General features: G+C 37.9%; 38 protein-coding genes and 8 pseudogenes. 39 read left to right on the forward strand and 7 right to left on the reverse strand.

Features of this window, described 5'->3' with window-relative positions:
• Window positions 1–120: 120 nt before the first annotated feature.
• The 4 genes and pseudogenes from CXY28_RS09025 to CXY28_RS04720 form a co-directional block, all read left to right on the forward strand.
• Window positions 121–225, forward strand: a pseudogene (locus tag CXY28_RS09025) (type III restriction endonuclease subunit R); the annotation flags it as partial.
• Window positions 176–2,707, forward strand: a complete 2,532-nt coding sequence (locus tag CXY28_RS04710; protein ID WP_232779985.1) for a DEAD/DEAH box helicase family protein — start codon at window positions 176–178, stop codon at window positions 2,705–2,707. The pseudogene CXY28_RS09025 and the gene CXY28_RS04710, both read left to right, overlap by 50 nt.
• The gene (locus tag CXY28_RS04715; RefSeq protein ID WP_100979692.1) at window positions 2,701–4,647 is read left to right on the forward strand and encodes a site-specific DNA-methyltransferase; all 1,947 of its coding nucleotides are present in this window, start codon (window positions 2,701–2,703) and stop codon (window positions 4,645–4,647) included. Before CXY28_RS04710 ends, CXY28_RS04715 begins: the two co-directional genes overlap by 7 nt.
• 279 nt (window positions 4,648–4,926) lie before the next feature.
• Complete coding sequence (locus tag CXY28_RS04720; protein WP_198542613.1) at window positions 4,927–5,790, forward strand: DNA/RNA non-specific endonuclease; 864 nt, start codon at window positions 4,927–4,929, stop codon at window positions 5,788–5,790.
• Window positions 5,791–6,069: 279 nt separating this feature from the next.
• On the opposite strand, the gene CXY28_RS04730 is transcribed toward CXY28_RS04720, so the two are convergent.
• Genes CXY28_RS04730 through CXY28_RS04740 form a run of 3 tightly spaced genes read right to left on the reverse strand, consistent with a single transcriptional unit; the run spans window position 6,070 to window position 10,088 of the window.
• On the reverse strand, window positions 6,070–6,897 hold the full coding sequence (locus tag CXY28_RS04730; protein WP_100979694.1) for a prephenate dehydrogenase: 828 nt from the start codon (window positions 6,895–6,897) through the stop codon (window positions 6,070–6,072).
• A gap of 8 nt (window positions 6,898–6,905) precedes the next feature.
• Window positions 6,906–9,383 carry an endopeptidase La gene (gene lon, locus CXY28_RS04735; protein ID WP_050825359.1) on the reverse strand — a complete coding sequence of 826 codons (2,478 nt, stop codon included), beginning with the start codon at window positions 9,381–9,383 and terminating at the stop codon, window positions 6,906–6,908.
• A gap of 42 nt (window positions 9,384–9,425) precedes the next feature.
• Window positions 9,426–10,088: an outer membrane protein assembly factor BamD gene (locus CXY28_RS04740; protein ID WP_001237300.1), complete on the reverse strand. Its 663-nt coding sequence runs from the start codon at window positions 10,086–10,088 to the stop codon at window positions 9,426–9,428.
• A 400-nt stretch (window positions 10,089–10,488) separates the two neighbouring features.
• Between CXY28_RS04740 and fliW the strand changes: the two genes are divergently transcribed.
• On the forward strand, window positions 10,489–10,878 hold the full coding sequence (fliW, locus tag CXY28_RS04745) for a flagellar assembly protein FliW (RefSeq protein ID WP_100979740.1): 390 nt from the start codon (window positions 10,489–10,491) through the stop codon (window positions 10,876–10,878).
• Here fliW and CXY28_RS08950 read toward each other — a convergent pair.
• Window positions 10,836–11,024, reverse strand: a pseudogene (locus CXY28_RS08950) (flavoprotein oxidoreductase). The gene fliW and the pseudogene CXY28_RS08950 sit on opposite strands and share 43 nt — an antisense overlap.
• Window positions 11,025–11,071: 47 nt before the next feature.
• On the opposite strand from CXY28_RS08950, the gene fabZ reads away from it, so the two are divergent.
• From fabZ to mreC, 5 genes are read left to right on the forward strand one after another with little or no spacing between them, the layout of a single operon-like run.
• Window positions 11,072–11,551 carry a 3-hydroxyacyl-ACP dehydratase FabZ gene (gene fabZ / locus CXY28_RS04750; RefSeq protein WP_015643707.1) on the forward strand — a complete coding sequence of 160 codons (480 nt, stop codon included), beginning with the start codon at window positions 11,072–11,074 and terminating at the stop codon, window positions 11,549–11,551.
• A 2-nt stretch (window positions 11,552–11,553) separates the two neighbouring features.
• Window positions 11,554–12,366, forward strand: coding sequence for an acyl-ACP--UDP-N-acetylglucosamine O-acyltransferase (gene lpxA / locus CXY28_RS04755; RefSeq protein WP_000034142.1), 813 nt, complete (start codon window positions 11,554–11,556; stop codon window positions 12,364–12,366).
• A gap of 1 nt (window position 12,367) precedes the next feature.
• Window positions 12,368–13,714, forward strand: coding sequence for an ATP-dependent protease ATP-binding subunit ClpX (gene clpX / locus CXY28_RS04760; RefSeq protein ID WP_050825361.1), 1,347 nt, complete (start codon window positions 12,368–12,370; stop codon window positions 13,712–13,714).
• A 42-nt stretch (window positions 13,715–13,756) separates the two neighbouring features.
• Complete coding sequence (locus tag CXY28_RS04765; protein ID WP_000577744.1) at window positions 13,757–14,800, forward strand: rod shape-determining protein; 1,044 nt, start codon at window positions 13,757–13,759, stop codon at window positions 14,798–14,800.
• Between the two features lie 3 nt (window positions 14,801–14,803).
• Window positions 14,804–15,550 (forward strand): rod shape-determining protein MreC, encoded by a 747-nt coding sequence (mreC, locus tag CXY28_RS04770; RefSeq protein WP_100979696.1) that lies wholly within the window; start codon window positions 14,804–14,806, stop codon window positions 15,548–15,550.
• Window positions 15,551–15,600: 50 nt separating this feature from the next.
• Here mreC and CXY28_RS04775 read toward each other — a convergent pair whose 3' ends face one another.
• On the reverse strand, window positions 15,601–18,510 hold the full coding sequence (locus CXY28_RS04775) for a DEAD/DEAH box helicase family protein (protein WP_100979697.1): 2,910 nt from the start codon (window positions 18,508–18,510) through the stop codon (window positions 15,601–15,603).
• 9 nt (window positions 18,511–18,519) lie between these two features.
• A pseudogene (locus CXY28_RS08955) lies at window positions 18,520–20,983 on the reverse strand (site-specific DNA-methyltransferase).
• Window positions 20,984–21,230: 247 nt separating this feature from the next.
• Here CXY28_RS08955 and CXY28_RS04790 point away from each other — a divergent pair.
• The 29 genes and pseudogenes from CXY28_RS04790 (at window position 21,231) to CXY28_RS04925 (ending at window position 48,379) form a co-directional block, all read left to right on the forward strand.
• Window positions 21,231–22,094 (forward strand): DNA-methyltransferase, encoded by an 864-nt coding sequence (locus CXY28_RS04790; RefSeq protein WP_100979699.1) that lies wholly within the window; start codon window positions 21,231–21,233, stop codon window positions 22,092–22,094.
• Window positions 22,087–22,853 (forward strand): annotated as a pseudogene (locus CXY28_RS04795) (site-specific DNA-methyltransferase). Before CXY28_RS04790 ends, CXY28_RS04795 begins: the two are co-directional and overlap by 8 nt.
• Before the next feature lie 24 nt (window positions 22,854–22,877).
• A pseudogene (locus tag CXY28_RS04800) lies at window positions 22,878–24,149 on the forward strand (restriction endonuclease subunit R).
• Between the two features lie 82 nt (window positions 24,150–24,231).
• The gene (crdR, locus tag CXY28_RS04805; protein WP_100979701.1) at window positions 24,232–24,873 is read left to right on the forward strand and encodes a copper response regulator transcription factor CrdR; all 642 of its coding nucleotides are present in this window, start codon (window positions 24,232–24,234) and stop codon (window positions 24,871–24,873) included.
• The gene (crdS, locus tag CXY28_RS04810) at window positions 24,854–26,041 is read left to right on the forward strand and encodes a copper-sensing histidine kinase CrdS (protein WP_100979702.1); all 1,188 of its coding nucleotides are present in this window, start codon (window positions 24,854–24,856) and stop codon (window positions 26,039–26,041) included. The genes crdR and crdS overlap by 20 nt, the downstream gene beginning before the upstream one ends.
• A gap of 2 nt (window positions 26,042–26,043) precedes the next feature.
• Window positions 26,044–27,438 carry an NAD(P)H-hydrate dehydratase gene (locus tag CXY28_RS04815; RefSeq protein ID WP_100979704.1) on the forward strand — a complete coding sequence of 465 codons (1,395 nt, stop codon included), beginning with the start codon at window positions 26,044–26,046 and terminating at the stop codon, window positions 27,436–27,438.
• A 10-nt stretch (window positions 27,439–27,448) separates the two neighbouring features.
• Window positions 27,449–28,915, forward strand: coding sequence for a replicative DNA helicase (locus tag CXY28_RS04820; RefSeq protein WP_100979706.1), 1,467 nt, complete (start codon window positions 27,449–27,451; stop codon window positions 28,913–28,915).
• Window positions 28,912–30,225, forward strand: a complete 1,314-nt coding sequence (locus CXY28_RS04825) for a ComEC/Rec2 family competence protein (RefSeq protein ID WP_198542616.1) — start codon at window positions 28,912–28,914, stop codon at window positions 30,223–30,225. The genes CXY28_RS04820 and CXY28_RS04825 overlap by 4 nt, the downstream gene beginning before the upstream one ends.
• Window positions 30,226–30,295: 70 nt before the next feature.
• Window positions 30,296–31,138 carry a menaquinone biosynthesis prenyltransferase MqnP gene (mqnP, locus tag CXY28_RS04830; protein WP_232779984.1) on the forward strand — a complete coding sequence of 281 codons (843 nt, stop codon included), beginning with the start codon at window positions 30,296–30,298 and terminating at the stop codon, window positions 31,136–31,138.
• Window positions 31,131–31,625, forward strand: a complete 495-nt coding sequence (locus CXY28_RS04835) for a hypothetical protein (protein WP_198542617.1) — start codon at window positions 31,131–31,133, stop codon at window positions 31,623–31,625. Before mqnP ends, CXY28_RS04835 begins: the two co-directional genes overlap by 8 nt.
• A 12-nt stretch (window positions 31,626–31,637) precedes the next feature.
• Window positions 31,638–32,144, forward strand: coding sequence for a DUF6115 domain-containing protein (locus CXY28_RS04840; protein ID WP_000953107.1), 507 nt, complete (start codon window positions 31,638–31,640; stop codon window positions 32,142–32,144).
• Window positions 32,138–32,941, forward strand: a complete 804-nt coding sequence (locus tag CXY28_RS04845) for a phosphatidylserine decarboxylase (protein WP_100979712.1) — start codon at window positions 32,138–32,140, stop codon at window positions 32,939–32,941. The genes CXY28_RS04840 and CXY28_RS04845 overlap by 7 nt, the downstream gene beginning before the upstream one ends.
• The gene (gene nadA, locus CXY28_RS04850; RefSeq protein WP_100979714.1) at window positions 32,931–33,935 is read left to right on the forward strand and encodes a quinolinate synthase NadA; all 1,005 of its coding nucleotides are present in this window, start codon (window positions 32,931–32,933) and stop codon (window positions 33,933–33,935) included. The genes CXY28_RS04845 and nadA overlap by 11 nt, the downstream gene beginning before the upstream one ends.
• On the forward strand, window positions 33,935–34,756 hold the full coding sequence (gene nadC, locus CXY28_RS04855; RefSeq protein WP_100979716.1) for a carboxylating nicotinate-nucleotide diphosphorylase: 822 nt from the start codon (window positions 33,935–33,937) through the stop codon (window positions 34,754–34,756). The genes nadA and nadC overlap by 1 nt, the downstream gene beginning before the upstream one ends.
• A 24-nt stretch (window positions 34,757–34,780) precedes the next feature.
• Window positions 34,781–37,177 (forward strand): N-6 DNA methylase, encoded by a 2,397-nt coding sequence (locus CXY28_RS04860; protein WP_100979718.1) that lies wholly within the window; start codon window positions 34,781–34,783, stop codon window positions 37,175–37,177.
• On the forward strand, window positions 37,134–38,267 hold the full coding sequence (locus CXY28_RS08610) for a type ISP restriction/modification enzyme (RefSeq protein ID WP_157819744.1): 1,134 nt from the start codon (window positions 37,134–37,136) through the stop codon (window positions 38,265–38,267). Before CXY28_RS04860 ends, CXY28_RS08610 begins: the two co-directional genes overlap by 44 nt.
• Window positions 38,268–38,386: 119 nt before the next feature.
• Window positions 38,387–38,821 (forward strand): annotated as a pseudogene (locus CXY28_RS04870) (DNA-methyltransferase); the annotation flags it as partial.
• An 18-nt stretch (window positions 38,822–38,839) separates the two neighbouring features.
• Window positions 38,840–39,010, forward strand: coding sequence for a hypothetical protein (locus CXY28_RS08675; RefSeq protein ID WP_162982121.1), 171 nt, complete (start codon window positions 38,840–38,842; stop codon window positions 39,008–39,010).
• The gene (locus CXY28_RS04875) at window positions 39,011–39,748 is read left to right on the forward strand and encodes a hypothetical protein (RefSeq protein WP_100979720.1); all 738 of its coding nucleotides are present in this window, start codon (window positions 39,011–39,013) and stop codon (window positions 39,746–39,748) included.
• 8 nt (window positions 39,749–39,756) lie between these two features.
• Window positions 39,757–40,200, forward strand: a pseudogene (locus tag CXY28_RS04880) (HpyAIV family type II restriction enzyme); the annotation flags it as partial.
• Window positions 40,190–40,315 (forward strand): annotated as a pseudogene (locus CXY28_RS09030) (DNA methyltransferase); the annotation flags it as partial. The pseudogenes CXY28_RS04880 and CXY28_RS09030, both read left to right, overlap by 11 nt.
• Window positions 40,316–40,425: 110 nt before the next feature.
• Window positions 40,426–41,790, forward strand: a complete 1,365-nt coding sequence (locus tag CXY28_RS04885) for a S41 family peptidase (RefSeq protein ID WP_198542618.1) — start codon at window positions 40,426–40,428, stop codon at window positions 41,788–41,790.
• A 6-nt stretch (window positions 41,791–41,796) separates the two neighbouring features.
• Complete coding sequence (locus tag CXY28_RS04890) at window positions 41,797–42,960, forward strand: SH3 domain-containing protein (protein ID WP_100979724.1); 1,164 nt, start codon at window positions 41,797–41,799, stop codon at window positions 42,958–42,960.
• A complete protein-coding gene (locus tag CXY28_RS04895) occupies window positions 42,947–43,669 on the forward strand; it encodes a 1-acyl-sn-glycerol-3-phosphate acyltransferase (protein ID WP_100979726.1) in 723 nt (240 codons plus the stop codon). Before CXY28_RS04890 ends, CXY28_RS04895 begins: the two co-directional genes overlap by 14 nt.
• The gene (gene ung, locus CXY28_RS04900) at window positions 43,666–44,367 is read left to right on the forward strand and encodes a uracil-DNA glycosylase (RefSeq protein WP_100979728.1); all 702 of its coding nucleotides are present in this window, start codon (window positions 43,666–43,668) and stop codon (window positions 44,365–44,367) included. The genes CXY28_RS04895 and ung overlap by 4 nt, the downstream gene beginning before the upstream one ends.
• 88 nt (window positions 44,368–44,455) lie before the next feature.
• Window positions 44,456–45,448 carry a type I glyceraldehyde-3-phosphate dehydrogenase gene (gene gap, locus CXY28_RS04910; protein ID WP_100979732.1) on the forward strand — a complete coding sequence of 331 codons (993 nt, stop codon included), beginning with the start codon at window positions 44,456–44,458 and terminating at the stop codon, window positions 45,446–45,448.
• Between the two features lie 15 nt (window positions 45,449–45,463).
• Window positions 45,464–46,672 carry a phosphoglycerate kinase gene (locus CXY28_RS04915; RefSeq protein WP_100979734.1) on the forward strand — a complete coding sequence of 403 codons (1,209 nt, stop codon included), beginning with the start codon at window positions 45,464–45,466 and terminating at the stop codon, window positions 46,670–46,672.
• Between the two features lie 15 nt (window positions 46,673–46,687).
• Entirely contained in the window at window positions 46,688–47,644 is a 957-nt protein-coding gene (corA, locus tag CXY28_RS04920) for a magnesium/cobalt transporter CorA (protein WP_000248511.1), read from the forward strand.
• Window positions 47,645–47,650: 6 nt separating this feature from the next.
• On the forward strand, window positions 47,651–48,379 hold the full coding sequence (locus CXY28_RS04925; protein ID WP_100979736.1) for a TerC family protein: 729 nt from the start codon (window positions 47,651–47,653) through the stop codon (window positions 48,377–48,379).
• Window positions 48,380–48,522: 143 nt separating this feature from the next.
• Here the strand turns inward: CXY28_RS04925 and CXY28_RS04930 are convergent.
• Window positions 48,523–48,650 (reverse strand): outer membrane beta-barrel protein (locus tag CXY28_RS04930; protein ID WP_001980378.1); only part of this gene is annotated, 128 nt, incomplete at its 5' end.

Below are 48,650 nucleotides of genomic sequence, written 5' to 3' on the forward strand. Positions count from 1 at the left end.
AACTAATGATTATTTATGATTTTTAAATTTTTTTTCTATTTTAAATTCAAACTTTAACTTTGTTTTATTTTTTATTTTTTGTTCTCGTTCCCCTTTTAATTTTAATTCACAAATTTTACTCATAAATTTCCCCCTTTTTCACTCACCGGATTCATGAGAAAATTATTTTCACAAAATTACCCCCCCCCCCCCCCAATCAGCGATAAAAAATCATGCGTTAAATAACGCGCCCAATAATAAAGAAATAGATCTACCCACCCACATCACCAGTAATTTAAAGAAAGAGCTTAGAGATTACCAAAAAAAAGCGATACACCATTATTTAGAAAAACGACAATCCAACCCAACTCAAAAGCATTTCATGTTTGAAATGGCCACCGGTAGCGGTAAAACCTTAGTGATGGCGGGTTTGATTTTAGAATGCTGCAAGCAAGGCTATCAAAACTTTATCTTTTTTGTGAATAGCACCAGCATTTTAGAAAAAACGAAACTGAATTTTACAGACAGCGCCTCATCAAAATACCTTTTTAGTGAAAATATCAATATCAATGACAAAAACACAGAAATTAAAAGTATCAATAATTTAAACGAGAGCCACAGCAACGCTATCAACATTTATTTCAGCACCATTCAAGGCTTGTTTTCCTTATTCACTAAAGCTAAAGAAAACGCTATCACCCTAGAGGATTTAAAAGATCAAAAATTGGTTTTTTTAGCGGATGAAGCGCACCATTTAAATACAGAGACTAAAAAGAAATTAAATGATAGTGAGGCTAGTGAAAAACGCAACTGGGAAAGCGTGGTGAAATTAGCCCTAGAACAAAATAAAGACAACTTATTGCTGGAATTTAGCGCCACTATCCCTAAAGAAAAAAGCGTTGAAGAAAAATATAAAAACTTAAAGGTGGCAACTTACACCTTAAAAGAATTTAGCGAGGATAAATTTTGCAAAAACATCTACTCCCTTTCTTATGAAAATAAAGCATTAGAAACGCGCTTTTTAGGGGCATGCGTTTCAAGTTTGTATAAAGAATTATTAGCCCAACACCATAATATTGAAAACTTTAAACCATGCATTTTGTTTAAAAGCGAGAGGATTGAAGACAGCAAAAAAAATCAAGAGCGCTTCAACGCCTTTTTAGAAAATTTAAGCCCCTTAGATTTAGAAAATTTTTTCAATTACAGCCGCAACGCTTTTTTTAAAGACGCTAAAAACTTTTTTGACAAGCAACATTACACCCCTAACCTTACCGCATTCTTGCAAACGAAATTCAAAAAAAGCACCCAGATTAACACCAATAACGAAAAAGAATTAGAAAAGGGCATGCTTTTATTGAACTCCCTAGAAGACAGAGACAACCCTAAAAGAGTGGTTTTTAGCGTGGATAAGCTCAATGAAGGTTGGGATGTGTTGAATTTGTTTGACATTGTCAGGCTTAAAAATAAAGCGAGCCAAAAAGACACCATTAAAGACGCCCAGCTCATAGGGCGAGGAGCGAGATACTACCCCTTTAGCTATAACGATTTAAAACCAAGCCAAATAGAGTTTTACCAACGCAAGTTTGATTTTTCCAACCCCTTAAGCACGCTAGAAAGGTTAGACTACCATGCCGTTTATGACAGCGAGTTTATCGCTAAATTAAACAACGAGTTACAAGATTTAGGATTAGGATTTGTAAATGAAAAACAGACCATCCCTTTAACACCCACCAAGCATTTCAAATGCTACTATGCGAGCAACACAAAAGACAAAAATAAAAACCTATTCAATAAAGACTATACAGACCCTGTTGAAGCCACACTCAAAAGTTTGCATGTCCCCTTATTTGCTTTTGATGTGCGTGAAAAGAAAGTGGATTTTAAAGAAGAAAATAAAGGCGATAGAACTTATTATATACCCCATACCTTAGGTGAAATCCCTATAAACTATTTTCTAAAAGCCCTTAATTTAAAAAACCTGGATTTCAAAACGCTTAAAAAAGCCTTTAAAAAACATGCCTTTAACAATAAAGTGGAATTTATAGAGCGGTATGTTTCTTTATTAAAAACAAACTTCCATAAAAGCCAAAAGTTTGATAACAACGAAATCCTTTTAAAACTCGCTGTTTATATCATTGGAAACTTAAAAGACACGCTTTTAAAAGAGCAAGATAAATACGAGGTGAGCGCGTTAGAATTGAAAGAATTTGAAACGCATAATAAAAGCCTTAGCGCTAGCGAATGGGAAAAAGACATTCCCTCTTATGAATGGCTGCTTTTTAAGGACATGCGAAAACTAGACAGCGATTTAGAAAGGGATTTTTTAGATTTTATCAATAAAAATAAAGAGGTTTTAGACAAGAAATTCAAAGAATGGTGCGTTTTAAGGAACGATCATTTCGCTGAATTAAAAGTTTTTTGCAATATAGAAAACAGCCCCTATTACGCACAAGGTTTTGAGCCGGATTTTATCCTTTTTGCCCAAACGCATAGCGATGAATTTTTAGGCTTCACTTGTTATATGGAAGCTAAAGGCGAACATTTAGAGCCTTCTAACGCTTGGAAAAAAGAATTTTTAGAAACGCTAGAAAACGCTGCACTTAAAAGCCATAACAAAAAACTCCATTTAAAAGGCTTGCCGTTTTTCACTTTCACAAACAACAACAGAAGGCTAAACGCAGAATTTGTTGAAGCTTTCGATCAAATTTTTGAGGACCACAAATGTTAAAAAACCCACTCAAAACCCTAGTAGATATTTTAATTAATCATTTCACTAAAGAACGCTTAGAAACTTTAATCCTAACAGCTGATGAAAAGCTTTTAACCTTCATGCTTGAAAACAAAAACGCTAACGACTACAAAAACGCTTTTTTTAAAACGATCGCCAATTCGCTTGTATTCAATCAAGAAGCGTTATTAGAATGTTTAACCAAAGAAATAGAAAACTCTTTCACACGATTTGAAAATAAAATAGGCTTATATTCACAAGGGCATCCTAAAGATCGTCCTATCAAATCCAGCGAACTAGTCGTTTTGAATTTCCCTTTTAAAGACAATGTTTTACTGGGCAGCGCTAAAGATAACAGTGCCAAAACTAACGAGTGTTTTTACCATGAGATACTGCATAAAAAAGAAATTGACACGCTTTTTAAACAAAAAGCGTTGTGTAATTTTGAAATGCATGGAGAAGGCGATTTAGAAAGCGCTTTAAAAGATAAAAGCACAAACTACCTTATCAAAGGGAATAACTTGATCGCTCTTCATTCTTTAAAAAAGAAATTCGCTAAACAAGTGAAATGCATCTACATTGACCCCCCTTATAATACCGGTAATGACAGCTTTAATTACAACGATAATTTCAACCACAGCTCTTGGCTAGTGTTTATGAAAAACAGGCTTGAAGCGGCTAGGGAATTTTTAAGCGATGATGGCGTGATTTTTGTGCAATGCGATGACAACGAACAGGCTTACTTAAAAGTGTTAATGGATGAGATTTTTGGGAGAGAGAATTTTGAAGTCAATTATTTTATTCAAGTGCGATATGGTGATAAAACACTTGCAGAAAAAAATAATTATCAAAAACTGATAGAACAAATATTTTGCTACAAAAAGAATACTAATTTTATTCCAAATAAAGATAAAGAAAATTATTCTATTGAAAACTTTGTTTGGAAAATAGACACAAAAACACCCATTAAAACAATTGAGTTAAAAGGAAGAATAGTAGAAATTTTTACAGAACAAAATTATCAAATAACTAAAGAATTACCCAATGAAAATTTATTAAAAGAAACTTGGGCAAGCGGAACGGTGCTAACCGGCAATGCTTCTGGTAAATTTTTTGATGAATATCTATCTTCACGAGTTGAAGAGGATGGGTTAAAAGTATTATATAAAGTGCATGGTATTGGAGAAGATGGGCTAGGTTATCGGTTTTTTACTGGACCAAAAAAAATAGGAGCTAAGCAAGGAAAATTTTACTCAGGGATACCTCTAGTGCGATTAAAAGAAATGAAAGAAGGAAAATCTATAAAATATAAGCCGATAGAAAATTTTATTGATTTGTCGGGAAGTTTTGGTAATTGTCGCTTAGAGGGAGATGCTAGTTTTAGAGCCGGTAAAAAACCCGAAGCCCTAATTTCAAGAATTTTAGAAATTTCCACAAAAGAAAACGATCTCGTGTTAGATTTTTTTGCCGGGAGCGGGACGACTTGCGCAGTGGCGCACAAAATGAAACGCCGCTACATTGGAATCGAGCAAATGGACTATATAGAAACGATCACTAAAGAAAGGTTAAAAAAAGTCATAGAGGGCGAGCAAGGGGGCATTTCTAAAAAATGCGGTTTTAAAGGGGGCGGGAGTTTTGTCTATGCTGAATTGAAAGAAGTGAATTTAGAAATTAAAAGACAAATCCTTAACGCTAAAAGTAAGAGCGAATGCCTAAAAATCTTTAACGCTCTTAGCGAGCGTTTTTTAAAACGCGCCGATTGTAAGATTGATGAAATCCATAGCGAAGAGTTCCACAATTTAGATTTAAACGAGCAAAAAAGGATTTGTTGCCAACTTTTAGACTCTAATGAAGACTATTTGAACTTGGGTGATATTGACGAAGACGCATGGGAGATAGATGATAGCACTAAAAAATACAATGAAATTTTTTATTCTTAAGTTTGATCGTTCAATGCGAACCACTTAACGCATCAAAACGCTACGCCTATTTAGTGGGTAAAAATAAACAATATAGAATAAACAATGTGGTTTAAAAGCTAGAGGAATTTAAAACACTTGGGCTAAAAAATTTTTAGCTTTGTTTGACATAAGGATAACTAATCCGCTAGCAGTAAGCATCCGCTCGCTATAAACTCGCTATAAAATAAAAAAGATCATTAAAAACAAACGATTAAAAATATTGTTGTAGTATTCAAGCCAATCAACAAGGAGCAAAACATGAAAACCTTTAAAAACTGGATCTGTTTTAGCCTGATCGCTATGAGTTGGCTCCAAGCGGACATGCTGGATAATTTCACTAAGGCTATTAACAGCTACACCGCTAAAAAGCTTAATGAAATCAAGAATCAAGCCAATAGCGCTAACCCCACTAAAAATCGCAATACCGCTTATAACGCTAAGGGCATGCTCACTGGCATTGATTGTAAAGTCTTGAAAAATAACTTTTATTCGGTGTGTTATTCTAGCGAGTTAAAAAACCCTATTTATGGCGTGAGCGTGTTGTTTGGGGATTTAGTGGATAAAAATAATATTGAAAAACGCTATGAGTTTAAAACGGACACACGATTAGCCAAATACCAACAAGCCACGACACAAGATTACACCAGAAGCGGTTTTGATAGGGGGCATTTTGTGGCGAATGACGCTTCTTTTGATTTTGCCTCTAACCCTTTAAGAGAGACTTACAGAATGACTAATATCACCCCTGAAGCCAAAAACACCAATAGGCATTCTGTTTTGTTGGTGGAAAAAGAGGGCCGTAATTTGGCCAAGAAATACCATCAAGTTTTAGTCGAAGAACTCACCATCATCAAACAAGGTTATAGGACTTTTAGCTCTAAAAATATCGCTATCCCTAGCGGATTTTGGTACCACTATGATACAAGCCTAACGGACAGCTATGAAAACGCTAAAAGCGAATGCTTTTACATCCCTAATGACAACCAAAACTATCCCTTACAAGAAATGAGAAGAGATTGTAAAGAATATGAGCGGGTTGAAAAGCAAGTGGTTTTTAAGAACAATAAAAACACTGAGTTGAACGAATTGCCTAAGTATCTTAACAACGCTAAGAAGTATTGAAACCGCCCTTAAAATGCCCGTAAAACACCGGTATTGTGGATAAAAAGGTTTGAGAAATCAAATCCCTAAATGGCTAAAATTGGTTTTTTTGTTGGAAGCGATAAGGGTTTTATAGGCGTTGGAAGAATGAGATGAAATGATTATTACAATTATGGCAAACACAACAATAAATCTAGGTTTAAGATAATTTCTTGTAGTTGCTTGCTGGTTTGCTGGATCAATCCATGCTATCTATCCATGCACCCCTAAAAACAACAATATACAAAATTTTAAATTATTTTACATGAACTCCTGGAGCTTGTTCGCTTGCGCCATCCATTCTGCAAGGCTTTCATAATCGTTATTTTCTATCCAAGCCTTAGCTTGCGCGATTTCTTTTTCGCATTTTTCAATCGCTTCTAAGACATTGTCTCGGTTTTGTTTGAAAATATCTTTCCACATTAAAGGCGAGCTTTTAGACAAACGGCTCATGTCCCTAAAACCCCCACCCGCTAAGGATAGAATCATCTCTGGGTCGTTTTGCTTTAAAACGCTATTGGCTAGAGCGTAGCTCAAAACATGGGGTAAATGGCTGATATAAGCCACATGGGTGTCATGCTCGCTAGATTTCATTTTAATCAAGCGCGCTTTAATGCCTAAAAAGATTTCTTTAGCGAGCTCTACTTGCTTGGTCCCTGAATCTTCTAAATCGCACAATATCACAAGGGCGTTTTCATACAACCCCTTAACGCTCGCTTTAGGGCCATAAAACTCTGTCCCGCACATGGGGTGCGCGGCGATGAAATTTTGACGGATGCTTTTAGGGATATTGTGAATGATTTTAGCTTTTGCCCCCCCTAAATCAATAATCGTTGCACTTTTTTTGATAGAGGTCATTTTTTTCAAACACCCAATGATGCCCTCAACCGGAATGGCTAAAAAGATCACATCGCATTCTAAAATCTTTTCAAATTCCACGCACTCATCTACAAGCCCCAAAGTCAAAGCCAATTTAGCATGCAAAGCGTTGTGATCATAGCCTATAACGCTTTTAAAACGCCCCCATTCTTGTAAGGCTAGCCCTAAACTGCCCCCCATAAGCCCTAAACCAATAATGCTTGCTTTCATGCCAACTTCTAAAGTAAGGTTTTTTCTAACACTTCAGCGATGTTTTTCACCGCAACGATGTTTAAATTCTCTCGCACTTCAGCAGGGATCTCGTCTAAATCCCTTTCGTAATTTTTGACAGGGATGAGAGCGGTTTTAATGCCGGCTTTAAAAGCGGCGATCAATTTTTCTTTCAACCCTCCTATGGGTAAAACTTCCCCGCTCAAAGTCAATTCGCCCGTCATTGCCACTTCGCTTCTTATAGCCCTGTCGCACAAAATGCTCGCCATCACGCTCGCCATAGCGATCCCAGCGCTCGGACCGTCTTTAGGCGTAGCCCCCTCAGGGACATGCAAGTGCAAATCATAAGCGTTATAAACTTTCAGCGCTTTTTTCTTTTTCTTATTCTCTGCATCGGTTTCGCTAGGGATTTTAGGCGCTTTTAAGGTTTCGTTATCCAATAAGACTTTGACAACAGAAAAGGCAATAATGGCGGATTCTTTCATCACATCGCCTAAGCTCCCGGTGAGTTTCAATTCCCCCTTGCCCCTGATCTTAACCGCTTCAATTTTAAGCACATCACCGCCCACTGGAGTCCATGCCAAACCATTGACGATACCGATTTTATTTTCTTCATCTATGGGGTCAATTTCAAACACCATGCGTTCTAAATACTCTTTAAGGTTATCAGGCGTGATAGAGACGCAGAAATCTTTACTCTCGCCTTTTTGATTTTCGCCTTTTTTATCCTCGCTTTTTTTGGTCCGCCCTTTTTTGTGCGGGTTATCTTCTAGGTATTTTAAAGCCACTTTACGCATAATCGTTGCGATTTGTCTTCGTAAATCCCTAACGCCCGCCTCTCTGGTGTATTTTTCAATAATGAGTTTCAAACACTCATGGCTAATATCCACTTCGCTAGGCTTTAAGGCGTGCTTTTCTAATTCTTGGGGGATGAGGTAGTTTTTAGCGATCTCTTCTTTTTCGCTAGGCGTGTAGCTGGACACGCTGATAAATTCCATTCTGTCTCTTAAAGGAGCCGGGATTCTGTCAATATTATTAGCGGTAGCGATAAAAATCACTTGCGACAAATCAATGCTGAAATTCGCGTAATGATCCCTAAAAGCGATATTTTGCTCAGGGTCTAAAATTTCTAATAAAGCACTCGCTGGATCGCCCCTAACGCTCCTATCCACCTTATCAATTTCATCTAAAACCATGACCGGATTCATCTTTTTAGCTTCAATAAGCCCTTGGACAATACGCCCGGGCATGGAGCCTATGTAAGTGCGTCTGTGCCCTCTTAATTCATTCACATCTTCTAATCCCCCTAAAGCGATCCGAACTAAAGGGCGTTCTATCGCTTTAGCGATGGAATTAGCTAGGCTCGTTTTACCCACGCCAGGAGGCCCATAAAAGCATAAAATCGTGCCTTTAGCTTTGTCTTTTTTTTCTGGTTTTTTCTTGTGGCGCATTTCTAAAAGCTGCATGGTGGCAAAGTATTCTACAATACGCTCTTTAGGCCTTTTTAAGGAATAATGATCGTTATCTAGTTGCTCTTTGACATGCTTAATGTCAAGCGCTTTTTTTTCATATTGCCCAAAAGGCACATCTAACATGGTTTCAATGTAATTTTGTAAAGTCGCGCTATCTGAACTATCCGCATGGGTTCGGCTTAATCGGTCAATTTGCTTTTTGATTTCCTTAAACGCTTCTTCTTTTAAAAAAGGCTTGATGCTTTCTAGTTTTTGGTAGTATTGGTTTAAATCTTCATCTCGCTGTTTGTCTGTGCCAAGTTCTTTTTGGATTTGTTTGAGCTGCTCTTTTAAGAAATATTCCTTATTGGTTTGCTCCATTTTTTGATGGACTTTGGATTTGATTTCTTTTTGGAGTTTTTGGGTTTTAGTCTCTTCTATCACAATATCAATCAAATCCAACAAGCGCTGTTCGGTGTTGTTGTTGGCAAAAAGAGAATACGCTTGATCTTTTTTCAAATGCAAGGCCGCTGCGATTAAATCAGCGATGCGGTTAGGATCGTCATTGTCTTCTAAAGCCTTGATCAAATCCGGGGGGAAGAGTGAGCTGACATTGGCTAGAGTGATCACCTTTTCTTTTAACACTTCCACGATCGCTTGAATGTTTTCTTTATCGTATTCTAAATATTCAATAGGGCTTATTTGAGCTTCTAAAAAGCCTTGCTCGTTTTCTTTGGCAGGCTCTAAAATACGCCCCTTAGCGATGCCATTAAAGAGCAATTTCACGCGCCCATTAGGCATGTTGGCTTCACGCATCACCGAGCCTATCACCCCCACATCATAATAAGGGGCTTCATTATCGTTCAATTTGTCTTTTTGGCATGCAATAAAGACCAATGATTTGTTGTTTTTAGCGTAAGCCACCGCCTTAATGCTCGCGTTATTTTGCAAAAAAATAGGGGCTATCATAAAGGGGTATAAAAAGGTGTCTTCTTCTACCAATAAAGGCAGAATTTTAGGAAAATCTTCAGTCATTTTTCATCTCTCTGTTATAAATTTGTATGGTTTTGAAATATCCTACCAATCAAAAATTAACACATACCAAGGCATGTGCGATGGTTTGGGTTTAGTCTCTTTTTCTAAAGTCTCATCTATCCTTTCTAAATAGCGTTTCACGCCCTCGGGCTTGTGGCGTTTTTTATAAACATTCGCGATCGCGCGATTGAGCTCATTTTGCCCTAAAATGAATTTGATTTGCATGTATTCTACATAAGGGCGGTAACGGCTGTTAGGGTATTTTTCTATAAATTCGCCTAAACTCACAATAGAATTAGAAATAAATTCCTGGTCTTTAGAATGGTTTTTGAAAGCGTAATAATGCGATTGCAGTTTCAAAAAGGTCAAATAATCCACATTGTCCTTAGTCCCAAAGCGCTTGATGTATTCATCAAAGTAAAAAGACGCTAAAACATACTCTTTCTTTTTCATGTGCGCTTGCCCTAAAGCCAGCATCGCCTCTGGGACAAGGGGGGAATTGATGTGTTCGCTCTGTAAAGAAGAATAATAATTGTCCGCTGTTTCTAAATTAGCAAAAAGGATTTCTCTTAAAATCCCTTGATACCAAAAAATCGCCGGTTTGTTGTATTCATCTTTTTTTTTCTTTTTGTTCGCGCAACCGGTGCCTATCACAATAATCGCCATTGCGATAAAAAGGAAAGTTTTAAAATGTTTTAAACGCATGCCACCTGTCTTATAAAATTAAATTTTTGAATAACTCATTTTTTCTTATCTTTCTTATTCCCACCGAATAATGTCAGCACCATTTCTCCAAATCAAGCCTAACCGCACCAAAAACATTCCACCCAGTGCTGTAATGAGATTTGCCGGAATTATTTTTCTTGATTTGTGGTTTTATCTTGCTCATTTCTTACGCCTTATTATTTTTTATAATTGTTCCGTTAAACTTCCATCATGATTAAATTATTGGGATTATACCCAAAACTAGCAAAAATTGATTTTACCAAAATTGTTTGATATAATACAGAGTTTAGTTTAGAAATCATTGAGCGCTGGTTTTAAGGCGGTCTTTTATTCTTTAAGGAGAAGATTTTGTGCTTTTTTAAAGGGAATGCAATCGCCTATGATTTTTGATGTGAAAGCGCCTATATTAGGGTTTGAAACCATTCATAAAATACGTTTGCAAAAGGTTGATGAAATCTTTTTGCGTTTGAATAGCGCAGAAGACAATTCTGTCGTGTCTTTCACGCTGGTTAATCCCTTTGCTTTAAGAAAATACGAATTTGAAGTGCCTACTCCCTTAAAAATCCTTTTAGAATTAGAGGGAGCAAAGAGCGTTCTGGTCGCTAATATCATGGTCGTTCAAACCCCCATTGAGCTTTCCACCGTGAATTATTTAGCCCCTTTAATTTTCAATTTGGACAAGCAGTTCATGGGGCAAGTGGTTTTGGATTCTAACAAATACCCACACTACCATTTAAGAGAGAATATTCTAAGCCACACGCATGAATGATGCATGAGCGGTGCATGAGTGATGCATGAGCGGTGTTTGAATAAAGCGTTTCTTTAAACTTAATGGCGCAATGCATCGGTGTTTTTGCAAATACAAGCGAGCGGTTTTCTTATGGTATAATAGCGGTTATTTTTTAGAATAACCAACGCTAAAAATAGCGCTTTAATTGAATCCAAAACAAGGAGTTTATTTTATGGAACAAAGCCATCAAAACTTACAATCTCAATTTTTTATAGAGCATATCTTACAGATTTTACCTCACCGCTATCCCATGCTCTTAGTGGATAGAATTATAGAGTTACAAGCCAATCAAAAAATTGTCGCTTATAAGAATATCACTTTTAATGAAGACGTGTTTAACGGGCATTTCCCTAATAAGCCCATTTTCCCGGGCGTTTTGATCGTAGAGGGCATGGCGCAAAGCGGAGGGTTTTTAGCCTTCACTAGCATGTGGGGGTTTGACCCTGAAATAGCCAAAACAAAAATCGTGTATTTCATGACGATTGATAAGGTTAAATTCCGCATTCCCGTAACCCCAGGCGACAGATTAGAATACCATTTAGAAGTCTTAAAGCATAAGGGCATGATCTGGCAAGTGGGCGGCACGGCTCAAGTGGATGGCAAAGTGGTCGCTGAAGCCGAATTAAAAGCCATGATCGCAGAGAGAGAATAAAAATGAGTAAGATTGCAAAAACAGCCATCATCTCTCCTAAAGCAGAGATTAATAAGGGCGTAGAGATTGGGGAATTTTGCGTGATTGGAGATGGCGTCAAACTAGATGAAGGCGTAAAACTCCATAACAATGTAACCTTACAAGGGCATACTTTCATCGGGAAAAACACCGAAATTTTCCCTTTTGCCGTGCTAGGCACACAGCCTCAAGATTTAAAATACAAGGGCGAATACAGCGAACTGATTGTTGGAGAAGACAACCTTATTCGTGAATTTTGCATGATAAATCCCGGCACTGAAGGGGGGATTAAAAAAACCCTTATTGGGGATAAAAACCTGCTCATGGCTTATGTGCATGTCGCTCATGATTGCGTGATTGGCAGCCATTGTATTTTGGCTAATGGCGTAACTTTAGCAGGGCATATTGAAATAGGCGATTATGTCAATATTGGCGGTCTTAGTGCAATCCATCAGTTTGTGCGTATCGCTAAAGGCTGCATGATAGCCGGTAAGAGCGCTTTAGGCAAAGACGTGCCGCCTTATTGCACCGTAGAGGGCAATCGCGCTTTTATTAGGGGGTTAAACCGCCACCGGATGCGCCAATTACTAGAGAGTAAGGATATTGATTTTATTTATGCTCTTTATAAAAGGTTGTTTCGCCCTATCCCCTCTTTAAGAGAGAGTGCTAAATTAGAATTAGAAGAGCATGCCAATAACCCTTTTGTAAAAGAGATTTGCTCTTTTATTTTAGAGAGTTCTAGGGGCGTGGCGTATAAGTCAAGCGAATATTCTAGCGAAGAAAAACAAGAGGAATAACATGAACGAAACGCTTTATTGCAGTTTTTGCAAAAAACCAGAATCCAGAGATCCCAAAAAACGCCGCATTATTTTTGCGAGCAACCTGAATAAAGATGTGTGCGTGTGCGAATATTGTATAGATGTGATGCATGGGGAATTGCACAAATACGACAGAATGGATTCTTTATTAGCGCTCAAAAGAGACCGATTGAGAAAAATGGAATCTAGCGCCTATGAAGAAGAGTTTTTGCTCTCTCGCATTCCAGCCCCTAAAGAGCTTAAGGCGGTTTTAGACAATTATGTGATAGGCCAAGAGCAGGCCAAAAAGGTTTTTTCCGTAGCCGTGTATAACCATTACAAGCGCTTGTCTTTTAAAGAAAAACTCAAGAAACAAGACAACCAAGACAGCAATGTGGAGTTAGAGCATTTAGAAGAAGTGGAGTTGAGCAAGTCTAATATTTTATTGATCGGCCCTACAGGATCAGGCAAGACTTTAATGGCGCAAACTCTCGCCAAGCATTTGGATATTCCTATCGCCATTAGCGATGCGACTAGCTTGACTGAGGCGGGTTATGTGGGCGAAGATGTGGAAAATATCCTCACAAGATTGCTGCAAGCGAGCGATTGGAATGTCCAAAAAGCCCAAAAAGGCATTGTGTTTATTGACGAGATTGATAAAATCAGCCGTTTGTCAGAAAACCGCTCCATCACTAGAGACGTTTCTGGCGAGGGCGTTCAGCAAGCGTTGTTGAAAATCGTTGAAGGCTCTTTAGTGAATATCCCCCCCAAAGGCGGCAGAAAGCACCCTGAGGGCAATTTCATTCAAATTGACACGAGCGATATTTTATTCATTTGCGCCGGAGCGTTTGACGGGCTAGCTGAAATCATTAAAAAACGCACCACGCAGAATGTGTTGGGTTTCACTCAAGAAAAAATGAGCAAAAAAGAGCAAGAAGCGATCTTGCATTTAGTCCAAACCCATGACTTGGTTACTTATGGGCTTATCCCTGAGCTTATCGGCCGTTTGCCGGTTTTAAGCACGCTAGATAGCATCAGTTTGGAAGCGATGGTGGATATTTTACAAAAACCTAAAAACGCTCTCATCAAGCAATACCAGCAGCTTTTCAAAATGGATGAGGTGGATTTGATCTTTGAAGAAGAAGCCATTAAAGAAATCGCTAAACTCGCATTAGAAAGAAAAACCGGGGCTAGGGGCTTAAGGGCGATCATTGAAGATTTTTGTTTGGATATTATGTTTGATTTACCCAAGCTTAAGGGATCGGAAGTGCGTATCACTAAAGATTGTGTTTTAAAACAGGCTGAACCTTTGATCATTGCTAAAACGCATTCTAAAATTCTTCCTTAAGGGACACGCTTATAAATTTAACAATAAAGGATTAGAAAAGGCATGATTTTTAGCAAATTGATCGGTTTGTTTTCGCATGATATTGCCATAGATTTAGGCACGGCTAACACGATCGTGTTGGTCAAAGGGCAGGGCATTATTATCAATGAGCCTTCTATTGTGGCGGTGCGCATGGGGTTGTTTGATTCTAAAGCTTATGATATTTTGGCAGTGGGGAGCGAGGCTAAGGAAATGCTAGGCAAAACCCCTAACAGCATCAGAGCGATTCGCCCCATGAAAGATGGCGTGATTGCCGATTATGACATTACCGCTAAAATGATCCGCTACTTTATTGAAAAAGCGCACAAACGAAAAACTTGGATCCGCCCGCGCATCATGGTGTGCGTGCCTTATGGGCTGACAAGCGTAGAAAGGAATGCGGTTAAAGAGAGCGCTCTAAGCGCTGGGGCTAGAGAAGTCTTTTTGATTGAAGAGCCTATGGCAGCCGCGATCGGGGCAGGCTTGCCGGTGAAAGAGCCACAAGGGAGTTTGATTGTGGATATTGGTGGCGGCACGACTGAAATTGGCGTGATCAGCCTTGGGGGGTTAGTCATTTCTAAAAGCATTAGAGTGGCTGGGGATAAATTGGATCAAAGCATCGTGGAATACATCCGCAAGAAGTTCAACTTATTGATAGGGGAGCGCACCGGCGAAGAGATTAAAATTGAAATCGGTTGCGCGATCAAATTGGATCCGCCTCTTACCATGGAAGTGTCAGGGAGGGATCAAGTGAGCGGGCTGTTGCACACGATTGAATTGAGCTCTGATGATGTGTTTGAAGCCATTAAAGATCAGGTGAGGGAAATCTCTAGCGCTTTAAGGAGCGTGCTTGAAGAAGTGAAGCCGGATTTAGCGAAAGACATTGTGCAAAATGGCGTGGTGCTTACCGGCGGTGGGGCTTTGATTAAGGGCTTAGACAAGTATTTAAGCGATATGGTTAAACTCCCTGTATATGTGGGCGATGAGCCTTTATTGGCGGTAGCCAAAGGCACAGGGGAAGCCATACAAGATTTGGATTTACTCAGCCGTGTGGGTTTTAGTGAATAATGCATGCGCTTTTATTTTAAATTCCTTTGGCTTTTAGGGATTTTTCTTATTTTTTATTTTTTAGACATTAAAGGCAGTTCTTCTTATATCAGCGACCGGATTAAAAACGCCTTGATGAGCGCTAAAAACAGCTTATTAGACAACATTCAAGCGTATTTTTTTCAAGCCCAAAACATTAAGGAATTTCAAAAAGAACGCTTGATTTTAGAAGCTTTAAAGCTAGAAAACGCTGATTTGAAAGAGCGTTTGAATAGTATTTATCCTTTAGAAAATCCAAAAATGACTTATACCCCTACTTTTATGACTTCATTTATCAGTTTAGAAGACACGCACAGCGTTTCTCTCAACCCTATTGTGAATTTAGAAGAAAACAAGATTTATGGCCTTGTCTCTCACAATCAAGCCATAGGCATTGCGGTGTTAGAAAAAGGGCGCTTGAATGGGTTTTTGAACGCTCACAAGCGGTGCGCTTATAGCGTGATGGTAGGCAAAAATCAAGTGTTAGGCTTTATAGGATCTAATTTTAGGCAAGAATTAGTCGTGGATTTCATTGTCCCAAGCGCTGAAATCAATATAGGCGATCAAGTGCTAACGAGCGGGCTGGATGGGATTTTTGGAGCGGGGGTGTTTGTGGGCGAAGTTTCAAGCGTTGAAGATCATTACACTTATAAAAGCGCGGTGTTGAAAAACGCTTTTTTAAGCGAAGCCAAACTTTTAAGGCATGTGTTTTTAAGCGATGTGAAAAACTAGCGCTCTATTCAAGGCTAATTCAAGCGCATTTTTAACCCCTTTCAATAAAATTAGGCTAATTGTTTTAGAAAAAAATCTTTTAATTCCCCTTCTTTAATCCAATCATCTCTATAACGCTCCCCCACACCATCCTTATTTCCATAAAATTTTAAAACCACTTTGATTTTGAAATTTGGATCGTCTTTAGGGTTAAAAATTTTATCTTTAAAAAGTTTATACGCATCTGCCTTATGCTCGTAATCAGTGTGTTTGCTCCCTTTAGGGTCAATGAAACAAATGATCTGCGTGCCGCTCTTTTGCAACCAAAAGATAAAATCAGGGAAAAATTTCCTTTCTGTAGCGCCGTTGTCTATATAGGGAATAAACAAATTGTCTAAATGCTCATCAATCTTGCTGAACGCCCAAAAATCATAGTTTTCTTGCAGCGTTTCTGTAATCTTTAACAACTCTTCTAAAAAATCGCTCTCGCTCTTTACTTTAACCACATGCTTAAGCCAATCGCAGTTTTTGGCTTTAATTAAAGGGGTGTAGTAATGCTCTTTGAGTTTTAACAGCTCTGCTTCATCAACTTTGAATGTTCTGTCTTGTTTGTGTTTTTCTGTATCATAAGGATCGATCTCGCCTTGCGCGATTTTTGTTCTTAAAGTTTCTTTATCCAAAGGCGCATACTCTTTCACTTCTTGGATGGCTTTCATTAATGCTTCTTTTTTATCCGCCTTAACTTTAACCCTTTTAAAATGCACGATTTTCTCATCATCTAGGGCGTTAAACTCGTCTTTAGGCACTTTTTGATTAGGGTATAGCTTGCCTTTAATTTCAGAAATCATGTAATCTAAATCTTTATAATGCCAAGTTGATACCTTTTTAAAATGCGCTGTTTGTATCATTTCTTTTAACAGCGTGTAATCTTTAGGGTCATAAATTTCATGCTTTAAAATAAAATGCTTTTCACTCATTAAATGAAAACACTCTTTTAAATCCTTAAAATTTTTTTCGCTCATTTTAAACGAAGCGCTTGGAGAAATTTTAAGAGCGTTGGTTTGTTCTTTTCGGTAGCAAGGCACGAATAAGGCATGCTCTATGGGCGTTTTTTCTAATTTGATTTCACGCCAAGAACCTCTATTCTCGCCCCTATTTTCGCTCTCTTTTTGGAACTTTAAAATCGCTTCAAGGCTTGCATGGTTGGTGGGTATCACAAAAAGCGTTTCCAACATTGCAGCGTTTGGTTTCAAGTCTTTTTTAACGGCTTCATCTATGTCTAAATACGCTAACCTTTGGCGTTGGTTTTTGACGCTTTCAATCCTTACGCCCCTGCCAAAAGATTGTTTCACCAGCTTTTTAGCGTCATCATCAAGCCCTATATTTAAAAATAAAATCACGCTAGGCCTTGTGCTATCCCACCCGGTGTCAAAAGTGCGAGACCCCACTAAGATATTGATACTGCTCTTATCAATCTGGCTGAAATAGCTCTCTTCTTTAAAGCTTAAATTCTTGCTCACCACCTTCACGCTCTTTATTTTTTCATAAATCCATTCGGTAATATCGCCTATTTTAATCAAGCAAAAGACTTTATCGCTTGTGTTGAGCTTGAAAGCGATTTCTTGGTTGTTTTTGGGGTTAATAATGACTTCAATATGCCCGTTATTAGCATAAAAAACTTCTTCTTTTAAGCCTTTAAAATCCATGCTCTTTAAACCCTCTTTAAAAACCTGAATTTTATAGTCTTTATCTTTGCTGTCGCTAAAAAGAAATTCCGGCTTCATTAATTCCTCTAATAAATCTTCTTTAGCTTTTAAAAAATCGCTCTCATCGTCATTTTCAATCACGCGCGCTAAAGTTTTAAAAAAGATTTCCGCATCGCTGTTTTTAACATTCACAGAATGCGTGAACACGAGCATTAAAGGGTCGTAAAAATAGCCTTCTGTTTTATAGCGTTTTTGCATGCCCAAAAGCAATAACGCTTTTAAAAGAGCGATCTCTTTTTCCCTATCGTTTAAATCTTTTAATTCCTTAAAAGCGCTTAAATTGTTTTTCTTCAATAAAACAGACTCTTTACCATAGCCAAGCTTCACCCACTCGCCCACGCTTAAATTATACACCGAAGTGATGAGATCGCTTTCTTCGGTGAAAGTGGCGCTGAAATTGAATAAAAACCCTTTTAAAGACAACAGACTAAAAATCGCTTGCCTTTTGCTTTCAGTCTTGTTCCCCTTATGCGCTTCATCTAAAATCACATAATTTTCCCCATTATCCCAATAATCCTTATAATTTAAAAGGTTTTCCTTGCTTTCTTCATCATTCATTAAATCCGCGCGGTAATAAAAAAGGGTGATTTTTTCTATGAAAGAACCTTTTGGAGCATGGTAAAAATCCTTATTAGTAACATCTTTAAGGCTTTTGAAATCAATTTGTTTGGAATAGTCCTTATTGCGGTTGTATTTTTCAATTTCTTTTTCAAATTGCTTGATCAAATGCTCGTTCGCGCTAAAAAACATGATATTTTTCTTAGGGATTAAACCCATTCTTATAGCCACGCTTAAAAGCTCTACCAGTTTGATAATGACAATCGTTTTACCGCTCCCTGTGGCCATGTAAAAGGCTAAGCGGTTGATAAAATTTTCAAAACGCATGCAATGATTTTCCACCTTAAAATGGCTCTTTAACAAAGGATTGAGTTTCTTTTTAGCGAAATCGCAATTGGCGAATGAATAATGCTTTTGATAAAACGCGTAAAATTCTTTTTTATTTTCTTTGAAATCTCTAAAATAAGTAACAAGCATTCTAAAAGCGTTGATCAAAGCTTGCTGTTGGTAATCTAAAAGCTCCTTATTATTATCAAAGCTTTTAAAGTCTAGCCTTTCTAATGGCTCGTTAATCTCATTAGTGTTCAATTCGTCTTCAGCGAGTTTTTGAGCGACAAAAATTTCGTTATCGGTGGTTAAATCTTTTTTCTTTGCCATTATTTTTCCTTACCAAATGAGCGCTTCTTTTAAGGCTTTTAAAATTTCTACTTCTTTATCATTCCCTTTAAATTTCACCACCTTTTCATTAAAAAACTCCACTCCAACCCCCCATAAATTTTCTAAAGTCTCTTTAATATCCACGCCCATTTTTTCTAACGCTTCTACATTGAGCGTGTAAGATTCGTTTTTGCATTCCACTAAATCGCTGTATTGTTCGTCATAAGCTAAGGGTTTGTCGTTGTCTTCATACTTGATTTTTCTTAAAATCTCTTCATAGCTTTCTAACGCATAAACTTTCACCACCCCACCTCCATTAAACTCTTTAGCCGCACCGCTTTTAAAACCGCCGATGACCTTTTTAAGGCGAGGCAAAATCACGCGCTCAAAATGCTCCCCCATTTCAATACCGATATACTTTCTCTTAAGCTTGTGCGCCACCGCACAAGTCGTCCCGCTTCCGGCGAAAAAATCACACACGAGATCGTTTTCTTTTGTAGCGTGTTCTAAAATTGTAGCGATTAAACTTTCAGGTTTAGCGTTTTTAAATATTTCAGCAAACCCTAAAGAAATCAATTCTTTAGTCGCCGCTTGGTTCATATAACAATTATCGCTAAATATCAAACTATCAAAAGTCTTTTTTGTGGTTTTTAAATCCTTTAAATAGCGTTTGTAAATAAAGCCTCTTTCATAATCCTTATGCTCTTTTTTAAAGCAAATCCGCCCTTCATCAATGTGTTTTTGTATCGTATTTTGCGAAAAACGCCAAAACATACCCACAGGGGGATAATCCACTTTATTCGTGTAAGGGTTAGTAACTCCAAAATACCCCGTTTTCATATTCCCACTTTTTGCACTAGGGTTATCATTAATCCATGCTCCATTAGGGTCGTTATCGGGGTTTTTGTAATTTTCTAAATTCTTTTCTCCCCCCAAGAGATTGACAAATTCTTTATTTTTCGCATAACAGAGTAAAAATTCATGTTGGTAATTGACACCCGTTTTAGCGTCATTAGTCGTGCTTTTAGTTTTTCTAATGAAATCAGCCACAAAGTTATCACCCCCCCCCCCCATTAAACACTTCGTCCATTAAAGCTTTGCAATAAGCCTGTTCGTTATCATCAATGCTCACAAACATCACGCCTTTATCATTCAATAAGGAATGTGCAAGCTCCAAGCGGTTTTCCATCATAGCGAGCCAACTGGAGCGCTTGAAATTATCCGCATAAACAAATTCATTGTTTTGCGTGTTATAAGGCGGATCAATATAAATGCAATTAATGGCTTCTTTATAGCGGTTTTTAAGGGAGTTTAGGGCTTGGTAGTTTTCGCTTTTAATGAGCGTGCCGTTGATTTCATTTTCACTGAATAAGCTTTTAACCTCTTCTTCTAAATCTTTAAAATAGATAGTGTCTAGGGGTAAGAACTCGTTTTCTAAAAGATTGTCTGTAATTTTTAAATTCAAGTCTTGCCATTCTTTAACTTGTTTATGGTAGTTTGGGTGGTTTGTGATTTTATCCAAATCGTAGTTTTTGGCTTTGAGTTTGTCTAAGCTCACGATGAAATGCGAGTTCAATACAAAGCGGGGTTTATTCCAAATCTTACAAAGTTCGTTTTCAAACTCGCTCACTAATGAAATCACTTCTAAAGCCACTTCTTTAATGGTATTGATTTCATTAAGGCGTTTTAAATCAAATGCAGTCATTTCTTTAAAAAGGTATTCAAACAGATACAAATCCAACTGCTCTTTTAAAAACCCTAGCGCGTTTTTATGAATAAAATAATCCATACTGCCTTGCTTTTTGAATTTCACAAACGCTTTTTTTAACGCTTCTTCATCAAGTTTGACGCCTTGATTGAAACATTTTTTGAGGATTTCATTCACTTTAGTTTGACTCCCCTTGCTGCTAAGAGTAACGCTAAAATTTAGGGTGTTGGTTTTTGTGTCTGTATCTTTTAAAGTAAAGACTAAATCCACTTTTTCATTATACTTTTTGCTCTCCAGTAAAGAAGTATCAAAATTAAAAAGAATACCCTCTAATTCAAAGCAAAAATCCTTATAAATCGTTTCGCTTTTCACGTAATAGAGATCTTTGGTTTTATAAAATAAGGCGGTGTCTTTTTTAAGGGAGCATTTTTCATAATCGCTTTTGGCATAAAGGCTGTCATAAAGGGGCGTGTCATTGAAATAAATCCCTCCATTAGCGCTCAAATAACGCTTGAAAAAGCTATAGAGTTTGTCAAACAATTCTTCTTTGAGATCGTTGTTGTTTTGGCATTTCAAATCAATGAATTTTTCTAATTCTTGTTTTTTGCTTTGATAATACTGGCTTTTAGCCTTCATGAGGTTGATCATGCCGCTTTTGATTGCTTTAGCGTTAGGATTTAAAAGGCTTTCTGGCTGGTCTTCAATCTTAACGCCTATGAAAAGGTTTTCTAAAACTTCATAAAATTGCGCTTCGTTCGTTTTCATTATCACGCTCCTTAAAAAACATGAAAAGTATTATAACAAAGCCCGCCCATTAAGCGCTACAATACCTCCATGCAAAAAAAGATTTTTTTACTAGAAGACGATTACCTTTTAAGCGAGAGCGTTAAGGAGTTTGACTCATTGAAAATTTAGATTGCCTTGACTGACTCATTTTTTAAAATACCCCTATTTCATTGTAAAATTCTTTCATGCAAAACCCATTGAAGTTTAATAAAAGGTAAAAATAAGATTGAATATCAATAAAGTGTTTTATCACAGCAGCACCAACATGAATGAAGTGCCAGATAATAGCGTGGATTTGATCATCACAAGCCCGCCTTATTTCAACATTAAAGATTACGCAAAAAATGGCACACAAGATTTACAGCATTCAGCCCAACATGTTGAAGATTTGGGGGCGTTAGAAAAATATGAAGATTATCTTTTAGGTCTTTTAAAAGTTTGGCTTGAGTGCTATAGAGCGTTAAAACCAAACGGTAAGCTATGCATTAATGTGCCTTTAATGCCCATGCTTAAAAAAGTTTTAAACACGCACTATAACCGCCATATCTTTGATTTGCATGCTGATATTCAACACTCCATTTTGCATGATTTAAACAACACGCTAGAAAACAAGCCTAAAATGTTCTTACTAGATGTCTATATTTGGAAACGCGCAAATCCTACTAAAAGATTGATGTTTGGGAGCTACCCTTATCCTAGAAATTTTTATGCGCAAAATACTATAGAATTTATCAGCGTGTTTGTCAAAGACGGCAAGCCCAAACAACCCACAAAAGAGCAAAAAGAACAAAGCCAATTGACTCAAGAGGAATGGGTGGAATTTACCAAACAAATTTGGGAAATCCCAATCCCTAATAAAAACGATATTGCTTTTGGCAAGCATGCGGCTTTGATGCCGGCTGAATTAGCAATGCGTTTGATTAGGTTGTATAGTTGCGTGGGCGATGTGGTGCTAGATCCATTTAGCGGGAGCGGGACAACCTTAAGGGAAGCAAAACTTTTAAAAAGAAATTTTATAGGTTATGAACTCTATGAAAATTATAAGCCCTTGATTGAGCAAAAACTAGGAAACTTGTTTGATTTTGAATAAGATTTATATAGAAGATGTTTTCACATTTTTAGACAAATTAGAAGATAAAAGCGTTGATTTAGCCATTATTGATCCCCCCTACAATCTTAAAATTGCTTCATGGGATAGTTTTAAAAATGATGAAGAGTTTTTAACATTTTCTTACGCTTGGATTGATAAAATGCTGCCCAAACTTAAAGACACAGGGAGTTTTTATATCTTTAATACCCCATTTAATTGTGCTTTATTTTTAGCGTATTTGCACCAAAAAAAAGCGCATTTTTTAAATTTTATCACTTGGGTTAAAAAGATGGGTTTGCCAACGCCAAAAAGCGTTATAACCATGCGCAAGAAAGCATTTTATTTTATAGCATGCACAAGAAAAACTACACTTTTAATGCCGATGAGGTTCGCATCGCTTATGAATCCACCGAACGCATCAAACATGCTCAAAGTAAGGGGATTTTAAAAAATAACAAACGCTGGTTCCCTAACCCTAAGGGCAAATTATGCCTTGATGTGTGGGAAATCACTTCACAAAGGCATGTTGAAAAAGAGAAGGGTAAAATCCTTAAGCCCAAACACCCTAGCATTAAACCTAAAGCGCTCATTGAACGCATGATAAAGGCTAGCTCTCATAAAAACGATTTGATTTTAGATTTATTTAGCGGCAGTGGCATGACTAGCTTAGTAGCTAAAAGTTTGGGGCGTAATTTTATAGGGTGTGAGAGCCATGCTGAATATGTGCATGAGAGTTTGGAAATGTTTAAGTATAATTAATGCCAATAAAAAAGGATATTTAACATGCTAAAATTAGAAAAAATTTTGCTAGAAATCACACAGCTTGACCCTAGTAAAAAGTGTTTGAAATTCTTAGCTAACCGCATAAAAAGTTCTGATTATAGGGGCTTACACTTATCCCAACACAATCGTTACGATCAAAATAAAATTAAAACCATTATTCAAGCTATTTTTAATGAAGTGGGAGGAGATTTTTTACAAATTCGCACCACCGATATGAGCAAACGCCCTAGCAATATCATAGGCGAAGAGGTTTATGCAAAAGTGGTTGATAGTATCTGCAAGTCTGAAATGTCTCAAGATAATTTAGGAAAAAAGAATCAAGTAACCCAAGATAGCTTGAGAAAAAATCTTTTTGTAGATATGCATAGAATGGGGCTGATTGAACGCTACAATAAAAATAAGGAACCTACAAACCCCTACATTCAAAGCAATATTAAATATATTAGTTTAACTCCCTTAGCTATAGAATTTTTAAACGCGCAAGATTTGTTAAGAAAAAATTTTTGTTACACGCAAGCTTTAGAAAATCTTTTACAGGGTTTTGGGGCAGAATGCAGAGAGGTAATGATAGAGCTTGACAATCATTATTTAGACATTGAAGAAATGATGTTTTTTGTTACATTTTTAAATATTGAAAATTTTACTAGAAGTGAAATTATAGAATATGTTAGAGAATATAGGAGTTTAAGCCGTATCCAAAAAGAAAAATTAAAAGAGTTAGTGTAAGACTATTGCAACCCTAACCATTTTAACGGGAACAAGCTAGAAAAGAGAGATTATCATAATTGGAAAAATCAAGCCCAACAGATTTTTAGCTTGCTAGAACAAAGCGTGTTTTTTGAAACCAATAAAGAGAGGCTTATTTTAAAAACGCTCAATGAAGAAAGCAAACAAAACGATAAAAAACTCAAACGCTCTATTAAAGAGAAAGCCCTTTATTTTGAAAAACATGGCGTTAAAAAAGAAAAGGGCTTTGAGTTGCATCATATTGTGCCTTTATGTTTGGCTCGCTCTATAGAAGAATTTGATCTTTTGGATAAATGGGAAAACTTAATCTATGTTGACGCTTTTAACCATGCGAAAATATCTCAAACGCAAAATAAACATATTTGTTTGTATTTTAAAAATTGCGATGTGATTTTATCTAAAGGTTTAAAAGAAGAACAAGAAAGCCTTTATTTTACTTACATTAAAAATGTGTTATATAAACTTGATTTACAAAATGCCATGTTGGAATACAATAAGGATCTATTGCACTCTAAAAACGGCTGATAAAATAAGGCGGTGTCTTTTTTAAGAGAGCGTTTTTCATAACCGCTTTTAGTATAAAGGCAATTAGCGCTACAATACCCCCATGCAAAAAAAGATTTTTTTACTAGAAGACGATTACCTTTTAAGCGAGAGTATCAAGGAATTTTTGGAGCATTTGGGCTATGAAGTGTTTTGCGCTTTTAATGGGAAAGAAGCTTATGAAAGGCTCTCGGTTGAGCGCTTCAATCTCTTGCTTTTAGATGTGCAAGTGCCTGAAATGAATAGCTTGGAATTATTTAGGAGCATCAAAAACGATTTTTTAATCTCTACGCCTGTGATTTTTATCACCGCCTTACAGGATAACGCTACCTTAAAAAACGCTTTTAATTTAGGAGCGAGCGATTATTTGAAAAAGCCTTTTGATTTGGACGAATTAGAAGCACGCATTAAAAGGTTTTTCAATGATGATCCCATAGAAATCATGCCTAACATTTTTTATCACCAAAATTGCTTGAGTGTCAGGGGCAAAAAAGAGATCTTGTCGCCCAAAACCGCCCAACTTTTAGAATACTTTTTAGAGCATAAAGGGCAAATCATTAGCTCTCAAGTATTAGAAAATAATTTATGGGAGCAGGCTATTGATGATTCCACCTTACGCACTTATATTAAAGTGTTGCGCAAGCTTTTAGGTAAAAATTGCATAGAAACGCACAAGGGGGTGGGCTATCGCTTTAACCCACTATGAAAAAAAATCCCTCAAACTCTTTTTAGGGACTTATTTAGGCTCTTCGTTTGTGTTAATGTTAGTGATTAGCGTTTTAGCGTTTAACTATGAAAAAAACGAAAAAATCAAAATGATACGCATGGACATGGATAAAATGGCTTCTAAGATCGCTAGTGAAGTGGTTGCCTTGCACATGCAAACGCATGGGGATTACCACAACGCTTTAAACGCTCTGATTTCACGCTATAAAGACGCTTCCATAGCCCTTTTTGATAGTAAAAAGCGTGTTTTGTATTCTAATATCCCTGAAAGTGCGGATTTGATTAAAACCCATAAAGAAGCGGGCTTTTTTAGTTTTAGGGGAGAGTATTACCTGTTTAGCGATGAAACTTTCGCCCATTTAGGCGTGGCTAAAATGCTTTTTAAAAATTCTAAACCCCTTCATTTTTCTTCTTTGTATCGTAACATTGTTTTAGTGTTTGTCATAGCGTTTTTATGCGTGATAGGGGTTTCTGTGTTTTTAGGGCATTTGTTTTTAAAGCCCATTAGGAATGAAATCACCCGCATTGATCATTTTTTAAAAAACACCACGCATGAATTAAACACCCCCATGAGCGCTTTAGTCTTGTCTTTAAAAACCCTAGAAGACAACCAACAGCACCGCCGCATTAAAATCGCTATCCAGCGCATGAGTTTTTTATACCGCTCGCTCTCGTATTTAGTGATGCAAGATATTGAGCGTGAAACCCCCATGCTTTTAGATTTAAAAGCCCTGATTATTAAAGAAAACACGCTTTTTAGCGAGATGATAGACTACCACAAGCTGGAATTTAAAAGCGATTTAGTGGGAGTGGAGATTAAGGCTAAAGAGCAGGATTTCATTTCGCTTTATAGCAATTTGCTCATGAATGCGATCAAATACAGCGTCATGCATGGGTATATCCACATAGAGCTAACATGCGAGTTTTTGAAAGTGAAAAATTTAGGGTATGAAATCCCTAAAGATAAGATTAAAGAATTAAGCGTTCGTTACGCGCGTTTCAATTCTAGCGTGTTGGGTTATGGTATAGGGTTAGATTTAGTGAAAAAAGTGTGTGAAAAGTATAAAATGCGTTTAGAAATTCATAGCGAACCCTCTTTAAAGGGATCGTTTTACGAAAATTCGTTCTGTATTCATTTTCAAGGATAAAAATGCTTTCAGTGTATGAAAAAGTGAATGCCCTAGACAAAAGGGCGATTGAAGAATGGCTTTTAAGCGAAGACATTTTAATGGAAAACGCCGCTATGGCTTTAGAAAGGGCGGTTTTACAAAACGCTTCTTTAGGCGCTAAAGTCATTATCCTTTGTGGGAGTGGGGATAATGGGGGCGATGGCTATGCTCTAGCTAGGCGTTTAGTGGGGCGTTTTAAAACGCTAGTTTTTGAAATGAAATTAGCCAAAAGCCCCATGTGCCAATTGCAAAAAGAAAGGGCTAAAAAAGTGGGGGTAGTCATCAAAGCATACGAAGAAAAGAATGAAGATTTAGAATGCGATGTGTTAATAGATTGCGTGATAGGGAGCACTTTTAAGGGCGAATTAGAGCCGTTTTTAGACTTTGAAAGCCTTTCTCAAAAAGCGCGCTTTAAAATCGCTTGCGACATTCCTAGCGGGATAGATTCTAAAGGCAGGGTGGATAAGAGGGCGTTTAAAGCGGATACGACTATCAGCATGGGCGCTATCAAATCATGCTTATTGAGCGATAGGGCTAAAGACTATGTAGGGGAATTGGAAGTGGGGCATTTGGGGGTTTTTCATCAAGTTTATGAAATCCCAACAGACACTTTTTTACTAGAAAAAAGCGATTTGAAACTGCCCTTAAGGGATAGAAAAAACGCTCATAAGGGCGATTACGGGCATGCGCATGTTCTTTTGGGTAAGCATAGTGGGGCTGGGTTATTGAGCGCTTTAAGCGCGTTAAGTTTTGGATCTGGGGTGGTGAGCGTTCAAGCGTTAGAATGCGAGATAACTTCTAATAACAAGCCTTTAGAATTGGTCTTTTGTGAAAATTTCCCTAACTTATTGAGCGCGTTCGCTCTTGGCATGGGGTTAGAAAATATCCCAAAGGATTTTAACAAGTGGCTTGAATTAGCCCCATGCGTTTTAGACGCGGGCGTTTTTTACCATAAAGAGGTGTTACAAGCCTTAGAAAAAGAAGCCGTTTTAACCCCTCACCCCAAAGAGTTTTTATCGTTGTTAAAATTAGTGGGGATCCATATAAGCATGCTAGAATTGTTAGACAATAAACTAGAGATCGCAAGGGATTTTTCTCAAAAATACCCCAAGGTGGTTTTGCTTTTAAAGGGGGCTAATACCCTAATCGCTCATCAAGGGCGAACTTTTATCAACAATTTAGGGAGCGTGGCTTTAGCCAAAGCTGGGAGTGGCGATGTGTTAGCGGGACTGATTGTAAGCCTACTTTCTCAAAACTACACGCCTTTAGACGCCGCTATTAACGCAAGCCTAGCGCACGCCCTAGCGGGTTTAGAATTTAAGAATAATTACGCTTTAACGCCCCTAGATTTGATAGAAAAGATCAAACGATTATAAAAGGATAAAAATGGATCATTTAAAGCATTTGCAACAATTGCAAAACATTGAAAGGATCGTGCTTTCAGGCATTGTGTTGGCCAATCATAAGATTGAAGAGGTCCATAGCGTTTTAGAGCCTAGCGATTTTTACTACCCGCCTAACGGCTTGTTTTTTGAAATCGCTTTAAAACTGCATGAAGAAGATTGCCCCATTGATGAGAATTTTATCCGCCAAAAAATGCCCAAAGACAAGCAAATCAAAGAAGAGGATCTAGTCGCTATTTTTGCGGCAAGCCCTATAGATAATATTGAAGCCTATGTGGAAGAAATTAAAAACGCTTCCATTAAACGAAAACTTTTTGGCTTGGCTAACACCATTAGAGAGCAAGCCCTAGAAAGCGCGCAAAAATCTAGCGATATTTTAGGCGCTGTGGAGCGAGAAGTCTATGCGTTATTGAATGGCAGCACCATAGAGGGCTTTAGGGATATTAAAGAAGTGCTTGCAAGCACGATGGATCTTATTACAGAAAACCAAAGAAAAGGGAGTTTGGAAGTTACTGGCATACCGACTGGCTTTGTCCAATTGGATAATTATACGAGCGGTTTTAATAAGGGGAGTTTAGTCATTATAGGGGCAAGGCCGTCTATGGGTAAAACCAGTTTGATGATGAACATGGTCTTAAGCGCGCTCAATGACGATAGGGGGGTAGCGGTTTTTAGTTTAGAAATGTCTGCAGAGCAACTCGCTTTAAGGGCGTTATCGGATCTCACTTCTATTAACATGCATGATTTAGAAAGCGGGAGGCTTGATGATGATCGATGGGAAAATTTAGCCAAATGTTACGATCACCTTTCTTGCAAAAAACTCTTTTTCTACGATAAAAGTTATGTGAGAATAGAGCAAATCCGCTTGCAACTACGAAAGCTTAAATCCCAACACAAGGAATTGGGTATCGCTTTTATTGACTATTTGCAACTCATGTCAGGGAGCAAAGCCACTAAAGAGCGCCATGAGCAAATCGCTGAAATTTCAAGGGAGCTTAAAACTTTAGCCAGAGAATTAGAAATCCCTATCATAGCGTTAGTGCAACTCAACCGCAGCCTGGAAAATAGGGACGATAAACGGCCCATTCTTTCGGATATTAAAGACAGCGGAGGGATTGAACAAGACGCTGATATTGTTTTATTTTTATATAGAGGCTATATCTATCAAATGAGGGCTGAAGACAACAAAATAGACAAACTCAAAAAAGAAGGCAAAATTGAAGAGGCGCAAGAGTTGCACCTAAAAGTTAATGAAGAAAGGCGTATCCACAAGCAAAATGGCAGCATTGAAGAGGCTGAAATCATCGTGGCTAAAAACAGGAATGGGGCTACAGGAACGGTTTATACGCGCTTTAACGCTCCTTTCACGCGCTATGAAGACATGCCCATAGATTCTCATTTAGAAGAGGGACAAGAAACTAAAGTGGATTATGATATAGTTACAACTTGAAAGATAAAACTTTTCAGGGGGCGTTTGAACTTCTTTCAACCCCCAAAGAATACTTATGGTGTGGGGTGTTTTTAAGCCTTTTGTTGGCAATCAATCTTTATTTAGAATACTTGAATTACCAAAAGCTTGATTTTTCAAAACCTACAAGCCTGAACGCTCAAATCTTATTGCAATACCCTAAAACTAAAGATCAAAAAACCTATTTTGTCTTAAAGCTCCAATCAAAGGGCATGATCTTTTACACCACCATTAAAGAGCCTTTAAAAAACCTCCAATACCGCCATGCGCAATTTTTTGGCAGGATCAAATCTTGCTCGTTCTTAGAGTCTCTAAAATCATGCTTTTTTCAAACTTATTCTTTTTCTTTAACACGAAAACACAATTTCAAATCGCATGTGCGCCATTTCATTGATAGCGTTCATTCCAACGCTTTAGTGGGTAATTTGTATCGCGCGTTATTCATAGGGGATAGCTTGAATAAAGACTTAAGAGACAGGGCTAACGCGCTAGGGATCAACCACTTACTAGCCATTAGCGGGTTCCATTTAGGGATTTTGAGCGTTAGCGTGTATTTTCTTTTTTCGCTTTTTTATACCCCCTTACAAAAACGCTATTTCCCTTATAGGAACGCTTTTTATGATATAGGGGTTTTGGTGTGGGTTTTTTTGCTAGGGTATTTACTGCTATTAGATTTTTTACCCTCTTTTTTCAGGGCGTTTTTAATGGGCTTATTAGGGTTTTTGGCATGCTTTTTTGGGGTAAGGCTTTTGAGTTTTAAGCTTTTGGTTTTAGCGTGCTGTATCGCCATAGCGTTACTCCCTAAATTGCTTTTTAGCGTGGGGTTTTTGCTTTCTGTTTGTGGGGTGTGGTATATCTTTTTGTTTTTAAAACACACTCAAATTTTTTTTAAAACCTCTTCTTTTTTGGCGCGATCTTTTCAAGCCATAAGCTTAAGCGTGCTGGTGTTTTTGAACATGCTCATTATCGCGCATGCCTTTTTCCCTATGTTTTCGCCCTACCAGCTCTTTAGCATTCCTTTAGGCTTGATTTTTATCGTGTTTTTCCCTTTGAGTTTGTTCTTGCATGCGGTGGGTTTGGGATCTTTATTGGATCATATTCTAAGCATGCCTTTAACAATCCCTACGATTTCGGTTTCTTCGCCTTTATGGCTTTTAGGGGCGCATTTATTTTTAACGATTGTGAGTGCGCGTTTTTTTAAGGTTTATTTAAGCATGAATGTTTTAAGCACGGGCTTTTTCTTGTATTGTTGCTATCAATATATTATAATGCCTAGTTCAATTGTGGGTTAGAAAAGTCATTTTATTAGGGATCAAATAATTGCTTAAAAAAATCACGCACCAAATCAAAGCTTTAAGCGAATTGGTCGCTTTGGAGCATACGATATTTTCTAGCATGTTTTTACTCATGGCTATGGTCATAAGCTCCTATCAAAAAAATCAAACGCTCTTTTTTGACTTAGAAACCTTAATCCTTTGTTTTTTAGCTTTATTAGGGGCAAGAAACTTCGCTATGGGGTTTAACCGCTTGGTGGATAGGGATATTGATAAGGATAACCCAAGGACGAAAAACCGCCCGAGCGTGGATGGCAGGATCAGCGTTAAAGGCATGGTCATTTTTAGCGCTTTAAACGCTCTTTTGTTCGTGGGGGTGAGCTATTTCATTAACCCTTTAGCGTTCAAGCTTTCGTTACCTTTTTTAATCATTTTGGGGGGGTATTCGTATTTCAAGCGCTTTTCTTCTTTGGCACATTTCATCGTGGGTTTGGCTTTGGGTTTGGCTCCCATTGCGGGAAGCGTGGCGGTTTTAGGGGATATTCCTTTATGGAATGTCTTTTTGGCTTTAGGGGTGATGCTGTGGGTGGCTGGGTTTGATTTGCTCTATTCTTTACAGGATATGGAGTTTGATAAAGAAAGGGGCTTGTTTTCCATTCCTAGTCAATTAGGGGAAAAATGGTGCTTGAATCTCTCAAGGCTCTCACACCTTGTAGCGCTTGTGTGCTGGCTTTTTTTTGTGAAATGCTATCATGGGGGGATTTTTGCGTATTTAGGATTAGGGGTTTCAGCCTTGATTTTACTCTATGAGCAGATCTTAGTGGCCAGAGATTATAAAAACATCCCGAAAGCCTTTTTTGTGAGTAATGGCTATTTGGGGGTGGTGTTTTTTATTTTTATTGTCCTTGATGTGGGGTTCAAGCATGCATGAGTTGGTTTTAAGATCCCAAGCTTTAGGGTTTGAAACGCGCTTAGTCCAGTGCGATTTATCGTTCTCTTATGAAAGGTTTATCTCTAAAACTAAACGCTCTTTAGCGGTATTAGAAGAATTTGATTGGTTAAATTCTGGCTTTGATTTTTCACGCTTGAACGTTGAAAATGACACTCTGGAATTGCTCAAAGCGCTGTATTTTAAATTAGAAAAATTAGAAAGCCTGCTTTTAAAAGAAAATTTACTTGAATTAGAGCAAAAGGATCGCATCGCTGCTTTAGGGCATGGACTCATTTGCATTAAAAAACAAAGCCTGATAGCGCCTCAAACTTACTATGGGCGTTGCGTGTTAGAAGGGAAAATCCTAGCCTTTTTTGGCGTGGCAAGGGATAAAGATTTTTTAGAAATCACTCGCATGCATGCCCTAGATATTAAGCGTTATGATTCTTTCATTGTCCATAGCGAAAGAAAAGGCTTGAAATTATGAACGGGAGCGGTAATGTTATCTTCTAATGATTTGTTTATGGTCGTTTTGGGGGCGATTTTATTGGTGTTGGTGTGCTTGGTGGGGTATTTGTATCTTAAAGAAAAAGAGTTTTACCATAAAATGAGGCGTTTAGAAAAAACCTTAGATGAATCTTATCAAGAAAATTATATCTATTCTAAGCGTTTGAAAGAATTAGAGGGGCGTTTGGAAGGCCTTTCTTTAGAAAAAAGCGCTAAAGAGGATAGCTCATTAAGAACGACTCTTTCACACCTTTATAACCAGTTGCAAGAAATCCAAAAATCCATGGACAAAGAGCGCGATTACTTAGAAGAAAAAATCATTACTTTAGAAAACAAATTCAAAGACATGGGGCATTATGCCGCTAGCGATGAGATCAATGAAAAACAGGTTTTGAAAATGTATCAAGAAGGTTATAGCGTGGATTCTATTTCTAAAGAGTTTAAAGTGAGTAAGGGCGAGGTGGAATTTATACTGAACATGGCAGGGTTAAAATGGTAGCTTTAAGCAACGCTCTTTCAAGAGTTTTTGGCTCTGTGGCTGGCTATAAATTCCCTTCTTTTATCCAAAAAGGCATCAACGCCCTTTACGTTAAGATTTTTAAAATTGATTTGAGCGAGTTTGAGCCTTTAGAAAACTACAAGAGTTTGAACGCTCTTTTCACGCGCTCTTTAAAAAAAGAACGCCCCTTTGACAAAGCCCCTAATATTTGCATTGCGCCTTGCGACGCTTTGATCACCGAATGCACTTTTTTAGACAACGATAGTGCTTTACAGATTAAAGGCATGCCCTATAAAGTGCATGAATTAGTGGGCGAAATCAACCCCTTAAGCCCTTCTTTTTTCTATGTGAATTTTTACCTTTCGCCCAAAGATTACCACCACTACCACGCCCCTTGCGATTTAGAAATTTTAGAAGCTCGTTATTTTGCGGGGAAATTACTGCCAGTCAATAAGCCCTCATTACACAAAAACAACAATCTGTTTGTGGGCAATGAAAGAGTGGCACTTGTTGCAAAAGACATTCAAGGCAATAGGTTGTATTTTGTAGCGGTGGGAGCGTTAAATGTGGGTAAAATGCGTTTTAATTTTGATAAGAATATCCAAACTAACGCTAAAGCCCGTTTCACGCAAACCTACTCTTACAACCCGCCGATTAAGGTTAAAAAAGGGGATAATTTAGGGAATTTTGAAATGGGCTCTACGATCGTTTTATTCATTCAAAACACCGCTTTTAAGGATTTGAAAGAAAAAAGCGTGAAGTTTGGGGAAAGTATAGGGGAATTTCATGCCAACTGATTTAAAAACTTCTATTTTAGAATTGTTGAACGATTTAGACGCGCTTTTAGTGGCTCATTTTTATCAAAAAGATGAGATTGTAGAGTTAGCCCATTATACAGGGGACAGCTTGGAATTAGCCAAAATCGCAAGCCAAAGCGATAAAAACCTCATCGTGTTTTGCGGGGTGCATTTCATGGGTGAAAGCGTGAAAGCCCTAGCCTTTGACAAACAAGTGATCATGCCCAAACTCTCATGCTGTTCTATGGCAAGAATGATAGACAGCCATTACTACGATAGAAGCGTTCATTTATTGAAAGAATACGGCGTTAAAGAATTTTACCCTATCACTTATATCAATTCTAACGCTGAAGTGAAAGCCAAAGTCGCTAAAGATAACGGCGTGGTCTGCACGAGCAGGAACGCTTCTAAAATCTTTAATCATGCCCTAAAACAAAATAAAAAAATCTTTTTTCTACCGGATAAATGCTTGGGGGAAAATCTAGCCCTAGAAAATGGCTTAAAAAGCGCGATTCTAGGCGTAAATAGCAAAGAAGAAATCAAAAACGCCGATGTGGTTTGTTATAACGGCTTTTGTTCGGTGCATCAGCTTTTCAAATTAGAAGACATTGAATTTTACCGCCAAAAATACCCGGATATTTTAATCGCTGTCCATCCAGAGTGCGAGCCTAGCGTGGTTTCTAACGCTGATTTTAGCGGATCAACGAGTCAAATCATAGAGTTTGTAGAAAATCTAAGCCCTAATCAAAAAGTCGCCATAGGCACTGAAAGCCATTTAGTCAACCGCTTGAAAGCCAAGCGAAATCATCAAAACACTTTCATTCTTTCTAGCACGCTCGCTCTTTGCCCCACCATGAACGAAACGACTTTAAAAGATTTGTTTGAAGTCTTAAAAGCCTATAAAAACCACAGGGCTTATAATACGATTGAATTAAAAGATGAGGTGACGCGCTTAGCCAAACTCGCTTTAACTAAAATGATGGAGTTATCTTAATGGAGGTAAAAACCTTTTTAGAATGCGCTTTAAAAGAAGATTTAGGGCATGGGGATTTGTTTGAAAGGGTGTTAGAAAAGGATTTTAAAGCCACGGCTTTTGTTAGGGCTAAACAAGAGGGCGTGTTTTCAGGCGAAAAATACGCTTTGGAGTTGCTTCAAATGACCGGCATTGAATGCGTTAAAACGATTAAAGATAAAGAACGCTTCAAACCTAAAGACACTTTAATGGAGATTAGGGGGGATTTTAGCATGCTTTTAAAGATTGAGCGCACCCTTTTAAACCTGTTGCAACACAGCAGCGGGATCGCCACTTTAACGAGTCGTTTTGTAGAAGCTTTAGATTCTCACAAAGTGCGTTTGTTGGATACGAGAAAAACCAGACCCCTTTTAAGGATCTTTGAAAAATATTCGGTGCTTAATGGGGGAGCGAGCAACCACCGCTTGGGGCTAGATGACGCTTTAATGCTTAAAGACACGCATTTAAAGCATGTGAAAGATTTAAAAAGCTTTTTAACGCATGCCAGAAAAAACTTGCCTTTCACGGCTAAAATTGAAATTGAATGCGAGAGCTTTGAAGAGGCCAAAAACGCCATGAACGCGGGAGCGGATATTGTGATGTGCGATAACATGAGCGTTGGAGAAACGAAAGAAATTGCCGCTTACAGAGAGGCGCATTACCCTTTTGTCTTACTAGAAGCGAGTGGGAACATTTCACTAGAGAGCATCAACGCTTACGCCAAAAGCGGCGTGGATGCCATTAGCGTAGGGGCTTTAATCCATCAAGCCACTTTTATTGACATGCACATGAAAATGGCTTAAAGACTTTAAAAAGGGGTTATTAACATGCTAAAAGAATATTTAGAAAGCATTAAAGACATTACGGATAAAAAGAATGAACTCACGCACCGCCCTTCTTTATACAACTTGCTTAAGGGTTTAAAAGACCATTTCAATAAAGAATATAAGATTGAACATGAGCCTAACAGAGACAAACAAGGGGGTCAGCCTGATTTTCGCGTTTCTTTTCAAGGGCTAAACATTGGCTATATAGAAAATAAAAGGGTAGGGACTAACCTTAGCCAGCTCTTAAAAAGCGATCAAATCCTTAAATATTTAGAATTAAACCCTAACCTCATGCTCACCGATTACCTTAATTTCATGTGGGTGGGGAAAGATGAAAACAACGCTCCTTTCATTAAAAAAGAAATCTCTATCGCTAGCCTTGATGAACTCTCTAAACCCCTAAACCCCAAAACACAAACCGAGAGCGATTTAATTGAATTGTTCAAAAGCTTTTTCAATTACGAAGCAGCCCCTATCACTAACGCTAAAGATTTCGCAACGCATTTAAGCCCGCACACCAGGTATTTAAAAGACGCTTTAATCCAAAACCAAGAAAAAACGCAAGTTTCTAGCATTTTTAATAATTTTAAAGCATATCTTTATGAAGAATTGAGCTTTGAAGACTTTAGCGATGCACTCGCTCAAACGCTCACCTACAGCCTTTTTTTAGCCAAGCTCAACCACCCTTTTGAAAAAATTGATTTGAATAATGTGAGAAGTTTTATCCCTAAAAATTTCGCTGTGATCAGAGAAATGGCGGATTTTTTAAAGAAACTTGATGCAATCAAAGAAATCCAATGGCTTTTAAATGAAATTCTAAGCTTGATCAATCATGTTGATATGGTTTCTATCCTTAAAGATTTGAATGACGATAAAGACCCTTATTTGCACTTTTATGAAACCTTTTTGAGCGCTTATGACCCAAAATTGCGAGAGAGTAAGGGCGTGTATTACACCCCAGATTCGGTAGTGGAATTCATCATTAACGCTTTGGATAGTTTGCTTAAAACGCATTTCAAAGACGCTCCCTTAGGCTTAAAAAGCGCATTAGATAACGAAAATATCAAGCTTTTAGATTTTGCCACCGGCACAGGCACTTTTTTATTGGAAGCGTTCAGGAAAGCCTTAGAAATGAGAAAGACAAGCGATGGAGGCACCTCCACTAAAGAGGACAAATACCAAAACCTCTTAAAGCAATTTTATGGGTTTGAATACTTGATCGCTCCTTATGCGATCGCTCACTTGAATCTCAGCCAAGCCTTTAAGGAGGAATTTAAAAAGCCTCTCAAAGAAGACGATGCGCTTAAAATCATTTTAACCAACACCCTCATACAGCCTAGTGAGACTATCGCTTATCGTGGGTTGCAACCGATTTTTGAAACAGAGCTTAAAAGCGCTCAAGAAATTAAAAAAGATGAAAATATCCTTATCATCACCGGTAATCCCCCTTATAGCGGGGCGAGCAGTAATGAGGGCTTGTTTGAATGGGAAGTGAAAGCCACTTACGGCATAGAGCCCAAATTCCAAACAATAGAAACTAAAAAAAATGTTAAACTTACCGATGAAATCAAAACGCTTTTAAAAAACATTCAAAAACAAAAGGAAAGCGAAAACAAAAAAGCTCTAAAGGCACTTAAAAACCTCCATTCCAAATACAAACTGCAAAAGGAGAAAAACCCTAAATGGCTCTTAGACGATTATGTGAAATTCATGCGTTTCGCTCAAAACAAGATCGAATCATTAGGGCATGGCCTTTTTGGCTTTATCTCTAACAACGCCTTTTTAGACAACCCTACTTTTAGGGGGTTGAGGCGCTCTCTTTTAGAATGCTACGATGAGCTTTATATTCTCAATTTGCATGGAAATGCGAGGAAAAAGGAGAAAACCCCACAAGGCACAAAAGATGAAAATGTTTTCAATATCATGCAAGGCGTGTCCATTAACCTTTTTGTCAAAAAGGCGCAAATCACCAAGCCAAAAATCCGCTATTATGATGTTTATGGCCAAAGGGCTGAAAAATACGCCTTTTTAGCCCAAAACGATTTGAATAGTATTGAGTGGCTTGAGCTTGCCCCAAGAACGCCTTTTTACTTACTCATACCCCAAGAAACGCCCTTGTTAGAGGAATACGAACAAGGCTTTAGCGTTCAGGATATGTTTCAAATCTCAAGTGTGGGGATTGCTACAGGAAAAGATAGAATTTTTATTGCCAACAACACTGAAAGCTTAAAAGAGCAAGTTTTAAAATATTGTAATGAATTTAATGAACAATGCATCAAAGACATTCACTATCGTCCTTTTGATATACGCAAAGTTTATTACGACACCAAAAAACTAGAAAGAGCAAGGGAAAATACATTTAAGCACATGTTACCCCCCCCCCCCAACAAACCCTAAAACACCCAATCAAACGCGCAAAAATGTCGCGCTAAACACCCCACGACAGCTAAAAAACAATGATAAAAGTTGGACGCAATGCTTTATAAGCTCTAGCATTAACGATCAAGGGTTAAGCTCTGGGGGCAATGGAGCCGGGGTTAATTACCCCCTTTATCAGTTTAGAGATCCTAACTACACCGAAAATTTTACGCCAGAGTTTAGAAGCTTTATAGACAAGCATTATAACCACTCTTTTGAGCCGCTAGAGATTTTAGGCTATATTTATGCGTTATTGTATTCCCCAAATTACCGCAAGCGCTATGAAGATTTCCTCAAAGCCGATTACCCTAAAATCCTTTTCACAGAAGATAAAGATTTGTTTAGGGCTTTAAGCCTTTTAGGGATTGAGTTGATCGGTTTGCATGTTTTAAATAAAGAAAGCCTGAATTACAGCTTTGAAAAACTAAAAGACGCCACCATAGGCGAATCTTGCTATAAAGATGAGCGTAACCCCATCATCAAAAAGCCCTCTTATAACGAGCCAGAACAACGCCTTTATATCAACCATAACGCTTATTTTAGGGGGGTGAGTGAAGAAATTTATGATTATAGGATAGGGGGGTATTGCGTTTTAGACAAATATTTAAAAAGCCACAAAAACGAGCCTTGCGACTTTGATCATGTAACCCATATCATTAAAGTCATCGCGCGCACGATTGAAATCCAAAAAACGCTTGGATTTTTAACGAGCGATTTGCCTCATTTAAAAGGGAACGACAGCGAAGCGTTAATGCAAGAAATCTTGCACAATCCACCCCCCCCCCATTTAACACCAATACCGCCCTTATCTTATCGCGTCAAGCCAAAGCCATCGGAGAATTTGACTTTGATGCCGCATTCATCAGCAAAGAAGCAAGCGACAACAATATCTACCGCAGAGGCGGAGGTTCAGCCTTCCCTTTATTCTGTATTGCCTAATCTCGCTCTCATTTGCGATAGAGGCTCTAAAGTAAGCCCCATTTCTAATGTTTTTGTAACGGGCATGCTTTGTGATTTGCATGTGAATGGATCGGGGAGTTATGCGTTTTTGTTGTATCGTTTAAAATAGGTGAGAATAGATAGATTCTATCGCTTGATGAGAACAAAGCTAGGGACCAAACATTAAGATAGCCTTAAAACGCTTGTGTTAAAATGGCTAGAGTAGCAGATATAAAAGGTTAGTTAATCATGGATTTTTTAAAAGAAAACTTAAACACTATCATAGAGGGGGATTGTTTAGAAAAGTTGAAAGATTTTCCTAATAAAAGCGTTGATTTTATCTTTGCTGATCCCCCATATTTTATGCAAACAGAGGGGGAATTGAAGCGCTTTGAAGGCACAAAATTTCAAGGCGTTGAGGATCATTGGGATAAATTTGGCTCTTTTAAAGAATACGATACCTTTTGTTTGGGTTGGTTAAAAGAATGCCAAAGGATTTTAAAAGATAATGGCAGTATTTGTGTGATAGGGAGTTTCCAAAATATTTTTAGAATTGGTTTTCATTTGCAAAATTTAGGGTTTTGGATACTCAACGATATTATTTGGCACAAGAGCAACCCGGTGCCCAATTTTGCTGGCAAGAGACTATGCAACGCCCATGAGACGCTTATTTGGTGCACTAAAAAATTAAGGAAAAGATAAATGGATACCATATTTTTAAAAATTAAAATTAAAAAAACCGATCAACAAGCAGAAGAACTAAGAGAGCAAGGGTTATTTTTTGCAAGCATTGCAGAAGCTTTGGGGATTGGACGCTCTCAAATTGTGGAGATTGAAAACAAAAAGCCAAAGGCAAAAAAAGGCAAAAAATAAATGACAAAAGTTGATGCAATTAAAAAAGTTATGGAGGATAATAAAGGGATTGTTTCTTGGACTATCCTATATAACCAAATTGAAAAATACTATCCTAGCATTAGAGCCCCTAAAAAATGGGAGGCTGGGCTTAGAGGGGTATTATACAGAGAGATTAGAAATCATAAAAATTTTAAAAAAGTAGGGCTATCATTGTATGCCCTTTTAGACTATCAAGAAGAAGAGCTAAAAGAAATTCAAGAAAACCCCATTCGCATGCATTCCTTTATGGAAGGTGTTTGCGTAGAAATGGGTAACTTTTTAAAATTAGACACTTATAGTGCTGATCCAAAGGCTAGTTATAATAATGTGCTTTTATCAGATTTGACAACCTTACGCACTATTCCTAATTTTACTTATAAAGAAATTTTAGATACAAGTAAAAAAATTGATGTGCTTTGGTTTAATCCTAAAGGTTTTATTTTCCCTAAAAGAGCTATTGAAATTGTGGATAGCATAAGCACACTAGAACCAGCTTTGCAACGCACCTTACAATTATTGGAATTTAATCTTGATTTCTATATTTTGCTAAAAGAAAAAGATTTGCAAAAAGCTTTTAAAAAGTTAGAAAAAGAACCATACAAGAGAATAAAAGAACGCTATAAAATTAAAAGCTACACTGCTATTTTAGATATTTATCATAACCCCATTGCTCATATGCATGATGATTTTTTACATGTAAAAACATTTTTTAATTGAAAATTTAAAACATTCAAGGCTATTTTTATTTTATAGATGAGAGTTTGAATAAAAATCAAAATTATTATAAGGAAGAATTGCAAAAATTATCTGTTGATTATGGCGTGCCTTTGAGTTTGTGTTATGGTAAGGAGTTGTTTGAAAAACTTAATGTCCCGCAAGTTTGGGATGAGGTTTTAACCCATTTAGCACGATGGCGTGAAACCTTACCCGATTTACCCAGTTTGAATTTTGATGAAAATCCTTTAGAGAGCTTTAAAGAAATCAAAGATTTAGTGCCAAGCGTTTATAGAAAACTTTTGGATAATGATGAAATTTTCAATCTTGTGTTAATTTTATTCCCAGAACAAAAAGTTTTAAAAATATTAGTAGAGCATTTGAGACAACAGAATAAAACGATTTACCAGCAATTAGCGTTAAAGTTAGCGGCAAGGTTATTGTCTTTGCGATAGAGGCTCTCAAGTAAGTCCCATTTCTAATGTTTTTGTAACGAACATGCTTTGTGATTTGCATTTGAATGGATCGGGGAGTTACGCGTTTTTGTTGTATCGTTTAGGCTCAAAATGAGTGAATGAATGGGCATGTTATCTAAATTTTAGATAGAATAAACGCAAAAAATTGAATAAAACCTTAAAGGTGATTCTTTCTAATCTTAAAAATGGGTGGTGCTATTAACAATGACAAAACGACTTTTTAAAGGGTTGTTAGCGATTTCTCTTGCTGTGAGTTTGCATGGTGGTGAAGTTAAAGAAAAAAAGCCGGTCAAGCCGGTTAAAGAAGATCCGCAAGAATTAGCGGCTAAAAGGGTGGAAGCGTTCAGTCGTTTCTCTAATGTGGTTTCAGAAATTGAAAAAAAGTATGTGGATAAAATCAGTATTTCTGAGATCATGACTAAAGCGATTGAGGGCTTGCTCTCTAATTTGGATGCGCATTCAGCGTATTTGAATGAAAAGAAGTTTAAGGAATTTCAAGCCCAAACCGAGGGCGAATTTGGGGGGCTTGGGATCACGGTGGGCATGCGCGATGGCGTTTTAACCGTTATTGCCCCTTTAGAAGGCACTCCAGCTTACAAGGCTGGGGTTAAGTCAGGCGATAACATTTTAAAAATCAATAACGAAAGCACGCTGAGCATGAGCATTGATGATGCGATCAACCTCATGCGCGGCAAGCCAAAGACCCCTATTCAGATCACCATTGTGAGAAAAAACGAGCCAAAACCCTTGGTGTTTAACATCATTAGAGACATCATTAAACTCCCCTCTGTCTATGTGAAAAAGATTAAAGAAACCCCTTATCTGTATGTGAGAGTGAGTGGTTTTGACAAGAATGTTACCAAATCGGTTTTAGACGGCTTAAAAGCTAACCCTAAGGCTAAGGGGATCGTGTTGGATTTAAGAGGCAATCCTGGAGGGTTATTAAACCAAGCGGTGGGCTTGTCTAACCTCTTCATTAAAGAGGGGGTTTTAGTCTCTCAAAAAGGCAAAAACAAAGAAGAAAATTTAGAATACAAGGCTAACGGCAGAGCCCCTTATACCAATTTGCCTATAGCGGTGTTAGTCAATGGCGGTTCAGCGAGCGCGAGCGAGATCGTCGCAGGGGCACTGCAAGATCACAAACGAGCCGTGATTATCGGTGAAAAAACCTTTGGTAAGGGAAGCGTGCAGATGCTGCTCCCTGTCAATAAAGACGAAGCCATTAAAATCACGACCGCACGCTATTATTTGCCGAGCGGGCGCACCATTCAGGCTAAGGGGATCACGCCTGATATTGTGATTTATCCGGGTAAAGCGCCAGAAAATGAAAATAAATTCAGCTTGAAAGAAGCGGATCTAAAACACCATTTAGAGCAAGAGCTTAAAAAGATTGATAACAAAACCCCTAATTCCAAAGAGGCGGATAAAGACAAGAAAAATGAAGAGGAAAAAGAGGTTACTCCTAAAATGATCAATGATGATATTCAGCTAAAAACCGCTATTGACAGCTTGAAAACCTGGTCTATCGTGGATGAGAAAATGGATGAAAAAGTGCCTAAGAAGAAATAAAAACTCATGGGGTTTTTATTTGAAAAATCGTTAATGAGTTTTTGCACCCACTCAATCAAAATCCTTAAAATCATCAGTTTGATTTTAAGCTTTTTGATAAGCTTTTTGGTTGCTGAAAACACTTCTGAGCCAGAAGAAATCAAGGCTAAAGTGGTTTATGTGAAAATCCCCCAATTAGAAGATTTAGAAAACAACCCGGTTTATATCGGTCAAATTATAGGCGTAACTTATGATTTATTGCTGTTTGACGCTGAGTTTTTGGAAGCCAAAATCAAAGACGGGTTGGATAAAACCCAAATTGAGCTTTTGAATAAGATGCCCAAATGGAAAAAGGTGGAAAAAGAGCTTTTCAGAGCGACTTATTATTACAAGATTAAGGGCATAAAAGCGAGTATCCCGTCTTTAGAAGTGAGCGCGTTTTCCAATAAAGACAAATACATCGATCATTCCATAGCCCCAAAAGTTACTTTACAAGTAACGGATTTGTCCAAAAACCCTCGTTACGCGAATGTCATGGCTAAAGATTTACAAGTTGTGCAATACAAAACCAAAGATTATGACGATAAAAACAATATTTTGGTGATGGAAATAGCGTTCAAAGAAGCCACTTGGGAAGATTTCCACATCAAAGAAGCGATCAAGCAAGGGTTTGATAACGCCTCTTTAAACCAGATCAAGGCTAAAGAAGGGAGCGTTTTTTATTATTGCGTGTTGCCTAAAACCATTCAAAACCTTTCTTTTGATTATTTTTCGCTTTCTAATAGGCAATTTAAAACCTTATCTTTTTCAACCATTCCCACTCAAGACACTACCGGTATTCAAAGCGATCTCATCCCTAAAAACAATTTTTTAGTTTTTTCTAATGTGGCACTGCTTGCTTTGTGCGTGTTTTTCTTGGTGTTGTTTTTCATTTTTGGGCACAAACTCATTTTTTTAGGGCTTGGGGTTTTGTGCTTAGGGTTTGTTTTGTATCACCTTTTATTCACGCAAAAATCAGCCCTATTGCTCGCTCATAAAAAAATCCGCATTCTGCCCACGCAAAATTCCACCATTTTAGGGCTCTCTAAAAATGAAATGCCGATTAAAATCTTAGGTTCGCATGATGATTATTACAAAATCCTAACGCCGCATGAACAAATAGGATGGGTCAAAAAAGATGAAATCAAATAAAAAATCCAATCGTTTAAGAGCGATTTATAGGGCTTTAGTGATCGCTATAGGACTAGCTGTTATCATTGTTTTCAATTACTTTAACCGCAAAAACAATAACGCCCGCTCCAGCCGTAGGGCTTGTTTGTGCTTTTTTTCCCTTACTGGGGTTAATTTAGAAAAAATAGGTTCTTTTGATACGGACGCTAAACTCATTGTCTTAAACCACCAAAGCTTACTAGACATCATTTATTTAGAAGCCTACCACCCCAGTAATATTTGCTGGATCGCTAAAAAAGAGCTGGGTGAAATCCCCTTTTATGGGCATGCCTTAACGGATACGGGAATGATTTTAATTGACAGAGAGGATAAAAAGGGGATTGTGAGCCTTTTGAAAGCGTGTAAGGAAAAGCTAGACCAAAACCGCCCTTTAGTGATTTTCCCTGAAGGCACTAGAGGCAAAGGGGGAGAAAAATTCCTCCCTTTCAAGCAAGGGGCTAAGATTATCGCTGAAAAATTCCAGCTCAAAATCCAGCCCATGGTGTTAATCAATTCCATTAAAATCTTTAATTCCAAGCCCCTAGAAGCCTATAAAACGCGCACCCGTTTAGTCATGCTAGAAAGCTATACGCCTGATTTTAATTCGCCCACCTGGTATGAAGAATTACAAGAACGCATGCAAAAAGAGTATTTAAAACACTACCATGAATTAAACCCTAGCGAACAATGAAGCTTTTTGACTACGCTCCTTTGAGTTTAGCTTGGCGGGAGTTTTTGCAAAGCGAATTTAAAAAGCCTTATTTTTTAGAAATAGAAAAACGCTACTTAGAAGCCCTAAAAAGCCCTAAAACCACTTTCCCTAAAAGCTCTAATCTGTTTTATGCGCTCAATCTAACGCCCCCTAGCGCGGTTAAAATCATCCTTTTAGGGCAAGACCCCTACCATTCCACCTACCTAGAAAATGAGCAAGAATTGCCGGTGGCGATGGGGTTGAGCTTTAGCGTGGAAAAAAACGCCCCCATCCCCCCAAGCTTAAAAAATATTTTTAAAGAATTGCATGCGAATTTAGGCGTGCCTATGCCTTGTTGTGGGGATTTGAGCGCATGGGCTAAAAGGGGCATGCTGTTATTGAACGCCATTTTAAGCGTGGAAAAAAACCAAGCCGCTTCGCACAAATATATTGGCTGGGAAGCTTTTAGCGATCAAATATTGATGCGCCTTTTTAAAACGATTTCCTCTTTAATCGTGGTGTTATTAGGGAAAGTCGCCCAAAAAAAGATCGCGCTAATCCCTAAAAACAAACACATCATCATCACAGCCCCTCACCCTAGCCCCTTATCTAGGGGGTTTTTAGGGAGTGGGGTTTTTACAAGCGTTCAAAAAGCTTATAGAGAGGTTTATCGCAAGGATTTTGATTTTAGTTTGTGATTGATGCTTAATGAGACAGAACCCCTTAAGAATACCTTTATTTAAGAGCATTTGTGATAAAATGGCAATTTTTAAATAAAGGGAAAACATGTCAATTAAAATCGCTATCAATGGGACCGGGCGCATCGGTTTGTGTGCTATAAGAATTGCTAGTCAAAGAAAAGATATAGAGATTGTAGCCATCAATTCTACCGCTGAATTAGAAACTCTTTTGCATTTGATCCGCCATGACAGCGTGCATGGGCATTTTGAAGCCAAATTAAACGCCAATAGAACCCTAAATATCGGGCATAGTAAAAATATTTTAGTGTTGAGCGAGCGAGATATTAACAAGCTTGATTTTTCTGTCGCTAACGCAGAAATCATCATAGAATGCACCGGGAAATTCAATTCCCTAGAAGCTTCAAGCGCTCATCTTAAAAACAGCGTGAAAAAAGTCATCATCTCCGCTCCCGCACAAAATACACCCACCTTTGTCTATGGGGTGAACCACACCCATTACCATAACGAAAGCGTGATCTCTAACGCCTCTTGCACGACTAACGCTACCGCTCCTTTATTAAAAATCCTAGATGAAGCCTTTAAAGTAGAAAACGCGCTTTTAACTACCATCCACAGCTACACTAACGATCAAAACCTCTTAGACACCAAGCACAAAGACATCCGCCGCGCTAGAGCGGCTGGTTTAAACCTTATCCCCACAAGCACCGGCGTGAGCAAAGCCATTTCGCTAGTCTTACCGCATTTAGGCCCTAAAGTTACAGGTCTTGCGATTAGAGTGCCTACCCCTAATGTGAGCTTAGTGGATCTGTCTTTAAATTTTAAAAAATCCGTGAGTAAAGCGAGCGTTCAGCATGCGCTTAAAGACGCTTGTAAGCATGCCTTTAAAGGGGTTGTGGGTATTGATGAAGAAAGGCTTGTTTCAAGCGATTTTATTTCTTCGCCTTTTAGCGCGATCGTGATTGATGATCAAATCATGACAATAGGCGAAAAAAATGCTAAAGTATTGGCATGGTATGACAATGAGATGGGTTATAGCGAGCGCTTGATAGACATGGCGCAATATATAGCACAAAATTAAAAGAAAGGATTTTTCATGTTAGCTAAAATGTCGTTTATGCAAAATGTTAAAAACATTCAAGAAGTGGAAGTGAGCCATAAAAGGGTGCTTATTAGAGTGGATTTTAATGTGCCTTTAGATGAAAATTTGAATATCACTGATGATACGCGCATTAGAGAGAGCTTGCCTACCATCCAATATTGTATTGACAATAAGGCTAAGGATATTATTTTAGTGAGCCACTTGGGCCGCCCTAAAGGGGTTGAAGAAAAATTGAGCTTGAAACCTTTTTTAAAACGCCTTGAAAGACTCTTAAATCATGAAGTGGTTTTTTCTCAAAATATCGCGCAACTCAAACAAGCCCTAAACGAAAACGCGCCCACAAGGATTTTTCTTTTAGAAAACATCCGCTTTTTAAAAGGCGAAGAAGAAAATGATGAAAATCTGGCTAAAGATTTAGCGAGCTTGTGCGATGTGTTTGTGAATGACGCTTTTGGCACGAGCCACAGAAGGCATGCCAGCACTTATGGCACGGCGCAATTCGCCCCTGTTAAAGTGAGCGGGTTTTTACTCAAAAAAGAAATTGATTCGTTTTATCAGGCGTTTAACCACCCTTTACGCCCTTTATTGTTGATTGTAGGGGGGGCTAAGGTCAGCTCCAAACTCACCTTGTTAAAAAATATTTTAGATCTCATTGACAAGCTCATCATTGCTGGAGCCATGAGTAACACCTTCTTAAAAGCCTTAGGCTATGATGTGCAAGATTCTCCTGTAGAAGACGCTTTGATAAAAGACGCCCTAGAGTTATTGCAAAGCGCAAAAGAAAAAAAAGTCAAAGTCTATTTACCCATAGACGCTGTAACCACTGATGACATTCTCAACCCCAAACACATTAAAATTTCACCCGTCCAAGACATTGAGCCTAAACACAAGATCGCTGATATAGGGCCTGCGAGCGTGAAATTATTTTCTGAAGTCATAGAGAGCGCACCCACGATCCTATGGAATGGCCCCTTAGGTGTGCATGAAAAGCAAGAATTTGCCAGAGGCACAACCTTTTTAGCCCATAAGATCGCTGACACTTACGCTTTCTCGCTCATTGGTGGGGGCGATACCATTGATGCGATCAACCGCGCGGGCGAAAAGGATAACATGAGTTTTATTTCTACCGGTGGGGGAGCGAGTTTGGAATTGTTAGAGGGCAAAATTTTACCTTGTTTTGAGGTTTTGGATAAACGCCATTAACTCTAAGGATCGCTTATGGTGAACGTGTTTTTCAAACAGCAAAAATTTGTCATTAAAAAACGCTTTAATGATTTCAATGGCTTTGATATAGAAGAAAATGAAGTGTTATGGTTTGAATTAATCAACCCCACGCCCAATGAATTAGCCACTCTAAGCCAAGAATACGCTATCCACTACAACACGGATCATTCCCAACGAGTCTCATCGGTAACCAAATATTGGGAAGACAGCTCCAGCGTTACGATCAACGCCTTTTTCACTAACCAGGATGAAAATGAGACTTTCCACACGGAAATGGCGACCTTTATTTTGTCCAATAACATTCTTTTCACGATTTATTACGGGACTTTAGAAATCTTTGATTCTATTCAAAAAAAGGTTTTGGCTAGCCCTAAAAAATTTGAAGACGGATTTGATATTCTAACCAAAATCTTTGAAGTGTATTTTGAAAAAGGGGTAGAATGCCTAGAGTGGATCAACAAACAAACGAGCCTGTTGCGCAAAAACATCATTTTCAAAGAAACTTCTACGCATGATGATATTTTAGTGCGCTTGTCCAATTTGCAAGAATTTAATGTGGCTTTAAGGGATTCCTTTTTTGACAAACGGCGCATTATTACCGCTTTATTAAGGAGCAATAAAGTGGATAGCGATACCAAAAATAATTTAAATATCATTTTAACCGATTTTAGCTCTTTAGTGGAGTCTACAACGGTCAATCTCAACTCGCTTGATAACATTCAAAACCTGTTCGCTTCTCAAGTCAATGTGGAGCAAAATAAAATCATCAAGCTCTTCACGGTGGCGACCATGGCGATGATGCCCCCCACATTGATTGGCACGATTTATGGCATGAACTTTAAATTCATGCCGGAGTTAGAATGGCAATACGGGTATCTTTTTGCGCTGATTGTCATGGCGATTTCTACGATTTTGCCTGTGCTCTATTTTAAAAAGAAGGGTTGGTTGTAGCCTTTCATGGAATTTTTATCCTCACTCTTAGACGCTCTTTCTACACCGCATGGCATAGTCTCCTTGGCTACGCTCACGCTTTTAGAGATCGTTCTAGGGATTGATAATATCATTTTTATCACGGTGATGGTCTATAAACTCCCCAAACACCAGCAAAATAAGGCCATGATTTTAGGCTTGGGCTTAGCGATGATCGCTCGTATAGGGCTTTTAGGGAGCTTGTTTTTTATCATACATTTGCAAAAGCCTTTATTCACTATAGCGGGCATGAGCTTTTCATGGCGTGATGTGGTGCTGCTTGTAGGGGGGGCGTTTTTGGCTTTTAAAGCGTTAGCGGAATTAAAAGAGCAGATCTACCCTAAAGAAAAACACCAAGAAAAAGCGTTTAGCTTTTCCATCACTTTAATAGAAATCATGTTTTTAGACATTGTCTTTTCTTTAGACTCCGTGATCACGGCTATTGGGATCGCTAAACACCTAGAAGTCATGGCGCTTGCTATTATTTTATCTGTAATCGTGATGATGTTTTTTTCCAAAATCGTTGGCGATTTTATTGAAAAACATTATCGCATCAAAACTTTAGCCTTTGTGTTTTTGCTCGTTGTAGGCGTGTTTTTGTTTTTAGAAGGCTTGCATTTGCATGTTGATAAAAATTATTTGTATGCGGGTATTGGTTTTGCCTTGCTCATAGAATGCTTGAACATTTTCATAGAAAAGAAAATGAAAAAAAGTTAAAAAGCGTTTTTTAAAAACAAAATTAAAGAAATTGTTTGTAAAAGGCTTTCATGTTTTTGTGAACAACCAAATTTTAATCAAAATTCATAAGCACATAGGGGCATTTCGCAATGAAACCCCCTTAAAAAGAGGATTTGCGCCACCTAGTAAGCAAACACATAATTGAGGAAAAGGCTATACATCCTTCTGTATTCTAGTTTAGCACCCATGAAAGAATAGTAGCTTGTGTTGATCGTAGGGATTTTAAAACCTAGTTCAATGCCATGTTGAG

This window comes from Helicobacter pylori (assembly GCF_002832345.1).
Lineage (GTDB): Bacteria > Campylobacterota > Campylobacteria > Campylobacterales > Helicobacteraceae > Helicobacter > Helicobacter pylori_CP.

Excerpts from the sequence above, each read along its gene's own strand:
- CXY28_RS04715 (WP_100979692.1), top strand. The coding sequence starts at position 2,701 with ATGTTAAAAAACCCACTCAAAACCCTAGTAGATATTTTAATTAATCAT.
- CXY28_RS04720 (WP_198542613.1), top strand. The coding sequence starts at position 4,927 with ATGAAAACCTTTAAAAACTGGATCTGTTTTAGCCTGATCGCTATGAGT.
- CXY28_RS04730 (WP_100979694.1), bottom strand. The coding sequence starts at position 6,897 with ATGAAAGCAAGCATTATTGGTTTAGGGCTTATGGGGGGCAGTTTAGGG.
- lon (WP_050825359.1), bottom strand. The coding sequence starts at position 9,383 with ATGACTGAAGATTTTCCTAAAATTCTGCCTTTATTGGTAGAAGAAGAC.
- CXY28_RS04740 (WP_001237300.1), bottom strand. The coding sequence starts at position 10,088 with ATGCGTTTAAAACATTTTAAAACTTTCCTTTTTATCGCAATGGCGATT.
- fliW (WP_100979740.1), top strand. The coding sequence starts at position 10,489 with ATGATTTTTGATGTGAAAGCGCCTATATTAGGGTTTGAAACCATTCAT.
- fabZ (WP_015643707.1), top strand. The coding sequence starts at position 11,072 with ATGGAACAAAGCCATCAAAACTTACAATCTCAATTTTTTATAGAGCAT.
- lpxA (WP_000034142.1), top strand. The coding sequence starts at position 11,554 with ATGAGTAAGATTGCAAAAACAGCCATCATCTCTCCTAAAGCAGAGATT.
- clpX (WP_050825361.1), top strand. The coding sequence starts at position 12,368 with ATGAACGAAACGCTTTATTGCAGTTTTTGCAAAAAACCAGAATCCAGA.
- CXY28_RS04765 (WP_000577744.1), top strand. The coding sequence starts at position 13,757 with ATGATTTTTAGCAAATTGATCGGTTTGTTTTCGCATGATATTGCCATA.
- mreC (WP_100979696.1), top strand. The coding sequence starts at position 14,804 with ATGCGCTTTTATTTTAAATTCCTTTGGCTTTTAGGGATTTTTCTTATT.
- CXY28_RS04775 (WP_100979697.1), bottom strand. The coding sequence starts at position 18,510 with ATGGCAAAGAAAAAAGATTTAACCACCGATAACGAAATTTTTGTCGCT.
- crdR (WP_100979701.1), top strand. The coding sequence starts at position 24,232 with ATGCAAAAAAAGATTTTTTTACTAGAAGACGATTACCTTTTAAGCGAG.
- CXY28_RS04815 (WP_100979704.1), top strand. The coding sequence starts at position 26,044 with ATGCTTTCAGTGTATGAAAAAGTGAATGCCCTAGACAAAAGGGCGATT.
- CXY28_RS04820 (WP_100979706.1), top strand. The coding sequence starts at position 27,449 with ATGGATCATTTAAAGCATTTGCAACAATTGCAAAACATTGAAAGGATC.
- CXY28_RS04835 (WP_198542617.1), top strand. The coding sequence starts at position 31,131 with ATGCATGAGTTGGTTTTAAGATCCCAAGCTTTAGGGTTTGAAACGCGC.
- CXY28_RS04840 (WP_000953107.1), top strand. The coding sequence starts at position 31,638 with ATGTTATCTTCTAATGATTTGTTTATGGTCGTTTTGGGGGCGATTTTA.
- CXY28_RS04845 (WP_100979712.1), top strand. The coding sequence starts at position 32,138 with ATGGTAGCTTTAAGCAACGCTCTTTCAAGAGTTTTTGGCTCTGTGGCT.
- nadA (WP_100979714.1), top strand. The coding sequence starts at position 32,931 with ATGCCAACTGATTTAAAAACTTCTATTTTAGAATTGTTGAACGATTTA.
- nadC (WP_100979716.1), top strand. The coding sequence starts at position 33,935 with ATGGAGGTAAAAACCTTTTTAGAATGCGCTTTAAAAGAAGATTTAGGG.
- CXY28_RS04860 (WP_100979718.1), top strand. The coding sequence starts at position 34,781 with ATGCTAAAAGAATATTTAGAAAGCATTAAAGACATTACGGATAAAAAG.
- CXY28_RS08675 (WP_162982121.1), top strand. The coding sequence starts at position 38,840 with ATGGATACCATATTTTTAAAAATTAAAATTAAAAAAACCGATCAACAA.
- CXY28_RS04875 (WP_100979720.1), top strand. The coding sequence starts at position 39,011 with ATGACAAAAGTTGATGCAATTAAAAAAGTTATGGAGGATAATAAAGGG.
- CXY28_RS04885 (WP_198542618.1), top strand. The coding sequence starts at position 40,426 with ATGACAAAACGACTTTTTAAAGGGTTGTTAGCGATTTCTCTTGCTGTG.
- CXY28_RS04890 (WP_100979724.1), top strand. The coding sequence starts at position 41,797 with ATGGGGTTTTTATTTGAAAAATCGTTAATGAGTTTTTGCACCCACTCA.
- CXY28_RS04895 (WP_100979726.1), top strand. The coding sequence starts at position 42,947 with ATGAAATCAAATAAAAAATCCAATCGTTTAAGAGCGATTTATAGGGCT.
- ung (WP_100979728.1), top strand. The coding sequence starts at position 43,666 with ATGAAGCTTTTTGACTACGCTCCTTTGAGTTTAGCTTGGCGGGAGTTT.
- gap (WP_100979732.1), top strand. The coding sequence starts at position 44,456 with ATGTCAATTAAAATCGCTATCAATGGGACCGGGCGCATCGGTTTGTGT.
- CXY28_RS04915 (WP_100979734.1), top strand. The coding sequence starts at position 45,464 with ATGTTAGCTAAAATGTCGTTTATGCAAAATGTTAAAAACATTCAAGAA.
- corA (WP_000248511.1), top strand. The coding sequence starts at position 46,688 with ATGGTGAACGTGTTTTTCAAACAGCAAAAATTTGTCATTAAAAAACGC.
- CXY28_RS04925 (WP_100979736.1), top strand. The coding sequence starts at position 47,651 with ATGGAATTTTTATCCTCACTCTTAGACGCTCTTTCTACACCGCATGGC.